We start from the raw sequence: 57073 nt of genomic DNA on the forward strand, positions 1-57073 counted from the left end.
TCGTCGCGATCCGCTCCGACGTGCCGCTGATCAGCGTCAAGGGCCCCGACGGCGGCTACCAGGGCTTCAACATCGACGTGGCCCGCGACCTCGTCACCCGGCTGGGCAAGCGGATCCGCTGGCTGGAGATCAAGGCCGGCGACCAGCTCACCGTCCTCACCGACGGGCGGGCCGACGTGGTGTTCGCCCACATGTCGGTCACGCCGGAGCGGAAGAAGGTGATCGACTTCGCCGGGCCGTACCACGTCGACTTCCAGGACATCGCGGTACGGCCGGCCGACAAGGACGCCATCCGCGACGTCCGCGACCTGGAGGGGCGCCGGATCTGCTGGGTGCGCGGCACCAACATCGCCCAGCGGATCGTGGACGAGCGCCGGGTCAGGGCGCTGCCGGTCGAAGCGCCCGACTACGACGTCTGCCTGGACATGATCAAGGACGGCCGGATCGACGCGATCTCCACCAACAGCCAGATCCTGGCGGGGCTGCTCACCAAGCCGGGCGTCGACCTGCATCTGGTCGGCGCGACGTTCAACGAGCAGCGCACCTCGATCGGCGTGCGCAAGGGCGACGTCGACGGCTGCGAGGAGCTCAACCGGGCCATCACCGGCATGTACCAGGACGGGACGGCAAGGACGCTGCTGCACAAATGGTTCGGCGCGTCGGGCATCGACCTGTCGGTGATCTCGGTACCGCAGTTCGAGGGCTGCTCGTAGGCGGTACCCAGGTACCCGCCGAAGACCGGCCTGGATGCGGAGGATCCGCGGCGACGGCGGCGGGGTCGACTCCGCCGACCGGCAGCGGCCCGTGGTCGAGCGCTATGCCGGTGTCCCCATGGTCGTCGGCGCGGGCGGCGTGCCGGGGGCGTTGCCGCCCGATCTGGGGCGCGCCGTCGAAGCGCTGCCCGAGGTGGCGCGGGCGGTGCCCGACCTCACCTTCGTCGTGCCGCTGGCGGTGCGCGGGCGGACGGTGAGCGTGCCGGGCGACCGGTTCGCGAGCCCGGGCGGGCACGGGTGGAGCGCCGCGGCGCTCACGCCGTTCAGGATCGAGCGGGGCCGCCCGCCGCGGGCGCCGGGCGAGGTGGTGCTGGACGCGCGGCTGGCCAGGGCGGCCGGGGTCGCCGCGGGCGGGGTCGAGATGGGGGTGGCGGCGGGGGCCTGGCACCACCAGTCGGGCGGGTGCTGGAGCCGTACAACCGGGAGAACTCGCTCCGGTGCGCGTCTCGACCGGCGTCGCCCGCGGCTTGGCCGAGGGCAACATCGTCGTGGACACGGGCGGAGGGTTCAACACCCTGTGGTTCCTGGTGTACGTGACCGAGCTGGTCGCGGTCGGCATGGTGGCGGCGGTCATGGGGCTGTCGGTCCGGCGCAGGAGCACCGGACTGGCGGTGCTGCGGGCCATCGGCGCGCGTCCCGGGCAGCACGATGCTGCTCGCGGAGGCGGCGCTGCTCGGCCTGGCCGGGGACGTGGTGGCGGTACGGCGGGCCATGCGCGTGCGCCCTGGCGACGCCCTGGTCCAGGCACCGGCGGAAGACGGGCGGCTGGGCAGGCCCGCACGAGGAAGCCTCCGGCCGGGCAGGTACGCCAGCCGTACGCGGGAGGCCGCGCCCGCGGCGTGCTTGCGGGTGTTGGTCAGCGCCTCCTGGACGACGCGGTCCACAAGCGCGGGCAGCGCGACCACCTCGCCGCTGACCTCCAGGGCGGCGTTGCCCGACTCCTCGACCAGCGCGGGCAGCCCGGCCGTGCCGACGCCGTGCTCGCCGTCCGTGCGCAGCGCCTCCAGCAGGTGGCGCATCTCGATCATCGCCTGCCTGGTGGTGTCCTCTCCGGTTCGCAGGACCTGCCGGGCCCTTTCACCGTCGGACGGGATCAGTCTTCTGGCCAGGCCCATGTAGAGGCTCACCACGCTGACGCGCGCAGGCCGACCACGTAACCGGCCGTGACCGGGATCATCGGGAACAGCGCGACCGTCACGCCGGTCGGCGGGTGCGCCGTCAGCGAATCCACGTTCTGGATCGCCGAGACCGCCGCCGCGCCCAGCGCCACCACGGGGACCGGATGCCGCCTGCCCAGCGCGACCAGCCCCGCGCAAGCCAGCGTGATCAGCAGGCTCTTGACCGAACCCGTCCTGGGCAGTTCCGCGGCCAGGACCACCGCCGCGAGGCCCAGATCGCCGAGCCAGGGCCGGCTCCGCACCCAAGGGATCACTCGACCAATCTACGCGCATCACCCGCCCGGCTAGGTTCGCGCGCCCGGCTTGATCCCTTCGCCCAGCTTGGCGCAGTTCGTCCACCCGGCTCGGTCCATGGGCCTGGCCTGGTTTGTTCGCTTGGACGAACCGGCGCTCCTCCTGGTGTGCCCGGCGACCAGCCGCGGGGCGGGAGCGGCTGCCACCATGACCCGGTCGGCCGCGGGTTCCGGGCCGTCGACGGGCAGGAGGGGTCATGAAGCTCACCGGAGTCGAGATCCGGACGATCCGGATGCCGCTGGTGTCACCGTTCAGGACGTCGTTCGGCACGGAGACCGTGCGCGAGGCGCTGGTGCTGCGCGCGGTCACCGACGAGGCCGAGGGGTGGGGCGAGTGCGGGGCGGGGACGGCGCCGCTCTACTCCGCCGAGTACACGCACGCCGCCCGCGACGTGCTGACCCGCCACCTGGTCCCGGCGCTGGCCGGGGTGGCGGAGCTGGACGCGCACCGGGTGGCACCGGCCCTCGCCGCGTTCAAGGGCCACCGGATGGCCAAGGCCGCGCTGGAGACCGCGGTCCTGGACGCGGAGCTGCGCGCCCTGGGCGTCTCGTTCGGCCGGGCGCTCGGCGCCGTACGCACCACGGTGCCCTGCGGGGTGTCGGTGGGGATCACCGGGTCGATCCCCGAACTGCTGGACACGGTCGCCGCCCACCTGGACGCGGGCTACCTGCGCGTCAAGCTCAAGATCGAGCCCGGCTGGGACGTCGAACCGGTCAGGGCCGTGCGCGAGCGCTTCGGCGACATCCCGCTGCAGGCCGACGCGAACGCCGCCTACCGGCGCGGCGACGCCGGGCACCTGGCCGGGCTCGACCCGTTCAGGCTGCTGCTGCTGGAGCAGCCGCTGGCCGAGGACGACCTGATCGGGCACGCGGAGCTGGCCGGGCGGATCACCACGCCGATCTGCCTCGACGAGTCGATCGTGTCCGCGCGGGCCGCCGCCGACGCGATCGCGCTCGGGGCGTGCCGGGTCGTGAACATCAAGCCCGGCCGGGTCGGCGGCTACCTGGAGGCCAGGCGCATCCACGACGTGTGCGCGGCCCTCGACGTGCCGGTGTGGTGCGGCGGCATGCTGGAGACCGGACTCGGCCGGGCGGCGAACGTCGCGCTGGCCGCGCTGCCCGGGTTCGTCCTGCCCGGCGACACCTCGGCCTCCGAGCGGTACTACCACACCGACCTCACGCCGCCGTTCCGGCTGGTGGACGGGCATCTCGCGGTGCCGTCGGGGCCCGGAATCGGCGTCAGCCCGATCCCGGACGTGCTGGACGCGGTGACGGTGGCCCAGGACTGGGTGCCGGTGCACGCGCGTTGAGGTTTGTCGCCCCCTACCAACGCGGGCCGGGCATTTCGTCCGTCCCGACCGCTGAACCGGCGCCTCTGCTGGGCTAGCTTCTGGCGTGTGCCCGATCTCCCGCTCGCCCGCGTCCTGGAGGCGCTCGGCTCCACGCTGCTGGACGTCGTCTGCGGCGACCTCGCCCGCGCGGTCGGGGGCGTGGTCATCCACGATCCCCTGGACGAGCCGGAGCTGCCGGACAACGCGCTGGTGCTGGGCGTGGGCCTGCGTGAGCCCGCCGAGATCGCCCGGGTCGTGACCGAGCTGGGCGAACGGGGCGCGGTGGGGCTCGTGGTGCGCGGACCTGTCGTAGCGGATGAGGCGCTGCCGGAGGCGGCGCGCGCTGCGGGGGTGGCGGTGCTCGCGCTGGCGCGCGGGGCGTCGTGGACACACCTGGCGGAAACACTCCGCGCCCTCACCCGCGACGGCGCCGGGCTGGGCAGGATCCGGTCGGGTGACCTGTTCGCGGTCGCCGGGGCCATCTCTGCGCTGCTCGACGCGCCCGTCACCATCGAGGACCGGCACTCGCGCGTGCTGGCCTTCTCCAACCGGCAGGAGGAGGCCGACCCGTCGCGGGTACGCACGATCCTCGGCCGCCAGGTCCCCAGGGACTACACCGAGATCCTGGAGGAACGCGGCGTCTTCCAGGCGATCTACCGCAGCGGTCGGCCCGTGTTCGTGGCGCCGCTGCCCGAGACCGGCGAACTACCCCGGGCCGCCGTCGCGGTGCGCGCCGGTGACGAGATCCTGGGCACGATCTGGGTGGTCGTCCCCGAGCCGCTGGACGAGGAGCGGGGCGCGGCGCTCTACGAGGCGTCCAAGCTGGTCGCGATGCACATGGTGTGGCAGCGGGCCGACGAGGACAGGGAGCGACGGCTACGCGCCGACCTGCTCACCGCCGCCCTGGCCGGCGGGCCGGGTGCTTCCGAGGCAGTGCGCCGCCTGGGGCTGAAGGACGAGCCCGCCGTCGTCCTCGCCCTCACCGTGGCCGCCCCGGCGTCTCAGCCACCCCCGCCCGCGCACCTGGCCGCCGAGCGCGGGCGGCTGGCCGACGCGTTCGCCCTGCACCTGTCGGCCGCACATCCCCGCGCTGTGGTGGCGTTGATCGACGACATCGCGTACGGCATCCTGCCCCTCCCCCACAACGGACAGGAGGCGGAGGAACGCGCCGCCCAGATCGCCGCCGACTTCCTCACCCGAATCACCCCCCGCCCCCAACCCGAACCGAACCCCCTCACGCACGCCGCGCCGGGCCCCCTCACGGCAGCCGGAGCGGCGCCGCCCGCACCCGCCGGACCGGGGCCCTCCGCAACGGCCGGGGTGGGGTCCCTCGCGCTGGTCGGGGTGGGGCCGCTTGCTCCGGACAGCTCCGCACTGGACCGCTCGCGCTCGGGGGCGGAGCGGGCGTTGCGTGTCCTGCGTGCCGGGGTGCTGCCGGGGCGGCGGGTGGCCAGGCTGGACGACGTCCACGTGGACGCGCTGCTGCTTGAGCTGGCCGACCGGATCCCGCGCGGCGACCTGCCCAGCGGCGCGCTGGCCCGCGTGGCCGCCTATGACGCCGAGCACCAGACCAGTTTGGTCGAGACGCTGCGCTGCTGGCTGGAGGCGTTCGGCGACGTGGTGGCGGCCGCCTCGGCGATGTACGTGCATCCCAACACCTTCCGCTACCGGCTGCGGCGGGCGGCCGAGGTGGGCGGCCTCGACCTCACCGACCCGGCCGCGCGCCTGTCGGCCATGCTGCAACTCCGCCTGATCTCCATCAGATCCGCCCCGGAGAGCTGACCGCCACCGGGCGGACTCTCCGCGGACGGCTGCGCGAGGTCAGCGTGACGACTGCGCGAGGTCAGAGGGATCCGCCGCGGGGGTCAGCGGCCGAAGAGTTCGTCGCGGGCCGTGGCCAGGGCCAGGTCCATCGCGCCTGCCAGCACCGGGTTTCCGGTCAGCTCGGATCTCCGGACCGCGGGCCGGGTCGGGATGAGGACGTGGAGTTCGCGTTCCACGAGATCGCGCAGCCGTTCGCCGCCCGCCTCCGCGACGCCACCGGCGAGCACGATCAGTCCGGGATCGACCACGGAGGCGATGGCGGCCAGTCCCACGGCCAGCCGCCCGGCCACGACCCGCAGCCCAGCGGCGGCGTCCTGGGCCGCGCGGCCGGACTCCCCCGCCATGGCCGCCGCCGCGCGTACGGACTGGCCGAAGTCCTGGTGGTCGATCCCGCAGGTGCCGAGCAGGTCGCGGATCGCGGCGCCGCCGCCGACCGACTGGAATCCGTGGCTGCCGTGCCGTCCGGCGTCGCGGGCGGTCACCGTACCCGAGATCGGCATGTGGCAGACCTCCCCGGCGGCGCCGAAGAAGCCGCGGTGCAGGCGTCCGTCGATCACCAGCGCGGCGCCCAGCCCGTCGTCCACCCACAGCAGGACGAAGTCCGCGCACCCGGCGGCGGCGCCCCTCGCCTGTTCGGCCAGGGCGACGAGGTTGACGTCGTTCTCCAGGCTGACCGGCGCGCCGAGAGCCGCACTGAGCGTGGGCACCAGGCTCGGCTCGCGCCACCCCGGCAGCCCCTCCTCCGCGACCCGCCCGACGCTGCCGCTCAGGGGATCGACCGCCGCACGCACGCCGACGACCACCCTGCTCAACGACGCCCCCGCCGGAGTGGCGGCGTCCAGAGCCACCCGCAGCCGCTCCACGACCGGGCCGGGGTCGCGGCCAGAAGGTGGCGGGTGCTCGCCCACAACCGTGCCGGTGATGTCGGCCACCTGGACCTCGACGGTGCCGACGGTGACGCTCATCGCCGCCACGTGGGCCGCGGACGGGTTGATGCGGTACGTCTCGGCGTTGCGTCCCGCCTGACCCGAGCGCATGCCGTCGCTGACCACCAGCCCCGCCGCCTGCAGACGGGCCAGGAGCTGGAAGGCGGTCGGCTTCGACAGGCCGGTGAACTCGCCGAGCTCGGGACGCGTCATCGGCCCGCGCTCCAGCAGGACCCTGAGCGCGATGCGCTCGTTGATGGCCCGCATCAGGCGGGGAGTCCCGGGTTGTGGGGGGTTCACGGCTTCAGAGCGTATCCGAGCGGCCCTTCAAATTTCTTTAGTTAATAAATTTTACTAACTCCCAGCTCGGAGCCGTTCTGACAGTTTGACCGGAAAATCGCTGTTCAAGTATGTGAACACGGAGAGGCGCGCAGCCTGACTTTCAGTAAAGGAAGGGCTTGCATCTGCCGCCACCGCCTCTTACGCTCCCGCAATAGTTAGGAATATTTCTTAACTATCGGTTGCGCGACCGGACTTCTCACCCCCCGAGATACTGTCAGGAGCCCACTGATGTCCTTACGACGCCGTCTCTCGACGGCCGCGGCGCTGTTCGCACTCGCCGCGTTGCCGCTTCCGGCGCTGCCCGCCCAGGCCGCACAGGCCACCGCTGCGGCCATCCCCGACCTGACCAGCGCCAACCGGCGGGCGCCCATCTCCGGCCTGCCCGACTGGAGCAAGGCGGGCTTCCGCGGCGGCGCCGCCCTGCCCGGGTCCGGCGCCATGAACCCGGACGCGGCCTGCCACATCACCCCACAGGAACTGGCCTCCCAGTACGGCGTACGCCCCGACGGAAGCGACGCCACCACGGGCCTGCAGGCGGCGATCGACGCCATCAGGACCACGTGCACCCCGAGCGCCGGATACACGAAGCTGTCGTCGATCACGCTGCCGGCCGGACGGTTCGTCGTCACCAGGCAACTCGGCCTGGACGCCGACTACCTGGTGCTCAAGGGCGCGGGCATGGGACAGACGGTCCTCGCCTTCCGCCCGGACACGAACACCCGCTACGACACGCTGACCGAGGACGGCAGCGACTGGGACGAGGACGGCGCCACCCACGGCGCGGGCAAGGGCGGCTGGACCTGGCCGGGACGCGGGCTGCTGCGCGTGCAGACCCGCGAGGTCCACACCAGGTACGCGAGCGACCACTCCTCGGCCCCCGCCAACAGGAAGGACATCTTCGAGGGCAGCGTCAACCAGCACTGGGCGGCCGGGGTGCCGCTGCGCGCCGCCTCGGCCGCCGGCGAGACGCAGATCAGGCTGGCCACCAACGCCGACATGGCCCGCTTCAAGGCCGGCGCGCACCTGTGGGTCGGCGCCGCCAACAGCGTGAAGTTCTACCAGCAGCAGACGGTGACCGACACCTCGAAGTACATGAACCTGCACATGCGCCAGCAGATCTTCCAGATCAGCGCCGTGGACAGCGCGGGCAGGAACCTCACGATCGACAAGCCGCTGGAGTACGACCTGCCGGTGAACTCCACCTCCGACGGCTCCTCCGCGATCGGCGGGACCGTCTACCCGAGCCGGGTCACCCCGCTGAAGGTCGTGCAGGGCGTCGGCATCGAGGACCTGACCCTCACCCAGGACATGGCGGGCATGCCCAAGCTGGGCGGCGGCACGTACGACCTCGACCCGGCCGACGCCCGCTTCAACTACGGGAACATGGCGCCCGAGTACGCCCAGCACGGCATCGTGCTCAAGTGGGCGGCCAACGTCTGGATCAGGCGGGTCGGCACCCAGATGACCGGTTCGCACGCGGTCGTCACCGAGAGCGCCAAGAACGTCCAGGTCCAGGAGTCGAGCTTCGACGGCTCGTGGAACAAGGGCAAGGGCGGCAACGGCTACTTCCGCGGCTCGCGCGTCTGGGACTCCCTGTACGCCTACAACACTTCGCGCAACCTGCGCCACTTCACCTTCCAGTGGTCGGCCTCGAACAACGTGGCGATCGGCAACGACTTCGACTCCGACCTGAACGTGCACGGCGGCTGGGAGCGGCGCAACCTGTTCGAGAACAACAAGGTGCGCGTGCCGTTCGAGCACGCCTCGAAGAACTGCCGCACGAACTGCGGCGACGAGGGCGGCGGCGGGCCGGACGACTCGACGTGGTGGCCGATCTGGTGGGCCGCTGGGCCGAAGGCGGCCAAGTGGTCGGGTTCGAGCGGGCCGCAGAACGTGGTCTACAACAACGAGCTGAGCAAGCAGACGACGGAGGGCGGGCCGTACCAGAGCTATTATCCGGACCGGCAGCGGCTCTACCAGTTTGGCAGTTCGGCGGCGGACGCGACGAAGTTCCAGCACCTGGCGCTCAACGGGACGACCATCGCCGACTGGGCGGGCAACGAGAGCGCCGACTTCACCGGCTCGGGCGTGAACGCCTCGCGGACGGACGCCTCGGGCTCGCTGTTCCTGAAGAGCCAGGGCGGCGGCGAGGACACGGTCCCGCCGAGCGCGCCCGGCAACCTGCGCTCCACCGCCACCACCTCCAGCAGCGTCTCCCTGGCCTGGAACGCCTCGACCGACAACGTCGCAGTGACCGGCTACGACGTCTACCGGGGGACCACGCTGGTCAACACCACCAGCGGGACGACCTTCACCGACACCGGACTGACCCCCAACACCGGCTACACCTACACCGTCAGAGCCCGCGACGCAGCAGGCAACACCTCCCCCGCCAGCAGCCCGGTGACGGCCACCACCCAGCAGAGCAGCACGGAAACCCTGCTCTCCCAGGGCAGACCCGCCACCGCCTCCTCCATCGAAGGCGCCGGGTTCGAGGCCGCCAAGGCGGTGGACGGCAGCACCACCACCCGCTGGGCCAGCGCAGAAGGTCGCGACCCCGAATGGATCTCGATCGACCTCGGGACCACCGCGGCCATCTCCCGCGTGAAGCTGAACTGGGAAGCCGCCTACGCCAAGTCCTACAAAATCCAGACCTCGCCCAACGGCACCACCTGGACCGACCTCTACGCCACCACCACCGGCAACGGCGCCACCGACGACCTCACCGGCCTGTCCGGCAGCGGACGCCACATCCGCATGCACGGCACCGCCCGAGGCACCACCTACGGCTACTCCCTCTGGGAGTTCGAGGTCTACGGCACCCAGGCGAGCGGCGACACGACACCACCCAGCACCCCGGCCAATCTCCGCTCCACCGCCACCACCTCCAGCAGCGTCTCCCTGGCCTGGAACGCCGCCACCGACAACGTCGCCGTCACCGGCTACGACGTCTACCGAGGCAGCACACTCGTCAACACCGCCACCGGCACGACCTTCACCGACACCGGCCTGACCCCCAACACCGGCTACACCTACACCGTCAGAGCCCGCGACGCCGCCGGCAACGTCTCGCCCGCCAGCGGCCCGGTCACCGCCACCACCCAGCCGGGCGGCGGCGGCCCGATCGTGGACGTCTCCACCTCGGCCCAACTCATCAGCGCCCTGGCCAACGCCCAGCCCGGCCAGACCATCCGGCTGGCCGGGGGTGAGTACCGAGGGGCGTTCCTCACCCAGAAGGCCGGGACCGCCGCCGCCCCCATCACGCTGACCGGCCCCGCCGACGCCGTCCTGGTCAACGACGGCCCGTCGGGGACCGCCCCGTCGTGCCCCGCTCCCGGCGGCGGATGGGACTCCGGGTACGGACTGTGGCTGTCCGGCGCGCCGTACTGGAAACTGAGCGGTTTCACCGTCAAGGACTCCAAGAAGGGCATCGTCCTCGACGACTCCCACCACGTGACCATCGACGGCGTGTACGTCCACCACACCGACGAGGAAGGCGTGCACTTCCGGCGCTCCTCCTCCGACGGCGTGATCCAGAACTCCAGGATCACCCACGCGGGCCTGGTGCAGCAGGGCTACGGCGAGGGCGTCTACATCGGCTCGGCCGGGTCCAACTGGGGCTGCCACGGCAACTCCGGCGGCGCCGACCGCTCCGACCGGGTCAAGGTGCTGGACAACGACTTCGGGCCCGGCATCGCCGCCGAGCACATCGACGTCAAGGAGGGCACCGCCGACGGCGTCATCCGCGGCAACTCCTTCAACGGCACCGGCATCTCCGGCCAGAACTCCGCCGACTCCTGGATCGACGTGAAGGGCACCGGCTACGTGATCGAGGACAACACCGGCACGTTCGCCGCGCCCGGCACCTTCGCCAACGGCTACGAGACGCACAACCCGTCCACGACGCCGTCGTTCGCCAACGGCTGCGGGAACGTCTGGCGCGGCAACCGCTCCGACCTGGGTGGCACCGGCAGGTACGCCATCTACGTCTCCTCCACCTCCAAGTGCGGCAGCGACCCGAACGTCGTCCACGCCTCCAACACCGTCAGCAACGCACGCACCGGCCTGACCAACATCCCGGTCACGCCGTAACCCCCCACCCGAAGGACGAACGCCATCATGAGACCACGGACACTCGCCGCCTTAGCCGCGGCGCTGGCCCTCCCCCTCACCTTCCTGATCACATCGCCGACCCAGGCGCTCGCCGTGACGGCGACCTCCTCCTCCGTCGAGGGCGCCGGATTCGAGGCTTCCCTGGCGGTCGACGGCGACGCCGCGACCCGCTGGGCCTCGGCGGAGGGCGCCGACCCGCAGTGGATCCGGCTCGACCTGGGCACCACCAGCACGATCAGCGGGGTCACGCTCACCTGGGAGGCGGCCTACGCCAAGTCCTACAAAATCCAGACCTCGCCGGACGGCTCCACCTGGACCGACGTCTACTCCACCACCACCGGCGACGGCGGCACCGACCAACTGTCCGTGTCCGGCAGCGGGCGCTACATCCGCATGTACGGCACGCAGCGCGGCACCCCCTACGGCTACTCCCTCTGGGAGTTCGACGTGCGGACCTCGTCGGGCGGCGACACGACCCCGCCGAGCACGCCCGGCAACCTCCGCTCCACCGCCACCACCTCCAGCAGCGTCTCCCTGGCCTGGAACGCCTCGACCGACAACGTGGGCGTCAGCGGCTACGACGTCTACCGGGGCAGCACACTCGTCAACACCGCCACCGGCACGACCTTCACCGACACCGGACTGACCGCGAACACGAGCTACACCTACACGGTCAGGGCGCGCGACGCGGCGGGCAACGTCTCACCGGCGAGCAACGCGGTCACCGCCACCACCCAGCCGCCCACCGGCGGCGGCACCCCCGTCGAGGCCAACGGGCAGCTCAGGGTCTGCGGGGTCAAGCTCTGCAACGAGAACGGCAAGCAGATCCAGCTCCGCGGGATGAGCTCGCACGGCCTGCAGTGGTACTCCCAGTGCCTCAACACCGCCTCGCTCGACGCCCTGGCCACCGACTGGAAGGCCGACGTCCTGCGGATCTCCATGTACATCCAGGAGGACGGCTACGAGACCAACCCGCGCCTGTTCACCGACCGTGTTCACAACCTCATCGAGCAGGCCACGGCCCGCGGCATGTACGCCATCGTCGACTGGCACATGCTCACGCCGGGCGACCCGATGTACAACCTGGCCAGGGCCAAGACGTTCTTCACCGAGATCGCCCAGCGGCACAACAACAAGAAGAACCTGTTCTACGAGATCGCCAACGAGCCCAACGGCGTCTCCTGGGCCACGGTCAAGAGCTACGCCGAGCATCTCATCCCGGTGATCCGCGCCAACGACCCCGACACGCCCATCCTCGTCGGCACCCGCGCCTGGTCCTCGCTCGGCGTCTCCGACGGGGCCGGCGAGACCGAGGTGATCTCCAACCCGGTCAACGCGACCAACATCATGTACACCTTCCACTTCTACGCCGCCTCGCACGGCAGCAACTACCTGAACACCCTGTCCAGGGCGGCCGACCGGATCCCGATGTTCGTCACCGAGTTCGGCACCCAGACCGCCTCGGGCGGCGGCGGCAACAACTTCGGGATGGCGGGGCAGTACCTCGACCTGATGGCACAGAAGAAGATCAGCTGGGTCAACTGGAACTACTCCGACGACGGCCTGTCCGGCGCCGTCTTCACCGGCGGCACGTGCCCGAACGGCCCGTTCACCGGAACGAGCCGGCTGAAGGAGGCGGGGGTGTGGATCCGCGAGCGGGTCCGTACGCCTGACGACTTCTGACGGAACGGCCCCGCCCGCGCACCGCGGGCGGGGCCGCTCTCGATCGTCAGCCGCTCAGGTCGTCGAAATAGGGCTTCATCGCCGGGTAGTAGTCGTCGAAGTCCGGCTTGGCGCTCCCCTCGCGGGCGGCCACGAGCATGTCCAGGTAGTACTCCCAGCCGGGGCCGATGTCGGCGAGGCCGTCCAGGGTGTCCATGTGCTGCACGAACTCCAGCAGCGTGGTGCCGCCGTCCTCCGACAGCAGCAGGTCGATCCGCCACTCGCCGTGCTCGTCGGTGGCGGAGACCGACAGGCGCCGCGGCGCCTCGCAGGCGTCGATGCGCATGTCCATCCACGGGGACTGGTCCTCGAAGACCAACTGCACCTTGATCGTACGGCCCGGCCCCGCGTCACCCTCCCACGGGCCGAACCAGCGGGCGGTGCGCTCGGACTCGGTGACGCTGGCCCACACGTCCTCGATGGGCGCGCGGAAGGTGCGGGTGAGCACGAGATCGTCTCCCCCGTCGGCGCGCAAAAGTCGTGCGGTGGGGCGGATTGTCATGCGGTGTCCTCCTTGACCTCTTCTGCCGCGCCGCTGGTGCGGTGCTCGCGGCGGGTTCGGTAAACCTCTGTCTCCAGTGCGTCCAGGCGTTGCTCCCAAGCGGGCCGCCCGGCGAACTGGCCAAGCCATTCGGCCAGCTCGTGGAGCCGGCGGGTGTCGAGTTCGTAGAGGCGCCGCCTGCCGACGAGCTCGTCGTGGACCAGCCCGCCCTCCCTGAGCACGCGCAGGTGGCGGCTCACGGCGGGCCTGCTGATCCGGAAACGACCGGCGATCTGGCCGGCGGACAGCCGTCCTTCGCGCAGCATGACCAGAATCTCTCTCCGCACCGGGTCGGCGATCGCGCCTGCCACCTCATCCACGCCAGGAAGCGTAACACACTGGTTACACGTTAGGCCATGCGTCTGGTGGACGAGCGGGGCTTCGCGCGCATACGCTTCTCCGCCTGCGCCCGGGAGGTCCGCCCATGAAGCCGCGCCACGAGTTGCACTGCCACCTGGACGGCTCGCTGCGCCCAGAAACGGTCGCCGAGCTGGCCAGGAGCGAGGGCATCGTCCTGGACCGCCCAGTGCGGAATCTGGTGACCGCGCCGGAAGACTGCGGCAGCCTGACCCGCTACCTCACCTACTTCGACCTGCCGCTGCGAGTCCTGCAGACCCCGGACGCCCTGCGCCGGGCGGCCCGCGAGCTGGTCGAGGACTGGAGCGCGGACGGCGTCGTCCACGGCGAGGCCCGCTTCGCGCCGCAACTTCACGGCCGGCAGGGCATGACGATCGACGAGGCGGTCACGGCGGTGGCCGAGGGCCTGGCCGACGGCCGCGCCACGACCGGCGTGCGCACGGTGCTGCTGCTGTGCTGCCTGCGGCACCAGAGCCCGGAGGAGAGCCTGGCCGTGGCCGAGGCGGCGGTGCGGCGGCGCGACGTGGTCGGCGGCCTCGACCTGGCCGGTGACGAGCGCCTGTACCCGGCCGCGCCGCACCGGGCCGCCTTCGACCTCGCGCACCGGGCGGGGCTGCCGTGCACGGTCCACGCGGGTGAGGCCGCCGGTCCCGAGGCGGTGTGGGAGGCGATCGACGTACTGGGGGCCCGCCGTATCGGGCACGGCGTGCGGTGCGCCGAGGACGACGCCCTTCTCGAACGGCTGCGCGCCGACGGCATCGCGCTGGAGATGTGCCCGACCAGCAACGTGCAGACCGGCGCCGTGGCCGGTCTCGCCGCGCATCCCGCGACCCGCCTGCTGGCGCGGGGCCTCGCGGTGACGATCAGCACCGACGCCCGCACCACCTCCGGCACCACCCTGGAGCGGGAGTTCGCCCGCCTGCGCCGCACGGCGGGCTGGGACGAGCAGCAGGAACAGCAGGCGGAGGCCCACGCCGGCGCCGCCGCCTTCTGACCACGCACGCACTCAGGCCGCTCAAAGCCTCAGGGGCGCTCAATGCGCTCAGGTCCTTAGAACGCTCAACGCGCTCAGCGCGGTCGGGGCGGTCAGAGGTTGCGCAGGACGCTCACCACGATGCCCAGCACCACGGCGTCGTCCCCGTCGATGACGTCGTAGGCGGGGTTGCGCGGTTCGAGGTAGACGTGCCCGCCACGCCGCCTGAACACCTTGACCGTGGCCTCGCCGTCGATCATCGCGGCCACGATCTGGCCGGTGTGCGCCTCGGGCTGCTGCCGTACCACGACCAGGTCGCCGTCGCAGATCGCCGCGTCGATCATCGAGTCGCCCCTGACCCGCAGGCCGAACACGGTGCCACGGCCGACGAGGTCGCGCGGCAGGGTCAGGGTGTCCTCCACGTGCTGGTCGGCCGGGATGGGCGTGCCCGCGGCGATGTCGCCGACCAGCGGCACGCTCACCAGGGAGCCGTCCCGCTCCGGCACCGCACCGCGCAGGAACAGCCGCAGGTCGATGGGCCGCGTCGTCGACGTGCTCCGGCGCAGGAACCCCTTGTCCTCCAGGCTCCGCAGGTGCTTGGACACCGACGAGGACGAGCGCAGCCCGACCGCCCGGCCGATCTCGCGGGCGCTGGGCGGGTAGCCGTACCTGAGCGCCCAATCCCGGATCGTGGCCAGGATGTGCTGCTGGCGCTGCGGGAGGGCGAAAACGTCCAGATACTCGAAGGCGTCGTCGTCGTAGGTGGTCACCAGGGACATGCTAGGGGCGCCGCCGTTCGACACAACGCACTGATCAAAAACGGTGAGCTGTGCATGGTGCACATGGTGGAGGTATGTCCGGTTTTTAGTCTGTCGAGATGAGCACCGATGCCTCCCCAAGTCCGGTGACGGATCCCGTGCCGCAGGTGCGGGAGCACCTAGACCATTAGGAAGTGCCATGTGCCAGCACTACCCTCTTCCCGCCCGGCCGAGCAGTCTGAGCGGTGCGGCATGGAGACGCTGACCGCCCCCGAGGGGGCCACGATCGCGTCATGGTCTCTGCCGTCCCACTTCCGCGCGGCCGCCGAGGCGCGACGCCACACGGCCGGCTACCTCAACAGGTGGGGCTTCCACGACACCGACACCAGCGTGCTGCTGGTCAGCGAGCTGGTGACCAACGCCCTGCGGTACGCGCCGGGCCCGGTCACCCTCACCGTCTGGCTCATCGACGGCCTGCTGCGCTGCGAGGTCGAGGACACCAGCGCCCAGCCGCCCGCCTGGCACGAGCCCGCCGTCCACGCGGAGGGCCACCGTGGCCTGTTCCTCCTGGACGCGCTCGCCTGCTGCTGGGGCTTCGTGCGCACCGGCGAGGGCAAGGCCGTCTGGTTCGAGCTGCCCGTGGCCGGAGAGCACGATGCGTAAGATCACGCTCCCCAAGCCACGGCCCCGCCCGCCGCGCCAGGACCAGGATCTGCGCACCCCGTCGGGGCGCAAGCTCCCCTACTGAGCGCGGCGGCTCAGGCTTTCACGGCGCCGCTGGTCAGGCCGCCGACGATGTAGCGCTGGAGGAACTGGAACAGGATCAGCACCGGCAGCGCCCCGATGAGGGCCCCGGCGGCGAAGACGCCCCAGCTCTGCCCGAGCTGGTAGGAGACGAGCCCGTAGAGTCCTACGGCGAGCGTCTGCTGGTCGGGGTCGGTCAGGACGAGGCCGGCGATGACGAAGTCGTTCATCGTGGCCACGAACGAGAACAGCGCGACGACGACCAGGATGGGCCGCACGAGCGGCAGCAGGATCAGGAAGAAGACCTGCGCGTGCGAGGCGCCGTCCATCTGCGCGGACTCGTCCAGTTCCCGGGGGATGGAGTCGAAGAACCCCTTCATGAGGTAGGTGTTCACGCCGAGCGCGCCGCCCAGGTAGACCATGATCAGGCCGAGCGTGCTGCCCAGTCCCAGCGGCGGGAACACCTCCTTGAACGCCGACAGCAGCAGGAAGATCGCGACATAGGCCAGCACCTGCGGGAACATCTGGACGAAGACCAGGCCGACCAGCCCGGCCTCGCGCCCGCGGAAGCGGAATCGGGAGAAGGCGTAGGCGGCGCACGCCCCCAGGAACACCGATCCGGCCGCGGTCGACACCCCGATCACCAGCGAGTTCACGACCCACCGGGGGAAGGGGTGCAGCGCGTCGGTGAACAGCGTCGCGTAGTGCTGCCAGGTGACCTCGGCGAACAGGTCGTTCGAGCCGGTCAGCGTGCCGCTCGGGTTGAGCGAGGCGGCCAGCACGAACACCAGCGGGAACAGCGCGACCACCGCGGCCAGCACGCCGACCAGGTGTCTCCAGAGCCTCATGCCGCCGCTTCCAGCCGCCTGGCCCGCCGGAACCCGGCCAGCGACACCGCCGCGATCACCGCGAAGATCAGGATCGAGACCGCGCAGGCCAGGCCGTAGTCGCGCGAGGTGCCGCCGAAGGCCAGCTTGTAGACCAGCGAGATCAGCAGGTCCGTCGAGCCGACGTCGATCGGCGCCTGGGCGTCGCGTGGCCCGCCGCCGGTGAGCATGTAGATGACGTTGAAGTTGTTGAAGTTGAACGCGAACGTGGCCACCAGCGCGGGCGCGGTCGAGGCCAGCAGGAGCGGCAGCCGTACCGACGCCAGGACCCGCCACGGACCGGCCCCGTCGACCTGGGCCGCCTCGGCGAGCTGGCGTGGCACCGCCTGCAGCGCCCCGGTGCAGATGAGGAACATGTACGGGAACCCGATCCACACGTTGACCGCCAGCACGCTCAGTTTCGCCAGCCAGGGGTCGGACAGCCACGGCACGGCGGTGCCGCCCAGCAGCACCTCGTTGACGAAGCCGTGGTCGGTGTTGAGCAGCCCCTGCCACAGCAGCGCCGCCATGAACGCGGGGAAGGCGTAGGGGAAGACCAGCAGCGAGCGGTAGACGCGGTAGCCGTCCAGGATCAGCGCGAGCACCAGCCCGAAGCCGAAGCTGAGCGCGACCGACAGCGCGGCGAAGACGAACGTCCAGACCAGCACGCCCAGGAACGGCCCGCGGATCTCGGCGTTGGTGAGCACGCTGGTGAAGTTCTCCGTGCCGACGAAGACCTTCCAGCCGGGCCTCAGCGAGCGGCCGTCGGCCGAGGTGAAGGCGCCGCGGCCGGCGTCGCGGTAGACGGTGCCCGCCGTGTCGGTGATGGCGTCGGCGGCGGCGTCGTAGGTGAGGGCGGGCCGGTAGAGGGCGGCGGTGACGCCGTCGGCGGTCTTCAGCACGCCGCCCTCGGCCGGGACCCGCAGCCTGACGATCTCCGCCTGCCTGGCCACGATCTCCGCGTACGGCAGCGCCCGCCAGCCGGGCCCCTGCCCGAAGCCCAGCTCGCCGTCCTTCTCCGCCACCCGGATCGGCCGGCTCTCGCCGGTCTTGACCTCGCTGGCGGCCAGGATCGCCGCGACCGCGTCGGACTTGGTGGCGTTGTGGCCGTCGCCGTAGTTGGTGAAGGCGGCGTAGCCGGTGTAGAGCACCACGTACACCTGGTAGATCAGCAGCAGCACGACGCCCGGCGCCAGGTACTTGGCCGGGACCGCGCGCCTGCTGAGGTAGACGGCGTTGACGGCCACCGTGCCGGCCAGCAGCAGCGCGAACATCCACCACGAGCGCTGCCCGCCGAGCGCCACCAGCCCGTAGACGGCCAGGGCGTCGGCGACGGCCAGCGGAAGGAAGCGGAGCGCGCGCATCAGGACCCGATCTTCGCGCGGATGCGCTCCGCGGCCTTCCTGGTCAGCTCGGCGGGCTCGCCCCGGCCGGTGATGATCGCGAGCTGGGACAGTCCCCAGTCGGCCCAGACGGCGTCCATCTGGGGCACGTTCGGCGTCGGCACGCCGTCGGCGGCGGCCGCGGCGAACCCGGCCAGGACTGGGTCGCCGGCCAGTTCCTCGCGCACCGAGGTCATCGCCGGCGGCCGGCCGCCCGCCTCGTGCAGCGCCTTCTGCGCCTGCGGGGTGGCCAGGTAGTTGAGGAGGAAGTCGTTGGCCAGGATCGGCGCGGCACTCTTGGCGCTGACGAAGAAGCCCTGCACGCCCGCGAACGGCCGCGCCTTCTCCTTGCCCGCCGGCGGCACCGGGTCCACGGCGAACGGCACGCCCGCCTTGGCCAGCGCGGGCGCGTCCCACGGCCCGGTGACCAGGAACGGTGTCTGTCCCTTGACGAAGGCGCTGGTCGCGATGTCGCCGGTCAGCGACGTCGAGACGACCTTGTCCTCGGCCAGTTTCCGCAGGTAGGAGGCGAACCTGAGCCCGCCCGGGTTGTCGATCTCCAGCTTGCCGTCCGCGCCGAACACCTGCGAGCCGAACGAGGTCTGCAGCGCGTACAGGTGGAAGGGCGAGCCCGCCTTGGGGTCGACGGGCAGCCCGACCGGGTACTCGGCCCTGCCCGCCTTCACCAGCGCCTCACCCGTTGCCACCAGGTCGCCGAAGGTGGCGGGCGCGGTGGGGACGAGCTTGGTGTTGCGCAGCACGGCCACGCTCTCGATCGCGTACGGCAGGCCGTACGTCTGCCCGTCGTAGGTCATGGCCTCCATGGCGGCCTTGGAGAACAGCGCCGCCTTGGCCGACAGGTCGAGCGGGGCCACGACGCCGTTCTGCACCAGCTTCCCCAGCCAGTCGTGCGGGCCGACGATGACGTCGGGTCCCTGTCCCGAGGGCGCCTGGGAGACGAAGTCGTCGCGCAGGTTGCCCATGGCCTTCTGCACGATCTTGACCTTGACGCCGCGGTCCTTCTCGAACGTCGCGGCGATCCCCCGCAGCGGGGCGGCGCGGCTGTCGTCGGCCCAGACGGTGAGCGTGGGGGTGGGCGGGGCGGCGGCCTTCTCGGCGGCGCAGCCCGCCACGAGCAGGGCGGTGGCCGCGAGTGCGGTGAGCTTGCGCATGGTCGCTCCTCAGGATCCGGCGTGCGGGTCGTCCTGGGCCGGATCGCTCCAGCCCGCGACGCGTACCCACACGCGCCGGTCCGCGTCGTGCCTCAGGGGGGTTCTGATGGGAAAGCCGTCGGCGTCGAGGCCGTCGCGGCGCCAGCCGCGCCCGACGGCGCCGTTCAGGCCGACGCCGCGCGGCAGCCGCCAGGCGCCGTGGTGGACGCCGGGCGCGACCTTGGTGGTGACCAGGCCGGAGAAGTAGACGGGCGAGTCGTCGGGGGTGTCGAGCGGGACCACGACCGTGACGTCGAGCAGCGCGTCGGGGGCGCCGTCGACGACCGTGACCCGCTCGCCCGCCTCCAGGTCGCCGGCCGTGGCGACGACCTGCGCCTCGCCGGCCTCGACGCCCTGGAGCAGGGCGTGGCCGACGCTCTTGAGCGGGCCGGCGGGCCGCCAGGTCACCCGCGCGCCGAGCGCGGAGTACACGCAGCCGTCGGCGCGTTCGGCCAGGGGCGCGACGTCGAGGTCCTGGCCGGTGGCGGTCTCGCCGCCCGTCCCCGACAGCAGGACGGGCGGCCCGGCCGTACCGAACAGATGGAGCAGGGCGCTGCCCGCGCGGGCGGCCCAGGCGTCCTCGTGGTGCGGCGCGGACGGCTCGTGCAGGTAGCGCAGCTCGTCGTCGGGCGCGTAGCCGAGGTCGAGGAGGTGCTCGACGAGCTCGCGCACCGGCCTGACCATGATCAGGCCCTCCATGCCGCCGATGTCCATCCAGATCCGGCGCGGGCCGCGCGAGGCGAAGCGCCGGTGGACGGACGTCTCCTCAAGCGTGCCCGGGTCAACGAAGACCAGGAACGGCGAGAGCACCGCGGCCAGCCCGAACACCTCCGGCCGCCGGAAGGCCAGGTGGTAGCTGACCAGGCCGCCCATCGACGAGCCCATCACCGCGGTGGCGGCCGGGTCGCCGGTCACCGCGTAGCGCTCGCGCAGCGCCGGCAGCAGCTCCTCGACCAGGAACTCCTCATACAGCTCGCCCCTGCAGACGCCCTCCGGGTCGCGCGGGTAGGGCGCCACGTGCGAGTACTCGTTGCCGCGCTGGTCACCGGCGTTCGAGACGCCCACGGCGACCAGCGGCGGCAGCAGCCCGCGCCCGATCAGGTCGTCGAGCGTCTCGTCCACCCGCCAGCTCGGGCGCAGGCCCGCTCCGGCGAACACGTGCTGCCCGTCCTGCAACACCACCACGGGGTACGGCCCCGCCGCCGGATCGTAGCCGGGCGGCAGGTAGACGAAGACGTCGCGGGAGTTGCCCAGCGCCCGCGAGCGTACGCCGGCCAGGGTCTCGATCATCGTGCGGTCTCCCAGATGTGAAAGGCGGGCCCGTCGGCGGGCATGGGCGCGCCGGGTGCGAGGTCGGGGGCGCCGAGCAGGCCGGCGAGGGCGGCGGGCGCGGGCATCGGGGCGTGGGCGTTCCTGCTGACCTGGATCAGCAGCGTCTGTCCCGGCGCGGCCCGCTCGAAGAGCACCACGTCCCGCTCGGCGCGCAGCCAGCGCAGCCCGCCGTGCCGCAGGGCCTCGCTGCCGCGGCGCAGCGCGATCAGCTCGCGGTAGAGCCGGTGGGTGGCGTGGTCCTGCGCGGCCGGGTCCCAGGGGAACGGGCGGCGGCCGTCCTCCAGGTGCACGCCCTCGACGCCGACCTCGTCGCCGGCGAAGACCATGGGCAGGCCGGGCAGCGTGAACAGCAGCGCGGCGCCCAGGTGCTGGTGGTCGCGGCCGGCGATCGAGCGGAAGCGGGCGGTGTCGTGCGAGCCGAGCAGCGTGAGGTTGTGCGTGTGCGAGCGCCACGGCAGGCGGGCGGCGTGGGCGCGCATCACGGCTGCCAGGTCGTGGCCGCCGTAGCCGGGGATGGGTCCCGGCGTGCCCCAGAACTCCGTGGAACGTTCCTTCGCCAGCCACGACCACACCGGGCGGGCGAAGCCGGCGTAGGCCATGGTCCCGTGCCAGCCGTCGCCGCGCAGCGCGGGCGCGGCGTCGAACTGGTTCTCGGCCAGCAGCAGCCTGCCCTCGCCGAGCGCCGCCCTGGTGGCGGTGGCGACCTGGGCGTTCAGCTCGACCGCGCCGTGGCGGCCGGCCGACTGGGCGACGTCGACGCGCCAGCCGTCCAGGCCGAACTCCGCGGGGTAGCGGGCGATCACGGCGTCCAGGCGGCGGCGCAGCTCGGCCGAGCGGTGGTCGAACTTGGGCAGGGTCTTCACCCCGGCGAAGGTGGCGTAGTCGGCGCCGTCGAAGTAGTAGAAGTCCCGCTCCTGGCTGGAGTGGTCGGCCTGGGCCTTCACGAACCAGTCGTGGGCGTCGCCGGAGTGGTTGAGCGTGATGTCGCCGATGACGCGCAGGCCGCGGGCGTGCGCCTGTTCCGTGAGCGCCTTCAGTGCCTCGTCGCCGCCGAGCAGCGGGTCGACGTGGTCGAAGGTGCTGGCGTCGTAGCGGTGGTTGGAGCGGGCGGGGAAGAACGGGGTCAGGTAGAGGAGGTTGGCGCCCAGGGCCTCGATGTGGCCGAGGCGTTCGGCCACGCCCCACAGGTCGCCGCCGTAGAGCTGCTGGAGGGCGTGCGGCCTGCCGTACGGGATGGGCTCGTCCCACTCGGCGGGGCGGGCCCACGACGGGAGGGGGCCGCGCGGACGCCCGGAACGCGCGAACCGGTCGGGGAAGATCTGGTAGATCACCGCGTCGGCGGCCCAGGCGGGCGGCGGCGGGTAGGCGGTGAGGGTGAAGTCGGCGGCGTCGGTGACCTCGGTGCGCGACAGGCCCGCGGCGTTCAGCCACAGCGGCCCGGCGTCGGTATGGAGCAGGAAGCGGTAGCCGCACTCGGGGTTGACCACCTGGAGCGTGGCCCGCCACCAGGTCTCGGCGGGCGTGACGCGGTCGGCCATCGCCTCGGTGAACATCGGCTCGCCGTCGGGCGCGCTACGGACGAAGACGCGCCGGACGCCCAGCGTGGCGGCCGTGCGGGCGAACACCTCGACCCGCTCGCCCAGTCCCGGCGACGGATCGGAGACATACAGCGGCGAACCGTCGTGGTGTGCCACTGTGTTGCAAAGTGTTTCCGGCTGGACCATGCTGTTAACGCTCCCTTTACCTGCTTTGATGGTCAGGAGCCTAAGCAGCCCCGTTCAGGTGCGGCAACGTCGCGCAACATGTTTCAACGGTTTCTGGAGTCCCCGTGGCACGACTGTCGGTACGCACGATCGCCAAGCGCGTCGGCGTCAGCGCGGCGACGGTCAGCCGCGTGCTCAACGACCGTCCCGGGGTGGCGGAGGAGACCCGTACCCGGGTGCTGCAGGCTATGCGCGAGCAGGGCATGGTCGCGCCCGCGCCGGTCTCGCAGCCGTTCGTCGGCATCATCGTGCCCGAGCTGGACAACCCCGTCTTCCCGCTGCTGGCCGGCGCCATCGAGACCAAGCTCGGCGGGTACGGCGTCACCGCGCTGATCGGCAGTTCCACCAAGCAGGGGCCGACCGAGCTGGACTACATCGCCTCCCTGGTCAGGCAGCGCATCCAGGGCCTCGTCCTGGTCTCCGGACGGCACGCCAACCCCTCGGCCGACCACGGCTTCTACTGGCAGCTCCACCAGCAGCAGGTGCCGATGGTGCTGGTCGGCGGGCACGTGCAGGACCTGCCGGTCTCGACCGTCACCACCGACGAGGCCGCCGGGGCCGCCATGGCCGTCTCCCACCTGCGCGCGCTCGGCCACACCCGCATCGGCCTGGCGGGCGGCCAGGGCTACCTGCGTCCGTCCCAGAACCGGCTGCGCGGCTACGGGCGGGAGATGCGCCGCTGGTTCGGCTCCGTGGACGACGCCCTGTACGCCGAGACCGACTACTCACTCACCGGCGGGCACGCCGCCGGGCTGCGCCTGATCGAGGCGGGCGCCACCGCGGTCGTGGCCGGCAGCGACCTCATGGCGCTGGGCGTGCTGGCCGCCGCCCGGCAGGCGGGGCTGCCGGTGCCGGGCGGGCTGTCGGTGGTCGGCTACGACGACACCTACCTGGCCGCGCACAGCGACCCGCCGCTGACCACGGTCCGCCAGCCGGTCGAGCAGATGGCCGCGGCCGTGGCCACCGCGCTCTGGGAACGCCTGCAGGGCTACCACACGCCCCACGTCGACCACGTCTTCCCGCCCGCCCTCGTCGCCCGTGCCTCCACCGGCCCACCCGCCTGACCTTGGCTCTCCCCCGCGCCCTCTCTGACCTCAACCGACGCCCGCGCCTGCACGGGCCCTGACCTCACCCGCGACTTCACGGGCCCTGACCTCGCCCCCGCCTTCACGGGCCCTGACCTCGCCCGCGCCTTCACGGGCTTTGATCGCGCCGGCGCCTTCACGGGCCTTGATCTCAGTCCTCGCCCGCGGTCAGCGGGAACGTGGCGCGCACCACGAAGCCGCCGGTCAGCAGCGGTCCCGCGCTGAGCGAGCCGTGGTAGAGCCTGACCCGCTCGGTCATCCCGATCAGCCCGTGCCCGTCCGGCCCGGGAGGCGGGGCGCCGGGGCGGCCGTCGTTGCGCACGCTCACGGTCAGCGTCTCGCCCGAGTACAGCAGCGACACCTCGGCCCGCGAGCCCGGCGCGTGCTTGATGACGTTGGTGAGCGCCTCCTGGATGACGCGGTAGACGCACAGGCTCATGCCCGAGGAGAGCGCCCGCCGCTCGCCGCCGGCACGCACCGCCGTCTCGACTCCCGCCGCCCGCACGCGTTGCACCAGGCCGTCGAGGTGATCGAGGCTCGGCGCCGCGCAGTACGGCTCCGCCGTACCGTCGTCCAGCTCGATGCGCAGCACCGTCAGCATGCGGCGCATCTCGGCCAGCGCCTCGCCGCTGGTCTCGGCGATGGTGCGCAGCGTGTCCTCGGCGGTGTCCGGGTCGGAGCGGATGACGTAGTGGCCGAGGCCCGCCTGGACGGAGACGACCGACATGTGGTGGGCCACGACGTCGTGCAGTTCCCGCGCGATGCGCACCCGCTCCTCGGTGACCGCCTGCCTGGCCGCCACCGCCTTCTCCCTGCGCAACTGGTCGGCCAGGTCGGCGAGCTGGGCGTTGCGGACCTTGAGCGTGCGCATGCCGAACGCGAACGCGACGGTCCAGCCGATGACGACGAGGGAGTACCAGACCGCGGGAAGGGCCCGCCCGGGCAGGGCGTTGGCGTAGATCCACTCGGCCAGCACGAGCAGGCCCGCGGGCACGGCGGCGCGGCGGGAGTGGTGGACGACAACGGAGTACAGCGCGAGCAGCGGGCCCATCGAGTTCGCCCCGTAGTGGAAGCCCATGGCGTGATAGGCGAACGCGGCGGCGCAGGAGATCGCCAGCACCGGGACCGGCCGCCGCCTGCGCCAGGTGAGCGGCATGTTGGCCAGCGCGCAGAGCAGGAGCGCGAAGGCGTCCGGCGGGCGGTCGAGCGGGTGCGGGTCGAGCACGGGCCACGCCCAGGAGCCCCAGGTCAGCGCCGTGGCGACCAGGCCGTCGACGAGCGTGGGGCGGTCTCTGAGGAGGGCGGCGCCGTCCACGGTGATGCGCGCCGGGGCCTTCCTGAGGGCGGGCGCGGGGGGCTTGCCGGCGATGAGTTCCGCGGCCTTTCTGACGTGGGCGGCGAGGGTCGCGGGAGGGGGTTCGGGGGGCATCGTTACCGTTCGGCTTGCTCGTGCTGTGCCGACATGTCAGGCTTTGCTGGAAGATCACGCTCTGCTGGAAGACCTCGAAGGCCCGTGCCGGACGACTGGCTGGTGACACTCATATGATCAAGGTGCTGGTCGCCGACGATCAGGTCCTGATCCGCGCCGGTCTGGCCGCACTCATCCGCGCCGCGCCCGGTCTCGAGGTCGTCGGCGAGGCGAGCGACGGCGAGGAGGCGGTGGCGCTGGCCGCCTCGACCCGGCCCGACGTCATCCTCATGGACATCCGCATGCCCGTCTCCGACGGCATCAGCGCGACCCGGCAGATCCTGGCCGCCGCGGAGCAGCCGCCGCCCCAAGTGCTCATCCTGACCACCTTCGACATCGACGAGTACGTCTACCAGGCGCTGCGCGCGGGCGCGTGCGGCTTCCTGCTGAAGGAGACCCAGCCGGAGCGGCTGCTGGCCGCCATCCGGACCGTGGCCGCCGGTGACAGCCTCCTGTCCCCCGGTCTCATCCAGCGCCTCATCGAGACCTTCCAGCCCGAGCAGGACGCCGCCGCGCCCATCCCCGACCTGGCGCCGCTCACCGGCCGCGAGACCGAGGTGCTCACGCTCGTGGGCCGGGCGCTGTCCAACGGCGAGATCGCCACGCGGCTGGTCGTGAGCGAGGCCACCGTCAAGACCCACCTCAACCGGGCGATGGCCAAGCTGGGGCTGTCCAGCCGGGCCCAGGCGGTGGCCTTCGCCTACGAGTGCGGGCTGGTGGCGCCCCGGCGCCAGTGACCGGCGGCAGACGGCCCCGCCCCCGTGCGGGCCGCCGGGCCATCGACGCGGGCGGTCTTCGGTGCCGAGCGTTCACCCCGTCAGGCTAGGAGGAGATCACCTCACCTCCCATACCGCGGAAGGCCGAACTTTCCCTGCGACTTCGGCGGTACAGGGGTCGGCCTTCCGCGGTATGCGCTCAGCAGTTCTGGCCGCTGACGATGTCGGGTGACGGCAGGTGGTTCACGTTCTGGCAGAAATAGCTGCCGGCGGGGATGGTGATGGTGCCGTACGTGCCGGTGCCCGACCCGGTGCAGCCCGAGGCGATGATGTAGTAGCCGAGCAGGTCGGACATGAGGAACCGGGTACCGCTCGTGCAGGTGTAGTTCGCGTCCGCCGAGGCCGGCGTGACGGTTGCCGCGCCCGCGAGGACCGTCGCCGCGAGGACGACGACGATCCGCTTGACCAGGGTGTTCATGAAGTGCCCTTTCCCGCGGTGAGGTACGGACGCCCGCATCCCTACCCGCCACCGCCGCCGCCGACCTGACCGCCGCTGTCCAGAACCGGTCATCGCCGGCTCGCCACCGCCATCCCCAGGTACGGCACCGCAACCAGCGCGACCAGCGCCCACAGCGGCGCCCACCCCTCGCCGAACCCGATGTAGGCGAACACCCCGAGCGCCGCCACCTCGGAGCCCAGCCCGGCGATCGAGGTGACGGTCGCCCGCGCCTCGTCGCCGATCGTGTCCTGGAGCCGCGCGTCCAGCACCGCGACAGCCCAGTAGAAGGCGGCGAAAGCCACCGCGATGGCAACGAACCCCACCCACAGCCCAACCGCCCCACCCCCAAGCCCACCCGGGCCGGTCAGGGTGGCGCCGCCGGCCAGGGTCAGTGCTCCGGCCGCCAGGACCAGGGGCAGCAGCCGGGCTCCGTGCCCGGCCAGCCAGCCGCCCGCCGCGGTCCCCGCGATCACCAGCCCGACCAGCAGCGGGATCACCGGCGTGCCCGCCCCGCCGGAGGCGGCCAGGAGCGGCAGGTACTCGTCGAGCGAGGCGAGCCCGGTCACCACCGCGAGGATCAGCAGCAGCCGGCGCACGACCGGCGCCCGCCGTACCTCGGAAAGGCCGGTGCGCAGGACGGACAGGTACGACCCGTCGGAACGAGCGGCGGCGGGCGGGCGCGACTCGGGCAGCAGCAGGCCGGCGAGCGCGCCCAGCAGGCCGACCGCGACGCTGGCCAGCCCGACAGCGAGGTAGCCACCTGCGGCGAGCACGGGCGCGGCCAGCAGGGAGGCCGCGACGGCGGCGACCGAGGCGAGCGCCTCCGAGCGGCCGATCAGCCGCGCGTAGTCGCCGGGCCGGCCCAGGCGGCCCAGTTCCTCGTAGACCAGCGCCTGCAGCGTGCCCGACTGCATGGCGCCCCCCGCGCCCCACAGCACGAACCCGGCGGCGAAGGCCCAGTACGACGGCACGAACGTCCAGAGCGCGAACCCGGCCGAGATGAGCAGCGGCGCGAGCACCAGCAGGCGCCTGCGGGAGAAGCGGTCGGCCCACACGCTGGAGGGCAGCTCCAGCACGAACGCGGCGACCGACCAGATCGCGAACAGCGAGGAGATCTCGGCGGAGGAAAGGCCGGTCGCGGTGAAGTAGACCGCGTAGACCGGGTAGAAGAGGACGAAGTCCGCAACGAAGGTGTAGGCGTAAAGCCTCGGTTCAGGTCAATGTCGTCGTCGCATGCCATCACGGTACAGAAAATTCCGCCAGGATGTGTCCGGGCGGGCCGCGCGGCTCCGACGTCCCGGGTGAGAGGCGCCAGGGCGGCGCCGGTCACGGAAGAGGGAACACCATGAAGTACATGATCATGCTTTTCGCGTCCCAGCAGGACTACGACGCGATGGCGGGCAAGGGCAGTGCGGGCAACCCCGCCTGGACGGCCGAGGACTTCGCCGCGATGACCGCGTTCATGGGCGCCTGGAACCAGGAGCTCGTCGAGTCCGGCGAGTTCGTCGACGCGCGCGGCCTGGCCGCACCGGTCCACACCCGCCGGGTCGGCAACAAGGAGGGCGTGCCGTTCGTCACCGACGGCCCCTACCCCGAGACCACCGAGGTTCTGGCCGGGTACACGATCGTCGAGTGCGCGGGCTTCGACCGGGCCACCGAGCTCGCCGCCCGGCTGGCCGACTGCCCGGCACCGGACGACGCGCGGGCCAGGGCGTACGCGGAGATCCGCCCGATCGTCGACGGCGCCGACGACCACCTGGTCTAGTGGCGGACGACCCGGCCGAGGACCTGCTGCGCGAGCTGGCGCCGCAGGTCCTCGGCGCGCTCGTGCGCCGCTACGGCCACTTCGACCTGGCCGAGGACGCCGTCCAGGAGGCGCTCATCGCCGCCGCGGGCCAGTGGCCGCAGGAGGGGGTCCCTGACAACCCCCGCGCCTGGCTGATCACCGTCGCCTCCAGGCGGCTGACCGACCTGCTGCGCAGCGAGCAGGCCAGGCGGCGGCGCGAGGACGAGGTCGCCACCTGGGCGCTGCCCGGCGTGCCGCCGCGGCCGGACGGCGACGACACGCTGATCCTGCTGTTCCTGTGCTGCCATCCGGCGCTCGCGCCGAACCTTCAGGTGGCGCTCACGCTGCGCTCGGTCGGCGGCCTGACCACGCGGGAGATCGCCCGCGCGTTCTTCGTGCCGGAGCCGACCATGGCCCGGCGCATCACCCGCGCCAAGGAGCGCGTCAAGGCCAGCGGCGTGCCTTTCCGGCTGCCCGCGCCGGCCGAGCGCGGCGAGCGGCTGGCCGCCGTGCTGCGCGTGCTGTACCTGATCTTCACCGAGGGGTACGCGAGCACGTCGGGGCCGAGCCTGGTCAGGGCGGAGCTGGCGGCCGAGGCGATCAGGCTGGCCAGGATCCTTCACCGGCTGCTGCCCGGCGACGGCGAGGTGGCCGGGCTGCTGGCGCTCGTGCTGCTCACCGACGCCCGCCGTCCGGCCCGCGACGGCCCGGACGGCGAGCTGATCCCGCTGGCCGAGCAGGACCGCGGCCTCTGGCGGGCCGACCACATCGAGGAGGGCCTGGCGCTGGTCGCGGCCACGCTGCCCAGGGGGCCGGCCGGGCCGTACCAGGTGCAGGCGGCCATCGCCGCGCTCCACGACGAGGCGCCGAGTGAGCGGGAGACGGACTGGCCGCAGATCGCCGCCCTGTACGAGGTGCTGGTCGAGCTGTCGGGCAACCCGATGGCCGCGCTCAACCACGCCGTCGCGGTCGCCATGTGCCAGGGGCCACGGGCGGGGCTCGACCTGCTGGAGGGGCTGGGTGAGGATCCGCGCGTGTCGGGGCATCACCGGCTGCTGGCCGTACGGGCGCATCTGCTGGAGATGGCGGGCGCGCGTGAGGACGCGCGGGACTGCTACGAGCGCGCCGCCGCCCGCACCGCCAGCCTCCAGGAACAGCGCTATCTGTACGGCAGGGCCGCCCGCCTGACCGGCTAACGCCAGTGGTCCGGCCGGATCAGCGCGCCGGACAGCGTGGTGGCGGCGTCCCCGGCGGCGGCGTTGACCTGGAACTGGGTCAGGAACAGGCTGCCGGCCAGCCGCGCGCCCCTGACGTCGGCGCCTCTGAGGTCCGCGCCGATCAGGTCGGCCTGGCGCAGGTCCGCGCCGCGCAGGTCGGCGCCGATGAGGTAGGCGCCGCGCAGGTTGGCACCGCGCAGGTCGGCGCCCCTGAGCTTGGCGCCCATGAGGTCGGCGCCGCGGCGGTTCTTCTTCCTGCCGCCGGTCCCGGCGCGCACGAGCTCGCTGACCCGCAGCAGCAGCGTGTTGACCTCGCCGCGCTCGTGCGCCACGTCCAGTTCGAGCAGGCGCTCGGGCCGCTGCCTGGTGAGGCCGTCGACGTGGTCGAGCGCCTTGCGCAGCTCCTCGTGGACCGGCTCGGCGGCCGGGTGCCCGAGCGACTCGGCGAGGTACCACATCAGCTCGTGGAGCTGGCGCATCACCGGGAAGACGGCGAACATCTGCCCGGCCGACTCCTGCCGCCAGTCGACGCCGCCGTAGGTGACCTGCGCGACCTTCTGCCCGGCGCCGAAGCAGTCGTAGACCGTGCAGCCGGTGAAGCCCTTCTGCCGCAGCCGCGCGTGGATGCCGCAGCCGAAGTCGTCGCGGAGGTTGGGGCAGGGCCGCCCGGCCTCCTTGTCGATGGCGAAGTCCGCCGAGCGGGCGAAGGGCAGGGCCACGCAGCACAGGCCGAAGCAGTTGGCGCAGTCGGCGCGCAGGGAGTCGTCGAGCATGATGCTCCGAGGTTATCGTGCGTTCTCAGTGGGCGCGGGACTCCAGGTAGCGGCGTTCGGGCAGGCTGAGCGTGCGCTGGGCGGCGAGCCGGTACTCCTCGCGGGCCGCCGCGCGCTCGCCGGCCAGGTCGAGCAGGTGGGCGCGGACGGCGTGCAGGCGGTGGTGGCCCGACAGGTCCTTCTCCACCTCGGCCAGGCGTTCGAGCCCGGCGCGCGGGCCGTGGACCATGGCCAGTGCGACGATCCTGTTGAGCGTCACCATGGGGCCGGGGGCCAGCGTGGCCAGCAGGTCGTACAGGGTGAGGATCTGCGGCCAGTCGGTCCGCTCGGTGCTGGGCGCCTCGCCGTGGAGGGCGGCGATGGCCGCCTGCACCTGATAGGGGCCGATCGGCGCGCCGGCCAGGGCCTCGGTGACCAGCGCCACGCCCTCCTCGATGTGGTCGGCCCGCCAGAGGCCGCGGTCCTGCTCGGCCAGCGGGATCAGCTCCCCGTCCGGGCCGTCGCGGGCCGGGCGGCGGGCGTCGGTGAGCAGCATGAGCGCCAGCAGCCCGGCCACCTCGGTGTCGGCGGGCAGCAGGGCGCGCAACCGCCTGGTCAGCCGGATCGCCTCGGCGGACAGCTCCACCCGTTGCAGGTGCTCGCCCGAGCTGGCCGTGTGGCCCTCGTTGAAAATCAGGTAGAGGACGTGGCGTACCGCGGCGAGGCGCGCGCCGTACTCACCCTCCGGGGGCAGGTCGAAGGCGGCGCCCTTGATGCGCTGCTTGGCGCGGCTGATGCGCTGGGCCACCGTGCTCTCCGGGACCAGCAGCGCGCGCCCGATCTCCGCGGTCGTCAGGCCGCCGACCGCGCGCAGCGTCAGCGCCACCTGCGAGGTCGTGGTGAGCGCCGGATGGCAGCACAGCATGAGCAGGGTCAGCCCGTCGTCGTCGCCGGTGACCCTCGGCGGTTCCTGCGGCTCCAGCGCCGCCGAGTTCTCCTCGCGCCGGCGCCGCGCCGACTCCGCGCGCAGGGCCTCGATGCGCCGCCGCGAGGCGACCGTGATCAGCCAGCCCTTCGGGTGATCGGGCAGCCCCTCCTCCGGCCACTGCACGGCCGCGGCCAGCAGCGCCTCCTGGACCGCGTCCTCGCAGGCGTCGAAGTCGCCGTAACGCCGCACGAGCGCGCCCAGGACCTGCGGGGCCAGCTCGCGCAGCAGTTCGTTCACAGGAAGTCGCTCAGCTCGACGACCGGGCGGACCTCGACGCGCATGAACCGCGCCTCCGGCACCCGCGCGGCCGTCTCGATCGCGCGGCGCTCGCTGTCGCACTCGATCAGGTAGATGCCCGCCAGGTACTCCTTCACCTCGGCGAACGGCCCGTCGCTCACCACCACCTCGCCCTCGCTGACGGTGACCGACTTGGCGGCCGACGGCTGGGCCAGTGCGGCGTTGGCGATCAGTTCCCCAGAGGCGGCCAGGTCGGCGGTGAGCTTCGCGTAGGCGTCCAGGCCGGCCGAGCGCTGCTCGACCGGGAGCGAGTCCCAGACCTGGCGGGTCTCGGCGTTGCCGTAAATCAGGATCAGATACTTCACCCTGCCGAGCGTAGTCTCGCTGGCGCTACCCGCCGGTCAGGCGGACACTGGTCCGGTGATGACCGCACGCAGCGAGCCGCTCTCGACGTCGCGGCCGGAACGGCGCACCGCCCTGGACGCCCTGCGGGCCATGGTCGTCGTCGGGCTGGTGTTCTTCCACTCCTCCCTGGTCTTCGACGAAGGCAGCGACTTCTACGTCAAGAACGCCGACACCACCGGCGTCACGATGATCTTCGCGGGGCTGGCGGTCGTGTGGGCGATGCCCCTGCTCTTCCTCATCGCCGGGGTGGGCGCGTGGCACTCGCTGGCCAAGCGCGGTCCCGGCGGGTTCGCGCTGGAGCGGCTGCTGCGGCTGGGGGTGCCGCTGGTCTTCGCCACGCTGGCCATGCTGCCGATCCCGCAGTGGCTGCGGTTACGCTCCCAGCCCGGCCACCACGAGTCCTACTGGGAGTTCCTTCCCGGCTTCTTCACCGTCCACCTGGAGTGGGGGAAGTTCCCCTTCGTGCTGCAGGGCCGTTACTTCGAGACCGGGCACCTGTGGTTCGTCCTGCTGCTGCTGACGTTCGCGCTGCTGCTGGTCCCGCTGGTGCGCTGGGTGCCGGCCGCGCGGGCGCGCGCCGCGTGCGAGCGGATGGCGGCGCTGGCGAACCGGCGCGGCGCGATCCTGCTGCCCGGCCTGCTGCTGGGGGCCGCCTGCGCGCTGCTCGGCATCGAGCAGGAGTACGGCGGCTGGCACCACTGGACCTACCTGCTCTTCTTCGCGGGCGGCTTCGTGTTCGCCGCCGACGGCCGCTTCCGCGCGGCGATGCGCCGCGACGCCAGGCTCGCGCTGGTGGCGGGCGTCGTCTCCTTCCTGGCGGGCGCGCCCGCGTTCATCGTCGCGGGTGACGCGATGTTCTCGGCGATGACGCCGTTCGCGCTGGGCGCCAGGGTCCTGTACGGCGTGGCGGGCTGGTCCTGCGTCGTCGCCATCATGGGCCTGCTAGACCGGCCCCGGGCCGCGGTCGAGCCGTCGCCCTCCGGCGCCGACTCCTCGCCGTCCGGCGGCAGCCGGTTCTACGCCTATCTGGCGCCCGCCGTCCTGCCCCTGTACGTGCTCCACCAGCCGGTCGTGGTGACGGTGGCCTTCTTCGTGGTGTCGTGGCACCTGCCGCTGGCGGTGAAGCTGGCCGTGGTGGTGCTGGCGTCGCTGGCGATCATCTTCGCCCTTTACGACGTGGCGGTCCGCCGTACCAGGGTCACCCGGTTCCTGTTCGGCATGCGCGTCTAGCCTTTGCTCCGGTAGCGGCGCTGGCGGCAGGCGCGGGAGCAGTACGTGCGGCGGCGGCCCCGAGCCGGCTGGGTGAGCGGGATGGCGCAGCCGGCGCAGATTTCGTCACGCGTGGGCGGCTTTTCGTCACGCCCGCGCGGGGTGTGGCGCATGAGCTCCGCCTCCAGGTCGGGGCACTGGCCCACGATGTCGTCGTCCGGGCACCGGAGCAGGTGCAGCAGGTAGCCGTGGGCGGCGCGCAGCCGTTCGATCCGCTCCTCGATCAGGGCGGCCTGGCCGCGGACCGTGGCGTGCCAGTCGCGGTCCCGGCCGCCCGAGGTCACCACGGCCGCCTGGTCGAGTGGCATCGCGCCGACGACGCTGCACAGGTAGGCGAGGCCGATGCGGCGTAGTTCCGTCTCGGTGTAGACGCGGCGGCCGTTGACGCGCGGCGGCTCGGGGAGCACGCCCTGCGACTCCCACCAGCGCAGCGTCGAGGGGGCGAGGTCGTACAGGGCCGCCGCCTGGCCGATCGAGAGGCCGTTCATGGAGCCATTTGACATCAAGTCGCCTTCAGGTCACAAGATCCTGGTGAGGTCAGGCTTACCTAAGAGGGGAACGAGGACTTGAGCAGCCCATCAGAGGATCAGCCCGTCGCCCCGCTCGCGAAGGCCGGGGCGCTGGCGCGGCTGTTCGCCCCGATCCGCGGCCATCTCGTGGTCTGCGCGGTCCTTTCCGCCTTCGGCGCGGCGGCGGGCATCGTGCCGTACGTCGCCGTCGCCGAGATCGCCCGCGTCATGCTCGGCGCGGCGGACCCCGCCGCCATCTGGGCCTGGGTGGGCATCGGCGCCGCGGGAGCCGGGCTGTGGCTGGTGCTGTTCGTACAGTCCTCCCGGGTGGGGCACTACGCGGACGCGGCGATCCTGCACGAACTGCGCGTACGCATCGTGCGCCACCTCGGCGCGCTGCCCCTGGGCTGGTTTCGCGCCTCGGGCTCCGGACGGGTGAAACGGGCGATGACGGGCGACCTGGAGGAGATGCACGAGGTCATCGCGCACGCCCTCGGCCAGTTGACCGGGGCGGTCACGGTGACGGTCGTCGCGGCGGCCTACCTGTCGTCCGTCGACGTCCGCATGGCGGTGATCGCGCTGGGCGTCCTCGGCCTGATGGGGATCTTCTACCGCGTCTCGATGCGCTCCATGACCACCCACATGAACCGGCTGATCGCCGCCGACGCCCGGATCAGCGCCGCCAGCGTCGAGTACGCCGACGGGATCCAGGTGGTCAAGACGTTCGGGACCGGGGGGCGGGTGCTGCGGCGCTTCGACGAGGCGGTGGACGAGCACACCGAGGCGTTCGCCGCGTGGGTCGCCGAGGTGCGGCACAGTTCGGCGCTCTCCCGGCTGCTCGGCTCCGAGATGGCCGTCCTCGCCGTCGTCACCGCCGCCGGGCTGGCCTTCCTCGGGAGCGGGTCGCTCACGGTCGCCGATCTGGTGGCGTTCCTGGTCGTCGCGATCGGGCTGCCGAACTCGATTCTGCCCGCCGTGACCGCCGCCCAGGGCGTACGCAAGGGCCGGATGGGTGCGGCCAACATCGAGCGGCTGCTGGCGCGCCCGCCGCTGCCCGAGCCCGCGCGCCCGGCGAGCCCACGGGGTCACGGCGTGGAGTTCGACCGCGTGACGTTCTCCTACGACGGCGTGACCAACGCCGTCGAGGACGTCAGCGCCGTCTGCCCGCCCGGACAGGTGACCGCGATCGTGGGGCCGTCCGGCGCGGGCAAGACGACGCTGGCGAGCCTGCTGCCGCGCTTCTACGACGTCACGGACGGGGCGATCAGGATCGGCGGCGCCGACGTGCGCTCGATCCCGTCGCGGGAACTGCTCGCGTCGATGTCGCTGGTGTTCCAGGACGTCGCGCTGCTGCGCGACAGCGTGGCGGAGAACATCCGCATCGGCCGGCCGGGGGCGAGCGACGCCGAGGTACGCGCTGCCGCGACCGCCGCCCACGTCCACGACGTGATCGAACGGCTGCCCGAGGGCTACGCCACGCTCCTCGACGCGGGCGGCGGCAGCCTGTCGGGAGGCGAGCGGCAGCGGGTGACGATCGCGCGGGCGATCCTGTCGGGGGCGCCGATCGTGGTGCTGGACGAGGCGACGGCCGCGCTGGACCCCGACAGCGAGGCGGCGGTCCAGGACGCGCTGGCCGCCCTGGCGACCGGCAAGACGGTGATCGTGATCGCCCACCGGCTGCACACGATCGCGGGCGCCGGCCAGATCCTCGTGCTGGACCGGGGACGGCTGGTCGAGAGCGGCGTCCACGCCGACCTCCTGACCCGCGGCGGCCTCTACGCCCGCATGTGGTCCGCCCAGGAAGGAGCTTTCGCATGACTTGCCGTGCCCTGGATGTGGGCTTCGGTCGTCGCATGTCCCCGACGCGGGCTGGAGGCTTCGCATGATCCGGCGGCTTTACCGGCTGTGGCCGGAGCCCAGGCTGCTGGCCCGGCTGTGGCTGCTCACCGCGGCGCAGGCGGTGCTGCAGGGGCTGCTGCTCGGCCTGCTCGTGCCGATCCTCGGCGCCGTCGTCAGGCCGGAGCCCGATCTCGGCGCCGCCACACCGTGGCTCGTGCTCGGGGCGGCGGGCGCGCTGGCGTACGCGGTGCTGAGCGTCGTCGCCACCCCGGTCGGGTTCAAGGCGGCGGGCGTGCTGGCGGCGCAGCTACGGCGGGCGCTGATGCGCCACGTGAGCGCGCTGCCGCTGGGGTGGTTCACCGCCGGCAACAAGACGCGGCTCGCGCGGGGCGTCACCGCCGACGTCGGCGACGCCGCGCACCTGGCCGTGACCGTGGCCGGTCCCGCGATCACCTCGACGCTGCTGCCCGCGACGATCGTCGCGGTGACCTTCACCGTGGACCCGCGGATGGCGCTGCTGCTCTGCGCGATCGCGCTGGCCGCCTTCTGGGCGCTACGGCGGGCCGCGCGGATCGCCGAACTGGCCGAGATCGAGCTGGAGCGGGCCTCGGCCGAGGTCGCCGGACGGGCGATCGAGCTCGGCCAGGCGCAGCCGGTCCTGCGCGCGGCGGGCCACGCCGACGGCACGCCCAGGCTGCGCGCCGCGCTGGCCGGCCACCGCGAGACCTACCGCGACGGCATGCGCCGCGCCCGGCGACCCTTCTTCGTCTACACCGGCGTGATCATGGCGGGGTTCGTCGCGGTGCTGGCGCTGGCGGCCTGGCTGGTGCTCGGCGGCCACGTCACGGTCCCGGCGGCGATCGCGCTCCTCGTCCTGGCCGCCCGCTTCCTGGAGCCGCTCGGCAACCTCATCGACCTCATCGGCGCCCTGCGCGCTCTCACGAACAAGATCAGCCGCATCGAGGAGCTCCTCGCCACCCCCGCGCTGCCGGCCCCGGCCGCCCCGGTGCGCGGCATCGACACGGCCGAGGTCGAGCTCTCGCGGGTCGGCTTCACCTACCCCGGCGGCGAGTCCCCCGCGCTGCGCGAGGTGTCGCTGCGCTGCCTGCCCGGAACCACCACCGCCCTGGTCGGGCCGTCGGGATCGGGCAAGACCACGGTGACCAGGCTCATCGCCCGCTTCTTCGACGTCGACGCCGGGCAGGTGCGCCTCGGCGGCGTGGACGTGCGCGACCTCGACCCCGCCGTCCTGCTCGACGAGATCGCCATCGTCTTCCAGGACGTCTACCTGTTCGACGACACCATCGAGGACAACCTCCGCCTGGCCCGCCCGGACGCGACCTGGGACGACCTCGAGGAGGCGGCCCGCGCGGCCCGGCTCGACGAGGTGATCGAGCGCCTGCCCGACGGCTGGCGCACCCGGGTGGGCGAGGCGGGAGCACAGCTCTCCGGCGGCGAACGCCAGCGGGTCGCGATCGCCCGCGCGATGCTCAAGCGGGCGCGCATCGTGCTGGTGGACGAGGCCGGTTCCGCGCTCGACCCCGAGAACGAGGCGGCGATCTCCCAGGCCATAGCCAACCTGGGCGCCGACCCCGCCCGCACGGTGATCGTGATCGCCCACCGCCCCGCCACCCTGTCCGCCGCCGACCAGGTCGTCTCGCTGGACGCGGGCCATGTGGCCGAAACCGGCACCCCCGCGGAGCTGCTCCGCACGGGCGGCGCCTTCGCGCGCCTTTCCCACCAGAATGACCGCGTACGGCACTGGCGCATCGCCACCCAGGACGAAATGCCACACCCTTGACCGGAGGACCACCCCGGCCTTCGGACCAACCCGCGGGCGGGACGGACCCCGCCCTGGCCCCGGGTCCCACGGTCCTTCCTGGCCCTAGGCCCCCTCAGGCCGCGGGCAGACCTGGCCGGAGAACACTCGCGGGTCCAGGGGACGAGGTCGAAGGGTCCGAGGGTCCGAGGGTCGGGGGATCGGGAGGCCGGGGTTCCGGAGGTCGGAGGTCGGAGGTCCGAGGATCCGGGCACGAGGGGTTGGGGTTGGGGGGTCTGGTGCTAGTGGTTGAAGACGATCAGCTGGCGGAGGGCGGTGCCGTTGGCCAGGTGGTCCATGGCCTCGTTGATGTCGGACAGGCCGATCCGGGCCGACACCAGCTTCTCCACCGGCAGCCTGCCCTCGCGCCACATCCGCGCGAACACCGGCACGTCGCGCCCCGGCAATGCCGAGCCCAGGTAACTGCCGATGATGGTGCGGCCCTCGGCCACCAGTGCCAGTGGTGAGATGGCGGCGCGGGCGTGGGGTGCGGGCAGGCCCACGCTGACGGTGCGCCCGCCGGGCGCGGTGGCGCTCACCGCGGTCTCGAACGCCTGGGCGCTGCCCGCCGCCTCCACCACGACCTCGGCCCTGGCCGGCAGGTCGGCGGGGCCGTACACCTCGTGGGCGCCCAGTTCGCGGGCGGCGGCGAGCTTGGCCGGGTTGGCGTCCACGCCGACGACCCTGATGTCGTCGAGGGCCAGGGCGGTGAGCAGCGCCGCCATGCCGACGCCGCCCAGACCGACGACCATGACGGTCTGCCCGGCGCGCGGGCGGCCGGCGTTGAGGACGGCGCCGCCGCCGGTCAGTACGGCGCAGCCGAGCAGGGCGGCGACCTCGGGCGGCACGTCGTCCTCGACCGGGACGGCCGAGCGGTGGTCGACGACCGTGTGGGTGGCGAAGGCCGACACCCCGAGGTGGTGCAGCACGGGCGTCCCGTCACGGTGCTGGCGGACCGCGCCGCTGAGGAGGGTTCCGGCGTTGTTGGCGGCGCTGCCCGGAGCGCAGGGCGCGAGGCCGTCGGTGGCGCAGCCGTCGCAGCCGCCGCATCTGGGCAGGAACGTCATGACGACGCGCTGTCCCGGAGCCACGTCCGCGCCTGGGCCCGACTGTTCCACTACGCCGGCCGCCTCGTGGCCGAGGAGCATGGGCAGCGGCCGTACCCGGTTGCCGTCGACCACGGACAGGTCGGAGTGGCACACGCCCGCCGCCTCCACGCGCACGAGCAGTTCGCCTGGCCCCGGCGGGTCGAGGTCGAGGTCGCAGACCGACAGCGGCCGGGTCTGCGCGTACGGCCGCGCCCGGCCGATCTCCTCCAGGACAGCTCCGCGAATCCGCATCAGATCGCCCTTCTTGTCGAGAGGTTGGCCAGCAGCACCCCGCCGCCGCCCAGCACGAGCCCGGCGACCGCGAGCGGCGACAGCGGCTGCCCGGCCAGCGACCAGGCCATCACGGCGGTCACCGCGGGGGTCAGGAAGAACAGCGTGCTCACCCGGCTGGCGGGCGAGCGCAGCAGCATCCGGTTGAGCAGAATGAACGCCGCGATCGAGTTGACCAGCGCCATCCAGCCCACCGACAGCCCGAAGGCGGCCCAGTCGTACACCTGGACCGGCCCGAACGCCAGCCACGCCAGCCCGGTGACGGGCGCGCTGACGAGCAGTTGGACCGCGGTGCCGCTGAGCGCGTCCATGCGGGGTACGAAGCGTTGCTGGTAGAGGGTGCCCGCGCTGAGCCCGGCCAGCCCGAGCAGGCACAGCGCCACTCCGGAGGCCGACAGGCTGATGCGGTCGGCGACGGCCAGCACCACCCCGGCCAGACCGAGCGCGAACCCGGCCAGTTGCCCGGCGCCGATCCGCTCCCCCAGCAGGCGCGCGGCCAGCACGATGACGACCGGGTTCAGCCCCTGCACCAGGGAGACGAGCGCGGCGGGCAGGCCGGTGCCGAGCGCGCTGAAGAAGGCGCCGAACTGCACCGCCTGGATCAGCAGCCCGGCGACGGCCACATGGGCGAGGTCCCGTCCGCGCGGCCACGGCACCCGCCTGATCAGCGCGTACGCGCCCAGCAGCACCCCTGCCACGGCGAACCTGGCGAACATCAGCAGCAGCGGCGGCGCCGCCTTCACCCCCGGGATGCCCGCGATGAAGGCGCTGCTCCACAGGACGACGAACACCGCCGGCGCCGGCGACCACCGCCGCGGCCACCCGGCCCGCCACCGGTCCCGCCGGGCGGGCGCGGCGTCCCGCACGCGGGCAGACGTCATCGAGCAGTCCTTCCAGAGAGGGGTACGTCCAGGACGGAGGCACCTCACGGCAGAGGCGTATCCAGGACAGGGGCAGGTCCAGGACAGGGGCGAGGCTCCCTCGCGGGCGCGAACCCGGGAGGGGTCAGGAGGCGCGCAGGCCCGAGCGGCGCAGGTCCCACAGCTCCTGGTCGGAGGTGCACACCCCGACCGCCCCGTGCCGCAGCGCCTCCACCACGTCCTCCGCGCTCCGCACGAACCCCGCCGCCAGGCACGGCACCCCGACGTCCCTGATCTGCCGCTCGACGTGCCGCAGCACCATGGCCGGCATGACCTGCACCAGGTCGGGCTGCGAACGGGTGATGGACTGCAGGCTGCGCCTCAGGTTGGACCGGTCGGTCACGAACACCTTCTGCATGGTCAGCAGCCCCAGCCCGGTGGCCCGCTCGATCATCGCCTGCCGGGTGGAGCAGACGCCGACGGCCCCGATCTGCTGAAGGTAGGCCAGCGCGCCGGGGTCGTGTCCCAGCCCGGGCGTCGAGTCGATGTTGACGAACCCGATCTTCCCGGCCTCCACCGTACGCCGGACCGTTGCCGCGAGGTCGCCGAGCGGGATCGAGGCCAGGATGCCGAGCGGAGTGGTGGCGGAGGCGGCGAAGCGCTCGGCCATCTCCACGCCCACCAGCGACGCCATGACGGGATGCTCGGCCAGCGCGGCGAGCAGGCGCGGGTCCAGTGGGCGCTTGTGGCGAGAGTTCACCGCATCCACCTTAGTGCGCCGTGTTTTCGAAGGGTCCGGGCAGGCCCAGCTTGCCGGGGTTCATGATGCCGCGCGGGTCGAGTGCCCGCTTGACCGCGAGCAGCGTGCCGTACCCCTCGCCGAGCGCGTCCCGCATGTACGGCGAGCGCAGCAGGCCGACTCCGTGGTGGTGGCTGATGGCGGCGCCGTGCTTGACGAGCACCCCGGCGGCGGCGTCCCAGGCGGCCCGGTACCAGTCCCGCCGCCGGTCGCGTTCGACGTCGCCGCGCAGCGAGAAGTACAGGCACGCGCCGTCGGAGTAGGCATGCGACTGGTGGGCGGAGGCGCGCAGCGTGCCGGGCACGGCCTCGATGGCCGCCACGACCTCGTCGTACAGGGTGGGCAGCGCGGCCCACGGCGCCGCGACCTCGCAGGTGTCGGAGACGAACCCGGGCCCCCTGACGAAGCCGTCGGCGGCCTTGCCGACGATCATCCGCTCGTCGAGCCAGCGGGCGAGGACGGCCTCGCCGTCCAGCGTCACCGAGGCGCGCTCGGCGCAGACCTCCTCCGCCACGGCCATGACGGCGTCGACCAGCACCGGGTCGCCCTCGTCCGCGATGAGCAGCAGGTTGGTGGCGGGCTCGCCGAAGTGGGTGCCGCTCTCGTGCGCGTCGTACAGACGCAGCGCGGCCGGGGTCGCCCCGCGCTGCAGGATCTCCCGGCAGGCGTCGAGCCCGGCGGCGAAGGTGTCGAACCCGTAGGCGACGCCCCTGGCGTAGTCGGGCAGCCGGTGGACGCGCAGGCGGAGCCGGGTGATGACGCCGAGCGTGCCCTCCGAGCCGATGAACAGTTGGCGCAGGTCGGGGCCGACGGCGGCGCGCGGGTAGGTGCCGTAGCCGGCCGTGGTGCCGTCGGGCAGCACGACGTCGAGCCCGACCACCATGTCCTCGATCTTGCCGTAGCGGGTGGAGAGCTGGCCGGCGCCACGGCAGGCGGCCCAGCCGCCGACGGTGGAGATGGCGAAGGCCGACGGCCAGTGCCCGGTGGTGGCGCCGTGGGTCTCCTGCAGCTCCTTCTCGAACAGGTCGCCGAACATGCCCGCCTGCACCTCGACGATCATCGATTCGGCGTCGAAGGACAGGATGCGGTTGAGCCGGCACACGTCCAGCACCACGCCGCCGAAGACGGGCAGCGCGGCGCCGAGCACGTTGCTGCGGCCGGCCGAGACGATCAGCGGGATGCGGTGCTCGTGGCAGATCCTGACCACGGCGGCGACCTGCTCCTCCTGGTCCACCTCGACCACGACCGCCTCTGGGGTGGCCGGGTTGCCGTCGGTCTCGCCGATGGAGGTGCCCGCCCACCAGTCACGGGTACGCAGGATCACCTCGTCGCGTTCGGTGTGGACGGCGGCGGCGACCGCGCGCAGCTCGGCCACCACGCTCTCCGGCACCGGCACGACCCGGTCCTGCAGGCTGGCCGGGCCCGTCCCGGGCGGGCAGTCGGCGGCCCAGCGCGGCGGGGTGGGCGCGCCGACCACGTAGTCGCCCCGGTTGAAGGGGTGGGTGACGGTCTGCCTGCTGATCATGAAAGTCCCTCCATCAGTACGCTCTTCTCGCGGTCCACGCCGCGCACGTAGTCCTCGAGCTGCCTGGCCACCTCGTCGTCGGACAGGCCCAGTTCGCGCTGGAGCAGCCTGCCCACCTCGGGCGCCGCCTTGACCGACAGGTCGCGGGCGAAGATCCGCATCCGGGTGCGCCGCGACAGCACGTCGTCGACGTTCCTGGCCAGCTCGTACCTGGCCGCGTAGACGACCTCGGCCCGCAGGTACTCGCTGCCCTCGATGAGCGGCTCCGCCAGCGACGGGTCCCCGGCGATCAGGTCGGCGACGAAGCGCGCCTCGGTGCCGTACCGTTCGCCCAGGTGGGCGCCGAGGCCGCCGGTGGCGGTGGTCGCCTCGGCGTCGTAGCCGGCGCCGCCGAGCAGCGAAAGTCTGGCGGTGCGGCAGCGAGCCTGGCGGCCGAGGACCTTCAGCGCCTGGTCGACCACCAGTTCGCCCATGTGCCTGCTGGTGGTGAGCTTGCCGCCGGTGACCGTGACCATGCCGAAGGCGTCGGTGGTGATCCGGTGGTCGCGGCTCATGTCGAGGGTGGCGCCCTCCTTGGCGCCGACCAGCGGGCGCAGCCCGGCCAGGGAGCCGACCACGTCGTCGGGGGTGAGCTCGGCGTCGAAGGCGGTGTTGGCGCCGTCGAGCAGGTAGCGCATCTCCTCGCGGGTGCAGAGCACCTCGTCGGGCGAGCCGTCGTAGTCGGTGTCGGTGGTGCCGATCACGACCACGTCGCCCCAGCGGGTGCAGGTCGCGCGGCGTGCCCGGCCGGGCACGGGTACGGTCACCGTGCCGTCGATCGGCAGCCGGGTCCACGGCACGACGATGTGCACGCCCTTGGCGGGGCGCACTCTCGGCCGGTGCGCCGGGTCCGACAGGGCGTCCAGGGTGTCGGTCCAGACGCCGGTGGCGTTGACGACCACGCCGGCGCGTACCTCGACCGTGCGGCCGTCCACCTCGACGCGGGCGCCGCGCACCCGCCCGCCCTCCTTGACCAGCTCGCGGCAGGTGGCGCCGTTGAGCACGGTGGCGCCGAAGTGGGCGGCGGTCCTGGCGATGGCCAGGGTGAGGCGGGCGTCGTCGGTGCGGCTGTCGTAGTAGAGCAGCCCGCCCTTGAGCCGGTCGGCGCGCAGCCGGGGAGCCCTGGCCAGGACCTCTGGCACGCTGAGCCGCTGGTGCAGCCGGCCGATGCGCCAGCCGCCCGCCAGGTCGTACGTCCAGAGCAGGCCCTCGAAGGCCTTGGCGACGCGCGCGTCGAACACGCCGTCCTGGGTGAGGATCGGCAGCACGAACGGCAGCCGCCTGACCAGGTGCGGCGCGTTGCGGCGGAAGCGCTGGCGCTCCAGCAGGGAGCGGCGCACCAGCGGCAGGTTGCCCTGCTCGATGTAGCGCAGGCCGCCGTGGACCATCTTGGAGGACTTGGAGGAGGTGCCCGAGGCGAAGTCGTCGCGTTCGACCAGCGCCACGCTCAGCCCGCGGGTGACGGCGTCGAGCGCGGCGTAGCAGCCGGTGATGCCGCCGCCGACGACGAGCACGTCCACCGGTCTGGCGGCCAGCCGGTCGATCTGTGCCTGGCGCTCCAGCCGCAGCGGGGTGCGCCGGATGGCGCTCCTGCTCTCCGATCTGGGCTTGCGTCCTGGAAGCCGGATCACGAGGGGGACTCCTCCTGTACGTACGAGATGTGCCGGGTGAGCAGGTCGCGCCAGCCGGCGCGGGCCTCCTCGCGGGCGGCGTCGGGCAGCGTGGGCTCGAAGACGGGGACGTCGCCGAGCCCGGCGAGGGCGGCGGGCAGGTCGGGCCAAAGTCCCGCGCGCACGCCGCCGAGGTAGGCGGCGCCGCGCAGGCTGGCGGTCTCGTTGGCGCGGGCGCGGCGCACGGGCCGCCCGATGAGGTCGGCCTGGCCGGCCATCAGCACGTCGCTGCTGGCCAGCCCGCCGCCGCAGAACAGGTCGGTGACCGGCGCGCCCAGCGCCCGCTCGACCCCGTCGAGCAGGTCGCACACCGAGTGCGCGATGCCCTCCAGCACGCCCCTGGCCAGCTCGGCCCTGGTGGTGGACAGGCTGAGGCCGGTCAGCGCGCCGGTGGCCTCGGGATCCCAGATCGGGGTACGCATCCCGGCCAGCGCGGGCAGGAAGCGTACCCGGCTGGGACCGGGATGCTCGCGGGCGAGCGCGGCCAGTTGCGCGGGCGAGTCGAACAGCCCGATCTCCTCGCACAGCCAGCGCACCGCGGAGCCGGTCGTGGCGGCGTAGCCCTCCAGGCTGAACACCGCCGAGCCGCGCGAGCGCCAGCCGACCAGCGTCAGCACGCCCGGCACCGCACGGTGGTGGGCGGGCGGCCGGTCGCCGGCGACGGCGTCCAGGAACGTTCCCGTGCCGTGCACGCACATGGCCTGGCCCGGCCGGTGCGCGCCGAGCGCGATCATCGCCGCGTGCTGGTCGCCCATCACCGACAGGATCGGCAGGCGGACGCCGAGCACGGAGGCGTCGGTGTGGCCGTAGTCGCCGTCCTCGTCGAGGATCTCCGGCAGCACCTCGCGCGGGCAGCCGAGGAAGTCCGCCCAGGGCTCGTACCAGCCGCCGGTACGCAGGTCGTAGGCGCCGGCGGCGACCGCGTTGGTGGCGGCCATGGCGTGCCGGACGCCGCCGGTGAGCCGCCACACCAGCCAGGTGTCGATCGACCCGAACGCCACGCGGCCCGCCTCGTACGCCCGGCGGACGGCCGGGTCGTCGCGGATGGCCTCGGCGGCCCAGAGCAGCGGGGCACGCGAGCCGACCGGCCGGCCGGTGTGCTCGACGAGGCGCGCGTCCCAGTCGGGCTCCCACGCGCGCAGCCGGGCGACGTAGCGCCGGTCCTGCCAGACGACGGCGGGGGTGAGCGGCTCGCCGGTGACGGTGTCCCACAGCAGGACGGTGGCGCGCTGGGTGGCGATCGACACGCCGGTGACCTCCACCCGCTCGGCCCGCGCCCACGCCAGCGCCTCCCGGCAGACCTCGGCGGTCTTGGTCCAGATCTCCGTGGCGTCCTGTTCGACCCGCAGGTGGTCGGGGGAACGGACCGAGATGGGCCGGTACGCGGGCGGGGCGGCGCTGCCGTCGTCCAGGACGACGGCGGCGCGGGTGCCCGTGGTGCCCTCGTCGACGCTGAGGACGCCGCGCCGGTGGTGGCCGGTCATCGGGACCCGGCTCCGGCCGGCAGCGCGATCTCCTCTTCCTCGAGGTTGATCCGCACGCGGGTGGGATCCCACTTGATCAGCAGGCAGGTGACGAGGCCGACCAGCGGCACCACCGACAGCACCATGAGGCTGGCGCCCACCCCGAGGCCCGCCTGGAGCTGCGGGAACAGGTACAGGCCCGCGACCGAGCCGAAGCTGCCCAGCATGCCGGTCACGCCGGTGCCCAGCGTGCGGAGGTCGCTGCGGTAGGAGAGCGCGGCGATCGACTTGCCGTTCGGGCCGGGACCGGCGGAGTGGAAGAAGATGAACAGCGCGGGCAGCAGCGCGGCCACCGCGATCGGGATCTGGCCGAACGTCGCGCCCATCACCAGCAGGGCCGCGAACACCACCGCGTAGCCGGTCATCGAGCTGACCCGCAGCCCGAGTCGGCGGCCCGCGTAGGCGGAAAGACAGCCGCCGACGATGCCGACCGCGTTGAACAGCATCGACCCGACCGTGGCCTTCTCGAACTCCCTGCCGAACAGCTCAAGGCTGATGACCGGCAGGTACCAGCCGACGGCGAAGTACTGCATGGCCTGGGTGAGGGAGATGACCGTGGACAGCACCGTGCGCGGCAGGTACGGCTTGCGGAACAGCACTCCCGCGTCGCGCATGCCCACCTGCCGGGCCTGACCCGCCGCGCTCGCGCCGTCCGGCGCGTCCTCCTGTACGGCGAAGCCGTACATGTGCCGCAGAGCGGTGGCGGACTCGCGCAGCCGGCCCTTGGCGGCCAGCCACGTCGGGCTCTCCACCAGGAACGAGAGCTGGAGGAGGAGCAGCGCCAGGGCGAAGGCGGCCGAGGAGCCGACCGACCAGCGCCAGATGTCCGCGCCCACGTCGAAACGGTAGAACAGGAGCGTGAGGAGCAGGTTCGTGGTGGTGGCCGTGTACCAGACGCCTTGCCAGAAGTTGAGCCTGCCCTTGAGCGAGGCGGGCGTGTACTCGGCCAGTAGCGCCATGGCGACGGCGAAGTCGATGCCGTAGGCGATGCCGACCAGCCCGCGCCCGGCGAAGACGGTCAGGAAGTCGGAGCCGGTCGCGGTGAGCAGCGCGCCGAGCCCGAAGATCACCTTGGTCATGAGCAGCGGCTTGACCCGGCCGATCCGCGCGGCCAGCCAGCCGCCGAACGGGTTGGAGATGATCGCGATGGCCGGGGCCATGGCGGTGAGCACGCCTACCTGGCCCGGCGTGAGGCCGAGCTGCTTGACCATGGGAGACAGGCCCGCGCCGAGGGCCGCGTTGGAGTAGGCGTCGAGGAACAGGCCCGCCAGGGCGAGGAACCAGATCCAGTTGGCCCTGCGGGGCAATCTCTTCAGGGTGTCGATGAGGTCGGCCGCGTCTCCGGCGTTGCGGATGCGCGTCGTTGCGGTGTTCACGGGGGCGTCACTCATGCCCAGCCGCCTTTCAGGGGGGTGTCGTCCCTTGCCAGCGGTCAGGAAATGACAAAAGCACAGACGAAGACCACTGACAGGGATGTCTTCGTCTGTGCCTGCCGATTAACCGGACAGTAGTTACCCGTTGTCCGAAATGTCAAGAAACGGCTGTCGCATACTCACGCGTGACTCATCTGAGCCCGTCGAAGAAGGCCGACAGGTCCTCGGCGAGCCGCTCGGGCGCCTCCATGGCCGGGAAGTGGCGGCCGCGCTCGTGCTCGACCCAGTGCACGTCGTCGGCGGGCTCCAGCAGGCGGCGTACGGTGGGGTCGGCGCCGAAGACCGAGTACCCCTGCGGCACGGTGGGCGGCGCGCCCCAGTCCGTGGCGTGGAACTGCTCGTACAGGAACCGGGCGGCCGACGGGCCGGTGCCGGTGAACCAGTAGATGCTGACGTTGGTGATCAACTGGTCGACGTCGATCGGCAGGTCGGTCCAGGCGTCGAAGCTCTCGGCGATCCACGCGAGCTGCAGCACGGGCGAGTCGGCCAGGCCGAAACCCAGCGTCAGCGGGCGCGTGTTCTGGATGGCCAGATACCCCGAGTCCTCCTTCCTGAACTCCTCCATGCGGTCCAGGGCCAGCTTGTCGACCTCGTCGTCCGGGTTCAGCTTCTGGGAGACCCAGGGCAGGAACGTCGCGGTGGCCGCGGCGGTGTACGGGTCGGTGACGACGTGGATGCCGGCCACGTGCTCGCCGTCCAGGGCGCCGACGGCCCCGGAGATCCCGGCGCCCACGTCGCCGCCGTGCACGCCGTACCGGTGGTGGCCGAGCGTGGCCATCAGCGACGCCCACGCCCGCGCGGTGCGGCCCATCGCCCAGCTCGGCTCGCGCACCGGGGCCGAGAAGCCGAACCCGGGCAGCGACGGGATGACCAGGTCGAAGCCGCGCTCCAACAGGAGCGGGATGAGCTTCTCGAACTCGGCGAACGAGCTCGGATAGCCGTGGGTCATCAGCAGCGGCAGCGCGTCCTCGCGGCCGGAGCGCACGTGCGCGTAGTGGACGCGCTGCCCGTCGATCTCCGCGACGAACTGCGGCAGCCGGTTCAGCCGCCGCTCGGCGGCCCGCCAGTCGTAGCCGTGCCGCCAGTACTCGGCCAGTTCCCTGACGCGCTCCAGGGCGATGCCGTGCCCCAGTCCCGGCATCGCCTCCGGCCAGCGGGTACGGCCGAGCCGCTCGGCAAGGTCGTCGACGGCGGCCTGCGGAATCTCGATATGGAACGTCTGAATGTGCGCGCTCATGGCTTTCTCCGTGGTGGATGGTGCGCGAGGGCCCCCGCCTGCTCGCATGAGAACCACCCTGCCCGAGCACGCCACGGCGCAATATCCAGGTTCCGCGTCCGGAATCGCGTATTTCGGATAGACAATCGGCTTCCGCTCATGGTGGCGAAACGGCAGGATGTGCGCCATCGGCATAAGGGGGGCCACGTGCTGGTCGATGAGATGCACGAACTGGTGACGCAGCACTTCGCGCCGCACCGGCTGCGGGTACGCGAGCTCAGCCCGGACGGCGCGCGCTACCGGCCGCTGCACCAGGGGGCGCTCACCACGCAGACGCTCGCCTACGGGGCGGAGATCAGCGTGAGCGTGCGCGACCTGGAGGAGTTCTACATCCACGTGCCGCTGCGCGGGCACGGCCGGCTGAGCGTGGGCAGGCGCGAGCTCTGCGCGCCGATCACCGTCATCGGCCCCGGCCAGCGGCCGGTCATGAACTGGAGCGTCGACCACGAGATCCTCATCGTCCGCGTGCCGCAGACCCAGGTCGAGCGGACGCTGGCGGACTATCTCAGCGGCCCGGCGCCGAGGGTGCCCGTCTTCGAGCCGGAGATCGGGCGCGACGGCCCGTTCGGGGGCGCGCTGCGCGGGCTGGCCGAGGGGACGCTGTCGTTCACGTCCTCGCCGCTGGCCGCCCACCACATGGAGCAGTTCCTCCTGCACACGATGGTCGCCTCGCACGCCGGCAACTTCGCCGCCGCCGTGGCCGCGCCCGCCCCGCCCGCGGGGCAGGCGGCCCTGCGGCGGGCCCGCCGCTACTGCGAGGACCACGCCGGGGAGCCGGTGTCGCTGCGCGACATCGCCGCGGCGGCCCGGGTCAGCGTACGCACCCTGCAGACGAGTTTCCGCGAGCACATGCAGACGACGCCCATGGCGTACCTGCGCGAGGTCCGTCTGGCCAGGGCGCACGCCGACCTGCGGGCGATCGCCGAGAGCGGCGCGTCCACGAGCGTGACGGACGTGGCGTTACGGTGGGGCTTCCCCCACCTGAGCCGCTTCGCCGCCCACTACCACCGCAGGTACGGCGAGCTGCCCTCCGCCACCCGCCGCACACCCTGAATTGGTACCCGATCCGGTGGCAGGATCGGCCCATAGCGGGAGTACCGATTCCGGTCAAGCTGAGGGCATGACCACGACAGCGACCCGCTTCGACGGCCGGCTCCTCACCCCCGGCGACCCCGGCTACGACACCGCTCGCACCGTCTGGAACGCGATGATCGACCGGCGGCCACGCCTGATCGTCCAGGCGGCGGGCGTGGCCGACGTCGTCGCCGCCGTGCGGCTGGCCCGCGACCTCGACCTGGAGATCGGCGTGCGCTGCGGCGGCCACAACGCCGCCGGGTTCGCCGTGCCCGAGGACGGACTCATGATCGACCTGACGCGCATGGGCGGCGTCCGGGTCGACCCGGTCCGCCGCCGCGCCCGGGTGCAGGGCGGCGCGCTGCTCGGCGCGCTGGACCGCGCCTCCCAGGCGTACGGCCTGGCCACCACCGCGGGCAACGTCTCCCACACCGGCGTCGGCGGGCTCACGCTCGGCGGCGGCATGGGCTGGCTGGCCCGCCAGTACGGCCTGGCCTGCGACAACGTCGTCTCCTACACGCTGGTCACCGCCGAGGGCGAGGTGGTGAAGGCCGGCCGCGCCGAGAACCCCGACCTGTTCTGGGGCCTGCGCGGCGGCGGGGGCAACTTCGGCGTCGTCACCGAGTTCGAGTTCGCCCTGCACCACGCCGGCACCCGGACGCTGGTCGCCGAGTTCGACTTCCGCGCCGAGGACGCCGTCCCGGTCATCGAGCGCTGGCGGGACCTGAACGCCGTCGCGCCCCGGCAGGCCACGTTCACCGCCGAGGTCGGCGGCGGGCCCCGCGGCCCGATCGCCACGCTGGGGTTCGTGTGGGTGGGCGATCCGGAGCAGGGCGCCCGGCTGCTTCCCGCGATTCGGGCGCTCGGGCGGCCGGTGGCCTCGCGCGTGACGACGCCGTCGTACCTGGAGCTGCAGCGACGCAACGACTCCACCGGCGGGCACGCCTACCGCCGCTACGCCAAGGGGCATTATCTGCGGAGCTTCCCTGCTTCGGCGATCGAGGCGTTCCTGCTGCGCGGCGGGGCCGACCTGAGCGACAGCCCGTACCTGCCGGGAGTCGATCTCCAGGCGCACGGCGGCGCGATCGACGACGTGCCGCAGGCGGACGCGGCCTTCAGCCACCGGGGCACGATGTTCGAGTTCGGCGCCGGGTGCCGGTGGAGCGACGCGGCCGAGGACGCCGCCAGGATGGAGGCCGCCCGCGCGGCGGGGGCGGCGCTGGAGCCGTACGCGAGCGGGGTGTACGTCAACATGCTGGCCGCCGACGAACTGGCCGAGGGGAGGCGTGGGGTGCGGCGGGCGTACACGGCCGGGAAGCTGGCCCGGCTGACCGCGGTGAAGACCGCCTACGACCCCGAGAACGTGTTCCACCTCAACCAGAACATCCGCCCGGCGCGCTGATCAGCCCCGGCGCACCTCGCCGACGGCCCGGACCGGCAGCGCGACCCCCTCAGCCCCGGCGCACCTCGCCAATGGCCCGCGCCAGCAGCGCGACCCCCTCGGCGACGGCGCGCTCGCCGAGGCTGCCGTAGCCGAAGATGAGGCCGCCGGGGCCCGGGCCACCGATGCGGTACGGGCCGACGCCGTTGATGGCCAGCCCGTGCCGGGCGGCGGCCGTCACCACCTCCGCCTCGTCGAGGTCGGGCGGGAGCCAGGCGACCACGTGCTGCCCGGCGGCGACGCCCGCGGGCTCCAGGTCGGGCAGGTGGACGCGCAGGGCCGACAGCAGCGCGTCGCGGCGGCGCCGGTAGACGGGGCGCATCCGGCGCAGATGCCGGTCGAACTCGCCGCGGGCGAGGAAGTCGGCGAAGGTCAACTGGTCGATGACCGGCGAACCGCGGTCGGCCAGCAGCTTCGCCTCGGCGAGGTCGCCGACCAGCCGGGGTGGCGGCACCAGCCAGCCGAGCCGCAGGCCGGGGGCGAGCGTCTTGCTGGCCGTACCGCAGTAGACGACGTGGTCGGGGGCCAGCCCCTGAAGGGCGCCGACGGGCGCGCGGTCGTAGCGGTACTCGGCGTCGTAGTCGTCCTCGACCACGATCGCGCCCCGCCGCCGCGCCCAGCGGATCACCTCCGCTCTGGCCGAGGCCGGGAGCACTCCCCCGGTCGGCCACTGGTGCGACGGCGTCAGCACGAGCGCGTCGGCGTCGGTGCCGTGGAGCTCGCCGACCTCGATGCCGTCCCGGCCCACCGGGACGCCGACCACCTCCAGTCCTGCGGCGCGGGCCAGCACCCGGACGTCGTCGTCGGCGGAGGGGTCCTCCACGGCGATCCGCCTGGCGCCGTGCCGGGCGAGGACCTGGATCAGCAGTGCGACGCCCTGGCCGTAGCCGTTGCAGATCACCACGTCGCCGGGGGCGGCCGAGGTGCCGCGTACCCGGTTGAGGTAGTCGCACAGGGCCTCGTGCAGTTCCGGCACGCCCCGCCCGTCGAGGTAGACGAAGCGGTCGTTGGGCGCGGTGGTGAGCACGGTGCGGACCGAGCGCAGCCAGGCGGCCCTGGGGAACTGCGACACGTCGGTGCGCCCGTAGCCGAAGTCGACCCGGCGCGCGGGCGGTCCCGCCGGGGCGGCGGCGGGGAGCGTGGCGGGCGGCGGCAACGCGGCGGCGACCTGCGTGTAGCCGCCGGAGCGGCTGACGAGGTAGCCCTCGGCGACGAGTTGCTGGTAGGCCTCCACGACCACCCCGCGGGAGACGCCGAGGCAGGTCGCGAGGGTGCGGGTGGGCGGCAGCGACGCGCCCTGCCGCAGCCGGCCGGCCCGGATGCCGGAGCGGATGGACGCCTCGATCTGGCGGTGCAGCGCTACGCCCGCCTCGCGGTCCAGCTCGATGAGCAGGTCCTCGGCGGGCCCGGAACCGGTCCTCGAACGCCCCACAGGATCGGACCCTATCGGCGTGCGCGGCATCCTGCCAGGGTTGCCTCCACGCAACCCCCGACCTGCGACGCGGCCCGAATTCCTGGTGGGGGTTGACCTTGCCCCTGGGGCAAGGTCGCACGATGTTCCACATGAGCAACGACACCGCACTGCGCACCGTTGAGACCCAGCTCCGCGAGCAGGCCGCCGCCTACTGCGAGTCCAACCACGTTCCCGGCTTCGTCGCCGGTGTCTACCAGGCCGGCGAGCAGACCGTCGTCGCCCACGGCACCGCCAACCTCACCACCGGCGCCCCGATGCTGCCGGAGACCGGGTTCCTCTACGGCTCGGTCACCAAGGTCCTGACCACCACCCTGGTCCTGCAGCAGGTCGAGCGCGGCCGGCTGGACCTGGACGCGCCGGTGGTGCGCTACCTGCCCGAGTTCGCCCTGGCCGTGCCGGGCGCGGCGGAGAAGATCCTGGTCCGCCACCTGATCGGGCACACCAACGGCATCGACGCCGACCTGTACTTCCCGGGTGACAAGGGTGACGGCGCGCTGAAGGCGTACGTCGAGGGGCTGGCGTCCGTCAGCGGCACCCTGTTCGAGCCGGGCGAGCAGCTCAGCTACTCCAACGGCGGCATGATCGTCGCGGGCCGGCTGCTGGAGGTGGTGACCGGGCTGTCCTTCCACGACCTGCTGGCCCGCGACGTCTACGCGGCCGTCGGCATGCCGGGCTCCAGCACCTCCGCCGAGCAGGCCATCCTGCGCAGCACGGCGATCGGCCACTTCCTGGACGTGGAGACCATGGCGGCCAGGCCCACGAACATGTTCACCCTGCCCGACACCTGGGGACCCGCCGGCGGCACGCCGATCGGCACCGTCGCCGACCTGCTCGCCTTCGGCCGCACCCACCTCGCGGGCGGCGTCTCCCCCTCGGGTACGCGCGTCCTGTCGGCCGAGTCGGCCGCGCTGATGCGGCAGGTCTCCTACGACATGGACAGCCCCAACACGCCGCCGATCGGCCTGGGCTGGGTCCTCTACCCGTTCGGTGACACGACCGTCCTGGCCATGTCGGGCGCCTCGCCCGGCGGCGTCTCGCTCCTGTGCGTGCTGCCCGAGCACGACCTGGTCTTCGCCGCCTACGGCAACAACCCGGACGCGATCATGCTGCAGGACCAGATGCTGCAGTGGCTGCTCACCGAGCACCTCGGCGTCACGATCCCCCAGCTGATCACGGAGAAGGAGGAGGACGTCGACCTCACCCCCTACGTGGGCACCTACCGCTCCAACCAGCTCCGCATCGACGTCACCATCGTGGACGGCCAGCTCGAGGAGCGCACGACCTACGAGCCGGCCGACGCGGACCAGGAGCGCATCTTCACCGAGTTCGCCGGCGGGACGACCGCCGCCCCGCCGCAGCGGTACGTGCCGATCAGGCCCGGCCTGTTCGCGCCCGCCGGGTTCCCGGAGGAGGCGTTCGACGGATACCTGCGGCTGCTGCTCGTCTCCTACCACGACGTTCGCGACGGCCAGGCCCGCTTCCGCAACGGCGGCGGCCGGATGACCCGCCGCGCCTGACGCGCCACGCCGAGGTGGAAGGATGTGCGGCATGCTCACGATCGGCCAGCTCGCGGACTATGCGGGAGTGACCACCAAGGCCATCCGCCACTACCACGAGCGCGGTCTGCTCGCCGAGCCGGACCGCGACTCCTCCGGCTACCGCCGCTACACCGCGGCGCACGCCATCAAGCTCGTGAAGATCAGGACGCTCGCGCACGCGGGCGTCCCGCTGGCCCGCGTCAAGGAGCTGCTCGACGCCGACCCGGCGACGTTCTCCGCGGCGGTCTGCGAGATCGACCACGACCTGCGCGGACGCATCGCGCAGCTCCGCAAGACCCGCGAGCAGCTCGGCCAGCTCACTGGCGGCGACCGGCTGTTCGTCTCCCCCGAGGTCGCCGACTTCCTCGACGACCTGCGCGAGCTCGGCGTCAGCGAGCGGGCGATCCGGGTGGAGCGTGACGGCTGGATCCTCATGGTGATGGCCTCGCCCGAGGACGCCGCGGTGTGGATCGAGGAGAAGCGCGAGCACCTGACCGACCCCGGGTTCCGCGCCCTCTATCTCGACCACGACGCCGCCTACGACTGGTCGCCGGACGATCCCCGCCTGCCCGGGCTCGCCGAGCGTACCCGGACGTGGTTCGCCGAGCACCCGGGCCGGTCGGAGACGCGCCCGGTCGCCAGCCCCGAGATCGCGGAGCTCGCCGCGCGCTCCCAGCCCGAGGCGACCTCGCCGGCGTGGGAACGGCTGGCCCGGCTCATGGCGGAGTAGCACGCCCGGCTCCGCTGTCACAGATCCGGTGCTCGCCCTGTCATAGCTGGCGAACCGCTTCGGGCGGTCCGCGCGCTGACGGGCGGATCGTCCGAGGTCTGGACGGAGGAGCAGAGACATGAACCACTACATTCTGGAGCCGGCGGCTCAGGAGCTCGCGGACGCGACCTCCAAGCCCCCGTTCCTGTACGAACTGGGCGCCGAGGGCGCCCGCAAGGTGCTCGACGACCTCCAGGCCGCCCCGATCGCCAAGCCGGACGCGGACGAGAAGTGGATCACCGTGCCGGCCGAGGTCGGCGACGTGCGCGTGCGCATCGTCAAGCCCGCGGGGACGACCGGAACGCTGCCCGTCGTGCTCTACATGCACGGCGGCGGCTGGGTCCTCGGCAACGCGGGCACCCACGACCGCCTCGTGCGCGAGCTCGCGGTGGGCGCGGGAGCGGCGCTGGTGTTCGTCGAGTACGACAGGTCCCCCGAGGCCCGCTACCCGGTGGCCATCGAGCAGGGCTACGCCACGGCCCAGTGGATCACCAGGGACGGCGCGTCCGAGGGGCTGGACGCCTCGCGGCTCGCGGTCGCCGGGGACTCGGTCGGCGGCAACATGACCGCCGCGCTGACCCTGATGGCCAAGCGGCGCGGTGACGTCACCTTCGTCCACCAGTCGCTGTACTACCCGGTCACCGACGCCGGCCAGGACACCGGCAGCTATCGAGAGTTCGCCGACGGCCCCTTCCTGAGCGCCAAGGGCATGGCCTGGTTCTGGGACGCCTACACCACCGACCCGGCCCAGCGCGCCGAGATCACCGCCTCCCCGCTGCGCGCCACCCTGGACGACCTCGCCGGCCTGCCGCCCGCGTTCGTCATCGTCGACGAGAACGACGTGCTGCGCGACGAGGGCGAGGCGTACGCCCGCAAGCTCACCGAGGCGGGCGTGCCCACCACCAGCGTCCGTTACAACGGCACCATGCACGACTTCATGATGCTCAACCCGCTCGCCGGCTCCCGGGCCACGCGCGGAGCCACCGCCCAGGCGATCGGCGTGCTCAAGCACGTCCTCAACGCGGGAGAGGCGCAGTCGTGACAGAACGGCCCGTCATCGTCCTGGTCCACGGCGCCTTCGCCGAGTCGGCCAGTTGGAACCGCGTCATCGAGCGCCTGCACGGGGACGGGCTGACCGCCGTCGCCGTGGCCAATCCGCTGCGCAGCGTGGAGGGCGACGCCGCGTACGTGCGTGATGTCGTCGCCGCCATCGGCCGCCCGGTCGTCCTCGTCGGGCACTCCTACGGCGGCATGGTGATCACGCGGGCCGCCGCGGGCGATCCGGCCGTGCGCGCCCTCGTCTACGTGGGTGCCTTCGCCCCGGACCGGGGGGAGAGCGCGCTGCTGCTGTCGGGCAAGTTCGAGGGCAGCACGCTGGGCGAGGCGCTGGAGGCGTACCCGGTGTCGCCGGGCGGCACCGAGTTCCGCATCGCCCCCGGCAAGTTCCACCACCAGTTCTGCGCCGACGTCGACGCCGGAGAGGCCGCACTCATGGCCGCGACCCAGCGGCCGGTGACCGAGAAGGCGCTGACCGACGAGCTGGCGGCCGGCGAACCGGCCTGGCGTACCACGCCTTCCTGGTTCGTCCACGGCGAGCGCGACCTCAACATCCCGGCCGCCGCGCTGCGTTTCATGGCCGAGCGCGCGGGCTCGCGCGGGACCAACGAGGTCGCCGGCGGCTCCCACGCGGTCGCCGTCTCGCAGCCCGACGCGGTGGCCGCCACCGTGCTCGACGCCGCGGCCCACGCGGATCCGCCGGGGTGAGGTCCGCCCGGTCGAGTCCGCCGACCGGCTGGGCCGTGCGCGTGATCGGGCTCGACCGCTGGACGCCGCCGCAGCGACCGGAGGAGGTCGCCGCCCTGCTCGAACAGCACAGGCGGCGCGACCCAGCCTGACGCGGCAGGCGCGCCGGAGGCGGGGAACCCGGATCGGTTCCCCGCCTCCGGCATGTCCTTCAGCAGGCCAATGGTTTTGAACGAGCCGCGTTCCTCAGCAGTCGCTAAGCATGGGCTTTAGTCAAGCGTGGGCTTCAGCAGGGCGGGTGCTTCGGCGGGCTAGATCTTCAGCGCGGTGGTGAACAGGAAGGCGCAGTCCTCCACGGCCTCCACCCGGTGGCGGCGGTCCGGCATCACCAGCAGGTCTCCGGGCATCGCGTCCCAGGAGTGCGGGCCGGCGACGAGGCGTACCCGGCCGTGCAGCACGTGGACCGTGACCTCGCCGGGATGCTCGTGCTCGTGCATGTGCTCGCCCTTGCGCAGGGCCATCACGGTCTGCCGCAGCGAACGGTCGTGTCCCCCGTGGACGGTGCTGGCCCCGCGGCCGCTGCCGGCCTGGCGGGCGCGCGTGAGCACCTCTCCGGCGAGCGCGGTCAGCGACACCTTGGTCATGACCGCGGCGCCCGTCTCCCGTGCCCGTGCCCGGGGCCGGGGCCGGGCGGTGGGCAGGGCCTGCCGGGGTTCTCGAGGCGGTACGCGTGGTCGGTGGTGCTCATCGGGGCGTCCTCCGCGACTCGTCGGCCGGCTCGGATCCGGCCGTGCACCAGCTCAGACCGGGTAGCGCGACGATCCGTGACAGCACTCGACCGGCCCGTGGGAGGTCGTCTCCTCACCGCGTGCTTCCGGGGCGCGCGGACGAAACAGCAGGTCCGCGCGCCCCGGAAGCCCCGTGTGAAGGTCAGCGTACGGCCCTGGCCGCGGTGGCGCGCGGCTTGGCGGTGGCGGCGGCGCTGGTGGCCGCGCGGCGCTTGGGCGCGGCGATGCGGAAGATCGCGCCGCGGTGGTCGTACTCCTCGGCGCCCTCGTCGTCGAACCAGCGACCGCCGTCGGCCAGGTAGCGGAAGGCGAACGCCTCGCCCTGCGGCACTGCCACCGCCACCCTGTAGTGACCGTCGTCGCCCAGCCGCATCGGGTGTGCGAGCGGGTCCCAGCCGTTGAAGTCGCCGACGACCGACACCGGGCCGGCCTCCCGGGGGAGGGTGAACTGAACCTCCACCTGTCCCTTGCTGTTGGGCTTGCTGCTGGTGAACATTTTCTCCCCCGAGTTTGTCGATTGCGCGGTGAGCCATACCCCGGCTCCGGCCCGGAAACGGGCGATCTTCATAGTTTTTAGGGTTTACGCGAGAATTCCACCCCGAAAAGAGCGCTGTCCTTCTTCTCGACCCGCCGGCGGGCGCCTTGGCTGCCGACGACGACGATGCCGTTGTCGGTGACGGTGTAGAGCTCGCGGTCGAGGTCGGGGTCGAAGCCGATTCTGGCG

General features: G+C 72.7%; 50 protein-coding genes and 1 pseudogene (1 of these 51 cut by a window edge). 21 read left to right on the top strand and 30 right to left on the bottom strand.

Annotated features, from left to right (window positions below):
• On the top strand, positions 1–713 hold the 3' portion of the coding sequence (locus tag ACIBEJ_RS08280) for a substrate-binding periplasmic protein (protein WP_397181931.1). It extends 88 nt beyond the left edge of the window; 713 of the gene's 801 nt are visible here — the last part of the coding sequence; its start codon lies beyond the left edge, outside the window; the stop codon is at positions 711–713.
• A gap of 102 nt (positions 714–815) precedes the next feature.
• On the opposite strand, the gene ACIBEJ_RS08285 is transcribed toward ACIBEJ_RS08280, so the two are convergent.
• From ACIBEJ_RS08285 to ACIBEJ_RS08295, 3 genes are read right to left on the bottom strand one after another with little or no spacing between them, the layout of a single operon-like run.
• Positions 816–1031, bottom strand: coding sequence for a hypothetical protein (locus ACIBEJ_RS08285; RefSeq protein ID WP_397181932.1), 216 nt, complete (start codon positions 1029–1031; stop codon positions 816–818).
• A gap of 5 nt (positions 1032–1036) precedes the next feature.
• Positions 1037–1900: a sensor histidine kinase gene (locus tag ACIBEJ_RS08290; protein WP_397181933.1), complete on the bottom strand. Its 864-nt coding sequence runs from the start codon at positions 1898–1900 to the stop codon at positions 1037–1039.
• Complete coding sequence (locus tag ACIBEJ_RS08295; RefSeq protein ID WP_397181934.1) at positions 1897–2205, bottom strand: hypothetical protein; 309 nt, start codon at positions 2203–2205, stop codon at positions 1897–1899. The genes ACIBEJ_RS08290 and ACIBEJ_RS08295 overlap by 4 nt, the downstream gene beginning before the upstream one ends.
• Before the next feature lie 236 nt (positions 2206–2441).
• On the opposite strand from ACIBEJ_RS08295, the gene menC reads away from it, so the two are divergent.
• Together menC and ACIBEJ_RS08305 are read left to right on the top strand one after the other, a co-directional pair.
• Positions 2442–3554, top strand: a complete 1113-nt coding sequence (gene menC / locus ACIBEJ_RS08300; RefSeq protein ID WP_397181935.1) for an o-succinylbenzoate synthase — start codon at positions 2442–2444, stop codon at positions 3552–3554.
• 87 nt (positions 3555–3641) lie between these two features.
• The gene (locus ACIBEJ_RS08305; RefSeq protein WP_397181936.1) at positions 3642–5357 is read left to right on the top strand and encodes a PucR family transcriptional regulator; all 1716 of its coding nucleotides are present in this window, start codon (positions 3642–3644) and stop codon (positions 5355–5357) included.
• Positions 5358–5440: 83 nt separating this feature from the next.
• On the opposite strand, the gene ACIBEJ_RS08310 is transcribed toward ACIBEJ_RS08305, so the two are convergent.
• Positions 5441–6625, bottom strand: coding sequence for an ROK family protein (locus tag ACIBEJ_RS08310; protein ID WP_397181937.1), 1185 nt, complete (start codon positions 6623–6625; stop codon positions 5441–5443).
• 270 nt (positions 6626–6895) lie between these two features.
• On the opposite strand from ACIBEJ_RS08310, the gene ACIBEJ_RS08315 reads away from it, so the two are divergent.
• Both ACIBEJ_RS08315 and ACIBEJ_RS08320 read left to right on the top strand, forming a co-directional pair.
• A complete protein-coding gene (locus ACIBEJ_RS08315; protein ID WP_397181938.1) occupies positions 6896–10759 on the top strand; it encodes a discoidin domain-containing protein in 3864 nt (1287 codons plus the stop codon).
• A gap of 27 nt (positions 10760–10786) precedes the next feature.
• The gene (locus tag ACIBEJ_RS08320; protein ID WP_397181939.1) at positions 10787–12463 is read left to right on the top strand and encodes a cellulase family glycosylhydrolase; all 1677 of its coding nucleotides are present in this window, start codon (positions 10787–10789) and stop codon (positions 12461–12463) included.
• Between the two features lie 46 nt (positions 12464–12509).
• Here the strand turns inward: ACIBEJ_RS08320 and ACIBEJ_RS08325 are convergent, their stop codons facing one another.
• On the bottom strand, positions 12510–13004 hold the full coding sequence (locus ACIBEJ_RS08325; protein WP_397181940.1) for an SRPBCC family protein: 495 nt from the start codon (positions 13002–13004) through the stop codon (positions 12510–12512).
• On the bottom strand, positions 13001–13363 hold the full coding sequence (locus tag ACIBEJ_RS08330; RefSeq protein WP_397181941.1) for a metalloregulator ArsR/SmtB family transcription factor: 363 nt from the start codon (positions 13361–13363) through the stop codon (positions 13001–13003). Before ACIBEJ_RS08330 ends, ACIBEJ_RS08325 begins: the two co-directional genes overlap by 4 nt.
• A 104-nt stretch (positions 13364–13467) precedes the next feature.
• On the opposite strand from ACIBEJ_RS08330, the gene add reads away from it, so the two are divergent.
• A complete protein-coding gene (add, locus tag ACIBEJ_RS08335) occupies positions 13468–14394 on the top strand; it encodes an adenosine deaminase (protein WP_397181942.1) in 927 nt (308 codons plus the stop codon).
• A 92-nt stretch (positions 14395–14486) separates the two neighbouring features.
• Here the strand turns inward: add and lexA are convergent, their stop codons facing one another.
• Positions 14487–15152 carry a transcriptional repressor LexA gene (lexA, locus tag ACIBEJ_RS08340; RefSeq protein WP_397181943.1) on the bottom strand — a complete coding sequence of 222 codons (666 nt, stop codon included), beginning with the start codon at positions 15150–15152 and terminating at the stop codon, positions 14487–14489.
• Positions 15153–15383: 231 nt separating this feature from the next.
• Here lexA and ACIBEJ_RS08345 point away from each other — a divergent pair, with 231 nt between their 5' ends.
• A complete protein-coding gene (locus ACIBEJ_RS08345; protein WP_397181944.1) occupies positions 15384–15794 on the top strand; it encodes an ATP-binding protein in 411 nt (136 codons plus the stop codon).
• A gap of 95 nt (positions 15795–15889) precedes the next feature.
• Here ACIBEJ_RS08345 and ACIBEJ_RS08350 read toward each other — a convergent pair whose 3' ends face one another.
• From ACIBEJ_RS08350 to ACIBEJ_RS08370, 5 genes are read right to left on the bottom strand one after another with little or no spacing between them, the layout of a single operon-like run.
• Positions 15890–16723, bottom strand: coding sequence for a sugar ABC transporter permease (locus ACIBEJ_RS08350; RefSeq protein WP_397181945.1), 834 nt, complete (start codon positions 16721–16723; stop codon positions 15890–15892).
• A complete protein-coding gene (locus ACIBEJ_RS08355; protein ID WP_397181946.1) occupies positions 16720–18105 on the bottom strand; it encodes an ABC transporter permease subunit in 1386 nt (461 codons plus the stop codon). Before ACIBEJ_RS08355 ends, ACIBEJ_RS08350 begins: the two co-directional genes overlap by 4 nt.
• Entirely contained in the window at positions 18105–19295 is a 1191-nt protein-coding gene (locus ACIBEJ_RS08360; RefSeq protein ID WP_397181947.1) for an extracellular solute-binding protein, read from the bottom strand. Before ACIBEJ_RS08360 ends, ACIBEJ_RS08355 begins: the two co-directional genes overlap by 1 nt.
• A 9-nt stretch (positions 19296–19304) precedes the next feature.
• Positions 19305–20624 carry an alpha/beta hydrolase gene (locus ACIBEJ_RS08365; protein ID WP_397181948.1) on the bottom strand — a complete coding sequence of 440 codons (1320 nt, stop codon included), beginning with the start codon at positions 20622–20624 and terminating at the stop codon, positions 19305–19307.
• Positions 20621–22360, bottom strand: a complete 1740-nt coding sequence (locus tag ACIBEJ_RS08370) for a glycoside hydrolase family 13 protein (protein WP_397181949.1) — start codon at positions 22358–22360, stop codon at positions 20621–20623. The genes ACIBEJ_RS08365 and ACIBEJ_RS08370 overlap by 4 nt, the downstream gene beginning before the upstream one ends.
• 134 nt (positions 22361–22494) lie before the next feature.
• Here ACIBEJ_RS08370 and ACIBEJ_RS08375 point away from each other — a divergent pair, with 134 nt between their 5' ends.
• Positions 22495–23493 carry a LacI family DNA-binding transcriptional regulator gene (locus ACIBEJ_RS08375; RefSeq protein WP_397181950.1) on the top strand — a complete coding sequence of 333 codons (999 nt, stop codon included), beginning with the start codon at positions 22495–22497 and terminating at the stop codon, positions 23491–23493.
• Positions 23494–23665: 172 nt separating this feature from the next.
• Here ACIBEJ_RS08375 and ACIBEJ_RS08380 read toward each other — a convergent pair whose 3' ends face one another.
• Complete coding sequence (locus ACIBEJ_RS08380) at positions 23666–24943, bottom strand: sensor histidine kinase (RefSeq protein WP_397181951.1); 1278 nt, start codon at positions 24941–24943, stop codon at positions 23666–23668.
• Positions 24944–25056: 113 nt separating this feature from the next.
• Between ACIBEJ_RS08380 and ACIBEJ_RS08385 the strand changes: the two genes are divergently transcribed.
• Positions 25057–25719 carry a response regulator gene (locus ACIBEJ_RS08385; RefSeq protein ID WP_397181952.1) on the top strand — a complete coding sequence of 221 codons (663 nt, stop codon included), beginning with the start codon at positions 25057–25059 and terminating at the stop codon, positions 25717–25719.
• Positions 25720–25897: 178 nt separating this feature from the next.
• On the opposite strand, the gene ACIBEJ_RS08390 is transcribed toward ACIBEJ_RS08385, so the two are convergent.
• Positions 25898–26176: a hypothetical protein gene (locus ACIBEJ_RS08390; RefSeq protein WP_397181953.1), complete on the bottom strand. Its 279-nt coding sequence runs from the start codon at positions 26174–26176 to the stop codon at positions 25898–25900.
• Between the two features lie 89 nt (positions 26177–26265).
• A pseudogene (locus tag ACIBEJ_RS08395) lies at positions 26266–27369 on the bottom strand (MFS transporter); the annotation flags it as partial.
• Positions 27370–27551: 182 nt separating this feature from the next.
• Between ACIBEJ_RS08395 and ACIBEJ_RS08400 the strand changes: the two are divergent.
• Both ACIBEJ_RS08400 and ACIBEJ_RS08405 read left to right on the top strand, forming a co-directional pair.
• Complete coding sequence (locus tag ACIBEJ_RS08400) at positions 27552–27962, top strand: YciI family protein (RefSeq protein ID WP_397181954.1); 411 nt, start codon at positions 27552–27554, stop codon at positions 27960–27962.
• Positions 27962–29179 carry an RNA polymerase sigma factor gene (locus ACIBEJ_RS08405; RefSeq protein WP_397181955.1) on the top strand — a complete coding sequence of 406 codons (1218 nt, stop codon included), beginning with the start codon at positions 27962–27964 and terminating at the stop codon, positions 29177–29179. Before ACIBEJ_RS08400 ends, ACIBEJ_RS08405 begins: the two co-directional genes overlap by 1 nt.
• On the opposite strand, the gene ACIBEJ_RS08410 is transcribed toward ACIBEJ_RS08405, so the two are convergent.
• From ACIBEJ_RS08410 to ACIBEJ_RS08420, 3 genes are read right to left on the bottom strand one after another with little or no spacing between them, the layout of a single operon-like run.
• The gene (locus tag ACIBEJ_RS08410) at positions 29176–29973 is read right to left on the bottom strand and encodes a pentapeptide repeat-containing protein (RefSeq protein ID WP_397181956.1); all 798 of its coding nucleotides are present in this window, start codon (positions 29971–29973) and stop codon (positions 29176–29178) included. The genes ACIBEJ_RS08405 and ACIBEJ_RS08410 overlap by 4 nt on opposite strands.
• Before the next feature lie 25 nt (positions 29974–29998).
• Positions 29999–31177 (bottom strand): RNA polymerase sigma factor, encoded by a 1179-nt coding sequence (locus tag ACIBEJ_RS08415; protein WP_397181957.1) that lies wholly within the window; start codon positions 31175–31177, stop codon positions 29999–30001.
• The gene (locus ACIBEJ_RS08420) at positions 31174–31542 is read right to left on the bottom strand and encodes a YciI family protein (protein ID WP_397181958.1); all 369 of its coding nucleotides are present in this window, start codon (positions 31540–31542) and stop codon (positions 31174–31176) included. Before ACIBEJ_RS08420 ends, ACIBEJ_RS08415 begins: the two co-directional genes overlap by 4 nt.
• A 58-nt stretch (positions 31543–31600) precedes the next feature.
• Between ACIBEJ_RS08420 and ACIBEJ_RS08425 the strand changes: the two genes are divergently transcribed.
• On the top strand, positions 31601–32812 hold the full coding sequence (locus tag ACIBEJ_RS08425) for an acyltransferase (protein ID WP_397182004.1): 1212 nt from the start codon (positions 31601–31603) through the stop codon (positions 32810–32812).
• On the opposite strand, the gene ACIBEJ_RS08430 is transcribed toward ACIBEJ_RS08425, so the two are convergent.
• Positions 32809–33339 carry a MerR family transcriptional regulator gene (locus ACIBEJ_RS08430; RefSeq protein ID WP_397181959.1) on the bottom strand — a complete coding sequence of 177 codons (531 nt, stop codon included), beginning with the start codon at positions 33337–33339 and terminating at the stop codon, positions 32809–32811. The two genes, ACIBEJ_RS08425 and ACIBEJ_RS08430, sit on opposite strands and share 4 nt — an antisense overlap.
• A gap of 78 nt (positions 33340–33417) precedes the next feature.
• Here ACIBEJ_RS08430 and ACIBEJ_RS08435 point away from each other — a divergent pair, with 78 nt between their 5' ends.
• Positions 33418–35178: an ABC transporter ATP-binding protein gene (locus tag ACIBEJ_RS08435; RefSeq protein WP_397181960.1), complete on the top strand. Its 1761-nt coding sequence runs from the start codon at positions 33418–33420 to the stop codon at positions 35176–35178.
• A gap of 64 nt (positions 35179–35242) precedes the next feature.
• Positions 35243–37000, top strand: a complete 1758-nt coding sequence (locus ACIBEJ_RS08440; protein ID WP_397181961.1) for an ABC transporter ATP-binding protein — start codon at positions 35243–35245, stop codon at positions 36998–37000.
• 260 nt (positions 37001–37260) lie between these two features.
• Here ACIBEJ_RS08440 and ACIBEJ_RS08445 read toward each other — a convergent pair whose 3' ends face one another.
• From ACIBEJ_RS08445 to ACIBEJ_RS08480, 8 genes are all read right to left on the bottom strand, one after another.
• Positions 37261–38358, bottom strand: coding sequence for an alcohol dehydrogenase catalytic domain-containing protein (locus ACIBEJ_RS08445; RefSeq protein WP_397181962.1), 1098 nt, complete (start codon positions 38356–38358; stop codon positions 37261–37263).
• Positions 38358–39278 carry a DMT family transporter gene (locus tag ACIBEJ_RS08450; protein ID WP_397181963.1) on the bottom strand — a complete coding sequence of 307 codons (921 nt, stop codon included), beginning with the start codon at positions 39276–39278 and terminating at the stop codon, positions 38358–38360. Before ACIBEJ_RS08450 ends, ACIBEJ_RS08445 begins: the two co-directional genes overlap by 1 nt.
• 124 nt (positions 39279–39402) lie before the next feature.
• Positions 39403–40017 (bottom strand): glycerol-3-phosphate responsive antiterminator, encoded by a 615-nt coding sequence (locus tag ACIBEJ_RS08455; RefSeq protein ID WP_397181964.1) that lies wholly within the window; start codon positions 40015–40017, stop codon positions 39403–39405.
• A 10-nt stretch (positions 40018–40027) separates the two neighbouring features.
• Positions 40028–41581 (bottom strand): FAD-binding oxidoreductase, encoded by a 1554-nt coding sequence (locus tag ACIBEJ_RS08460; RefSeq protein WP_397181965.1) that lies wholly within the window; start codon positions 41579–41581, stop codon positions 40028–40030.
• Complete coding sequence (locus ACIBEJ_RS08465) at positions 41578–43251, bottom strand: FAD-dependent oxidoreductase (protein WP_397181966.1); 1674 nt, start codon at positions 43249–43251, stop codon at positions 41578–41580. The genes ACIBEJ_RS08460 and ACIBEJ_RS08465 overlap by 4 nt, the downstream gene beginning before the upstream one ends.
• Positions 43248–44774, bottom strand: coding sequence for an FGGY family carbohydrate kinase (locus ACIBEJ_RS08470; RefSeq protein ID WP_397181967.1), 1527 nt, complete (start codon positions 44772–44774; stop codon positions 43248–43250). Before ACIBEJ_RS08470 ends, ACIBEJ_RS08465 begins: the two co-directional genes overlap by 4 nt.
• Positions 44771–46204 (bottom strand): MFS transporter, encoded by a 1434-nt coding sequence (locus tag ACIBEJ_RS08475; protein ID WP_397181968.1) that lies wholly within the window; start codon positions 46202–46204, stop codon positions 44771–44773. Before ACIBEJ_RS08475 ends, ACIBEJ_RS08470 begins: the two co-directional genes overlap by 4 nt.
• Before the next feature lie 172 nt (positions 46205–46376).
• The gene (locus ACIBEJ_RS08480; RefSeq protein WP_397181969.1) at positions 46377–47483 is read right to left on the bottom strand and encodes an epoxide hydrolase family protein; all 1107 of its coding nucleotides are present in this window, start codon (positions 47481–47483) and stop codon (positions 46377–46379) included.
• Positions 47484–47669: 186 nt separating this feature from the next.
• Between ACIBEJ_RS08480 and ACIBEJ_RS08485 the strand changes: the two genes are divergently transcribed.
• Positions 47670–48575: an AraC family transcriptional regulator gene (locus ACIBEJ_RS08485; protein WP_397181970.1), complete on the top strand. Its 906-nt coding sequence runs from the start codon at positions 47670–47672 to the stop codon at positions 48573–48575.
• A gap of 67 nt (positions 48576–48642) precedes the next feature.
• Positions 48643–49998: an FAD-binding oxidoreductase gene (locus ACIBEJ_RS08490; RefSeq protein WP_397181971.1), complete on the top strand. Its 1356-nt coding sequence runs from the start codon at positions 48643–48645 to the stop codon at positions 49996–49998.
• A 49-nt stretch (positions 49999–50047) separates the two neighbouring features.
• On the opposite strand, the gene ACIBEJ_RS08495 is transcribed toward ACIBEJ_RS08490, so the two are convergent.
• The gene (locus ACIBEJ_RS08495; RefSeq protein ID WP_397181972.1) at positions 50048–51469 is read right to left on the bottom strand and encodes a PLP-dependent aminotransferase family protein; all 1422 of its coding nucleotides are present in this window, start codon (positions 51467–51469) and stop codon (positions 50048–50050) included.
• A gap of 131 nt (positions 51470–51600) precedes the next feature.
• On the opposite strand from ACIBEJ_RS08495, the gene ACIBEJ_RS08500 reads away from it, so the two are divergent.
• The 5 genes from ACIBEJ_RS08500 to ACIBEJ_RS08520 all read left to right on the top strand — a co-directional run bounded on the left by ACIBEJ_RS08500 (position 51601) and on the right by ACIBEJ_RS08520 (position 55713).
• Positions 51601–53028: a serine hydrolase domain-containing protein gene (locus ACIBEJ_RS08500; protein WP_397181973.1), complete on the top strand. Its 1428-nt coding sequence runs from the start codon at positions 51601–51603 to the stop codon at positions 53026–53028.
• Between the two features lie 31 nt (positions 53029–53059).
• A complete protein-coding gene (locus ACIBEJ_RS08505) occupies positions 53060–53779 on the top strand; it encodes a MerR family transcriptional regulator (RefSeq protein WP_397181974.1) in 720 nt (239 codons plus the stop codon).
• 118 nt (positions 53780–53897) lie between these two features.
• A complete protein-coding gene (locus tag ACIBEJ_RS08510; RefSeq protein WP_397181975.1) occupies positions 53898–54860 on the top strand; it encodes an alpha/beta hydrolase in 963 nt (320 codons plus the stop codon).
• Positions 54857–55582 carry an alpha/beta fold hydrolase gene (locus ACIBEJ_RS08515; protein WP_397181976.1) on the top strand — a complete coding sequence of 242 codons (726 nt, stop codon included), beginning with the start codon at positions 54857–54859 and terminating at the stop codon, positions 55580–55582. Before ACIBEJ_RS08510 ends, ACIBEJ_RS08515 begins: the two co-directional genes overlap by 4 nt.
• Positions 55579–55713, top strand: coding sequence for a hypothetical protein (locus tag ACIBEJ_RS08520; protein WP_397181977.1), 135 nt, complete (start codon positions 55579–55581; stop codon positions 55711–55713). The genes ACIBEJ_RS08515 and ACIBEJ_RS08520 overlap by 4 nt, the downstream gene beginning before the upstream one ends.
• A gap of 159 nt (positions 55714–55872) precedes the next feature.
• Here ACIBEJ_RS08520 and ACIBEJ_RS08525 read toward each other — a convergent pair whose 3' ends face one another.
• Entirely contained in the window at positions 55873–56205 is a 333-nt protein-coding gene (locus tag ACIBEJ_RS08525) for a LuxR family transcriptional regulator (protein WP_397181978.1), read from the bottom strand.
• A gap of 286 nt (positions 56206–56491) precedes the next feature.
• Positions 56492–56845: an isoamylase early set domain-containing protein gene (locus tag ACIBEJ_RS08530; protein WP_397181979.1), complete on the bottom strand. Its 354-nt coding sequence runs from the start codon at positions 56843–56845 to the stop codon at positions 56492–56494.
• Between the last annotated feature and the right edge of the window lie 228 nt (positions 56846–57073).

The organism is Nonomuraea sp. NPDC050790 (assembly GCF_044456745.1).
Classification (GTDB): domain Bacteria; phylum Actinomycetota; class Actinomycetes; order Streptosporangiales; family Streptosporangiaceae; genus Nonomuraea.

Coding starts and splice junctions, on each gene's coding strand:
- ACIBEJ_RS08510 (WP_397181975.1), top strand. CDS start 53,898: ATGAACCACTACATTCTGGAGCCGGCGGCTCAGGAGCTCGCGGACGCG.
- ACIBEJ_RS08525 (WP_397181978.1), bottom strand. CDS start 56,205: ATGACCAAGGTGTCGCTGACCGCGCTCGCCGGAGAGGTGCTCACGCGC.
- ACIBEJ_RS08530 (WP_397181979.1), bottom strand. CDS start 56,845: ATGTTCACCAGCAGCAAGCCCAACAGCAAGGGACAGGTGGAGGTTCAG.
- ACIBEJ_RS08380 (WP_397181951.1), bottom strand. CDS start 24,943: ATGCCCCCCGAACCCCCTCCCGCGACCCTCGCCGCCCACGTCAGAAAG.
- menC (WP_397181935.1), top strand. CDS start 2,442: ATGAAGCTCACCGGAGTCGAGATCCGGACGATCCGGATGCCGCTGGTG.
- ACIBEJ_RS08400 (WP_397181954.1), top strand. CDS start 27,552: ATGATCATGCTTTTCGCGTCCCAGCAGGACTACGACGCGATGGCGGGC.
- ACIBEJ_RS08430 (WP_397181959.1), bottom strand. CDS start 33,339: ATGAACGGCCTCTCGATCGGCCAGGCGGCGGCCCTGTACGACCTCGCC.
- ACIBEJ_RS08505 (WP_397181974.1), top strand. CDS start 53,060: ATGCTCACGATCGGCCAGCTCGCGGACTATGCGGGAGTGACCACCAAG.
- ACIBEJ_RS08460 (WP_397181965.1), bottom strand. CDS start 41,581: ATGATCAGCAGGCAGACCGTCACCCACCCCTTCAACCGGGGCGACTAC.
- ACIBEJ_RS08450 (WP_397181963.1), bottom strand. CDS start 39,278: ATGACGTCTGCCCGCGTGCGGGACGCCGCGCCCGCCCGGCGGGACCGG.
- ACIBEJ_RS08470 (WP_397181967.1), bottom strand. CDS start 44,774: ATGACCGGCCACCACCGGCGCGGCGTCCTCAGCGTCGACGAGGGCACC.
- ACIBEJ_RS08320 (WP_397181939.1), top strand. CDS start 10,787: ATGAGACCACGGACACTCGCCGCCTTAGCCGCGGCGCTGGCCCTCCCC.
- add (WP_397181942.1), top strand. CDS start 13,468: ATGAAGCCGCGCCACGAGTTGCACTGCCACCTGGACGGCTCGCTGCGC.
- ACIBEJ_RS08480 (WP_397181969.1), bottom strand. CDS start 47,483: ATGAGCGCGCACATTCAGACGTTCCATATCGAGATTCCGCAGGCCGCC.
- ACIBEJ_RS08410 (WP_397181956.1), bottom strand. CDS start 29,973: ATGCTCGACGACTCCCTGCGCGCCGACTGCGCCAACTGCTTCGGCCTG.
- ACIBEJ_RS08360 (WP_397181947.1), bottom strand. CDS start 19,295: ATGCGCAAGCTCACCGCACTCGCGGCCACCGCCCTGCTCGTGGCGGGC.
- ACIBEJ_RS08365 (WP_397181948.1), bottom strand. CDS start 20,624: ATGATCGAGACCCTGGCCGGCGTACGCTCGCGGGCGCTGGGCAACTCC.
- ACIBEJ_RS08390 (WP_397181953.1), bottom strand. CDS start 26,176: ATGAACACCCTGGTCAAGCGGATCGTCGTCGTCCTCGCGGCGACGGTC.
- ACIBEJ_RS08440 (WP_397181961.1), top strand. CDS start 35,243: ATGATCCGGCGGCTTTACCGGCTGTGGCCGGAGCCCAGGCTGCTGGCC.
- lexA (WP_397181943.1), bottom strand. CDS start 15,152: ATGTCCCTGGTGACCACCTACGACGACGACGCCTTCGAGTATCTGGAC.
- ACIBEJ_RS08490 (WP_397181971.1), top strand. CDS start 48,643: ATGACCACGACAGCGACCCGCTTCGACGGCCGGCTCCTCACCCCCGGC.
- ACIBEJ_RS08315 (WP_397181938.1), top strand. CDS start 6,896: ATGTCCTTACGACGCCGTCTCTCGACGGCCGCGGCGCTGTTCGCACTC.
- ACIBEJ_RS08350 (WP_397181945.1), bottom strand. CDS start 16,723: ATGAGGCTCTGGAGACACCTGGTCGGCGTGCTGGCCGCGGTGGTCGCG.
- ACIBEJ_RS08475 (WP_397181968.1), bottom strand. CDS start 46,204: ATGAGTGACGCCCCCGTGAACACCGCAACGACGCGCATCCGCAACGCC.
- ACIBEJ_RS08325 (WP_397181940.1), bottom strand. CDS start 13,004: ATGACAATCCGCCCCACCGCACGACTTTTGCGCGCCGACGGGGGAGAC.
- ACIBEJ_RS08500 (WP_397181973.1), top strand. CDS start 51,601: ATGAGCAACGACACCGCACTGCGCACCGTTGAGACCCAGCTCCGCGAG.
- ACIBEJ_RS08355 (WP_397181946.1), bottom strand. CDS start 18,105: ATGCGCGCGCTCCGCTTCCTTCCGCTGGCCGTCGCCGACGCCCTGGCC.
- ACIBEJ_RS08385 (WP_397181952.1), top strand. CDS start 25,057: ATGATCAAGGTGCTGGTCGCCGACGATCAGGTCCTGATCCGCGCCGGT.
- ACIBEJ_RS08445 (WP_397181962.1), bottom strand. CDS start 38,358: ATGCGGATTCGCGGAGCTGTCCTGGAGGAGATCGGCCGGGCGCGGCCG.
- ACIBEJ_RS08425 (WP_397182004.1), top strand. CDS start 31,601: ATGACCGCACGCAGCGAGCCGCTCTCGACGTCGCGGCCGGAACGGCGC.
- ACIBEJ_RS08345 (WP_397181944.1), top strand. CDS start 15,384: ATGGAGACGCTGACCGCCCCCGAGGGGGCCACGATCGCGTCATGGTCT.